43 protein-coding genes (1 of these 43 running past the window's edge) are annotated in these 57,671 nt (G+C 59.0%); 24 read left to right on the top strand and 19 right to left on the bottom strand.

What is annotated here, in order from left to right:
• From cydD to IF204_RS16575, 6 genes are all read left to right on the top strand, one after another.
• Positions 1-879 carry the 3' portion of a thiol reductant ABC exporter subunit CydD gene (gene cydD, locus IF204_RS16600; protein ID WP_194098300.1) on the top strand. It extends 765 nt beyond the left edge of the window, so the window shows 879 of its 1,644 coding nt (coding positions 766-1,644); its start codon lies beyond the left edge, outside the window; it ends in the stop codon at positions 877-879.
• Positions 876-2,459: an amino acid ABC transporter ATP-binding/permease protein gene (locus IF204_RS16595; protein ID WP_194098299.1), complete on the top strand. Its 1,584-nt coding sequence runs from the start codon at positions 876-878 to the stop codon at positions 2,457-2,459. The genes cydD and IF204_RS16595 overlap by 4 nt, the downstream gene beginning before the upstream one ends.
• A 386-nt stretch (positions 2,460-2,845) precedes the next feature.
• Positions 2,846-8,185 carry a glycosyltransferase family protein gene (locus IF204_RS16590; protein WP_194098298.1) on the top strand — a complete coding sequence of 1,780 codons (5,340 nt, stop codon included), beginning with the start codon at positions 2,846-2,848 and terminating at the stop codon, positions 8,183-8,185.
• 69 nt (positions 8,186-8,254) lie between these two features.
• The gene (locus IF204_RS16585; RefSeq protein ID WP_194098297.1) at positions 8,255-8,842 is read left to right on the top strand and encodes a hypothetical protein; all 588 of its coding nucleotides are present in this window, start codon (positions 8,255-8,257) and stop codon (positions 8,840-8,842) included.
• A 90-nt stretch (positions 8,843-8,932) separates the two neighbouring features.
• Entirely contained in the window at positions 8,933-9,919 is a 987-nt protein-coding gene (locus IF204_RS16580) for a glycosyltransferase family 2 protein (protein WP_194098296.1), read from the top strand.
• Positions 9,916-11,667, top strand: coding sequence for an FkbM family methyltransferase (locus IF204_RS16575; protein ID WP_194098295.1), 1,752 nt, complete (start codon positions 9,916-9,918; stop codon positions 11,665-11,667). Before IF204_RS16580 ends, IF204_RS16575 begins: the two co-directional genes overlap by 4 nt.
• Here IF204_RS16575 and IF204_RS16570 read toward each other — a convergent pair.
• Positions 11,648-12,511, bottom strand: coding sequence for an O-fucosyltransferase family protein (locus IF204_RS16570; RefSeq protein WP_194098294.1), 864 nt, complete (start codon positions 12,509-12,511; stop codon positions 11,648-11,650). The two genes, IF204_RS16575 and IF204_RS16570, sit on opposite strands and share 20 nt — an antisense overlap.
• Before the next feature lie 4 nt (positions 12,512-12,515).
• Positions 12,516-13,430, bottom strand: coding sequence for a hypothetical protein (locus IF204_RS16565; RefSeq protein ID WP_194098293.1), 915 nt, complete (start codon positions 13,428-13,430; stop codon positions 12,516-12,518).
• A gap of 399 nt (positions 13,431-13,829) precedes the next feature.
• Here IF204_RS16565 and IF204_RS16560 point away from each other — a divergent pair, with 399 nt between their 5' ends.
• From IF204_RS16560 to fcl, 6 genes are all read left to right on the top strand, one after another.
• A complete protein-coding gene (locus IF204_RS16560; protein WP_194098292.1) occupies positions 13,830-14,792 on the top strand; it encodes a glycosyltransferase in 963 nt (320 codons plus the stop codon).
• The gene (locus IF204_RS16555; protein WP_194098291.1) at positions 14,767-15,435 is read left to right on the top strand and encodes an acylneuraminate cytidylyltransferase family protein; all 669 of its coding nucleotides are present in this window, start codon (positions 14,767-14,769) and stop codon (positions 15,433-15,435) included. Before IF204_RS16560 ends, IF204_RS16555 begins: the two co-directional genes overlap by 26 nt.
• Positions 15,432-16,361: a phosphoglycerate dehydrogenase gene (locus IF204_RS16550; protein ID WP_194098290.1), complete on the top strand. Its 930-nt coding sequence runs from the start codon at positions 15,432-15,434 to the stop codon at positions 16,359-16,361. Before IF204_RS16555 ends, IF204_RS16550 begins: the two co-directional genes overlap by 4 nt.
• A gap of 63 nt (positions 16,362-16,424) precedes the next feature.
• Entirely contained in the window at positions 16,425-17,549 is a 1,125-nt protein-coding gene (gene gmd, locus IF204_RS16545) for a GDP-mannose 4,6-dehydratase (RefSeq protein WP_194098289.1), read from the top strand.
• A 124-nt stretch (positions 17,550-17,673) separates the two neighbouring features.
• Positions 17,674-18,495 carry a WcbI family polysaccharide biosynthesis putative acetyltransferase gene (locus IF204_RS16540; RefSeq protein WP_194098288.1) on the top strand — a complete coding sequence of 274 codons (822 nt, stop codon included), beginning with the start codon at positions 17,674-17,676 and terminating at the stop codon, positions 18,493-18,495.
• A gap of 69 nt (positions 18,496-18,564) precedes the next feature.
• Positions 18,565-19,533, top strand: coding sequence for a GDP-L-fucose synthase (gene fcl, locus IF204_RS16535; protein ID WP_194098287.1), 969 nt, complete (start codon positions 18,565-18,567; stop codon positions 19,531-19,533).
• Between the two features lie 28 nt (positions 19,534-19,561).
• Here the strand turns inward: fcl and IF204_RS16530 are convergent, their stop codons facing one another.
• The 3 genes from IF204_RS16530 to IF204_RS16520 form a co-directional block, all read right to left on the bottom strand.
• Entirely contained in the window at positions 19,562-21,334 is a 1,773-nt protein-coding gene (locus IF204_RS16530; RefSeq protein ID WP_194098286.1) for a glycosyltransferase, read from the bottom strand.
• A gap of 26 nt (positions 21,335-21,360) precedes the next feature.
• Complete coding sequence (locus IF204_RS16525; RefSeq protein WP_194098285.1) at positions 21,361-22,458, bottom strand: hypothetical protein; 1,098 nt, start codon at positions 22,456-22,458, stop codon at positions 21,361-21,363.
• Between the two features lie 62 nt (positions 22,459-22,520).
• The gene (locus IF204_RS16520) at positions 22,521-23,642 is read right to left on the bottom strand and encodes a hypothetical protein (RefSeq protein ID WP_194098284.1); all 1,122 of its coding nucleotides are present in this window, start codon (positions 23,640-23,642) and stop codon (positions 22,521-22,523) included.
• A 137-nt stretch (positions 23,643-23,779) separates the two neighbouring features.
• On the opposite strand from IF204_RS16520, the gene IF204_RS16515 reads away from it, so the two are divergent.
• Entirely contained in the window at positions 23,780-24,859 is a 1,080-nt protein-coding gene (locus tag IF204_RS16515; protein WP_194098283.1) for a hypothetical protein, read from the top strand.
• A gap of 4 nt (positions 24,860-24,863) precedes the next feature.
• Positions 24,864-25,922 carry a hypothetical protein gene (locus IF204_RS16510; RefSeq protein ID WP_194098282.1) on the top strand — a complete coding sequence of 353 codons (1,059 nt, stop codon included), beginning with the start codon at positions 24,864-24,866 and terminating at the stop codon, positions 25,920-25,922.
• Between the two features lie 17 nt (positions 25,923-25,939).
• Here IF204_RS16510 and IF204_RS16505 read toward each other — a convergent pair whose 3' ends face one another.
• The 3 genes from IF204_RS16505 to IF204_RS16495 are packed head-to-tail and all read right to left on the bottom strand — an operon-like array spanning position 25,940 to position 30,440.
• On the bottom strand, positions 25,940-27,208 hold the full coding sequence (locus IF204_RS16505; RefSeq protein WP_194098281.1) for a hypothetical protein: 1,269 nt from the start codon (positions 27,206-27,208) through the stop codon (positions 25,940-25,942).
• Positions 27,209-27,223: 15 nt separating this feature from the next.
• Positions 27,224-29,032 (bottom strand): O-methyltransferase, encoded by a 1,809-nt coding sequence (locus IF204_RS16500; RefSeq protein ID WP_194098280.1) that lies wholly within the window; start codon positions 29,030-29,032, stop codon positions 27,224-27,226.
• A 1-nt stretch (position 29,033) separates the two neighbouring features.
• Complete coding sequence (locus IF204_RS16495) at positions 29,034-30,440, bottom strand: coiled-coil domain-containing protein (RefSeq protein ID WP_194098279.1); 1,407 nt, start codon at positions 30,438-30,440, stop codon at positions 29,034-29,036.
• A 201-nt stretch (positions 30,441-30,641) separates the two neighbouring features.
• On the opposite strand from IF204_RS16495, the gene IF204_RS16490 reads away from it, so the two are divergent.
• From IF204_RS16490 to IF204_RS16480, 3 genes are all read left to right on the top strand, one after another.
• Positions 30,642-31,424 (top strand): ABC transporter permease, encoded by a 783-nt coding sequence (locus IF204_RS16490; protein ID WP_194098278.1) that lies wholly within the window; start codon positions 30,642-30,644, stop codon positions 31,422-31,424.
• Positions 31,425-31,520: 96 nt separating this feature from the next.
• The gene (locus tag IF204_RS16485; protein WP_228069550.1) at positions 31,521-32,792 is read left to right on the top strand and encodes a sugar transporter; all 1,272 of its coding nucleotides are present in this window, start codon (positions 31,521-31,523) and stop codon (positions 32,790-32,792) included.
• Between the two features lies 1 nt (position 32,793).
• Complete coding sequence (locus IF204_RS16480; RefSeq protein WP_194098277.1) at positions 32,794-33,465, top strand: ABC transporter ATP-binding protein; 672 nt, start codon at positions 32,794-32,796, stop codon at positions 33,463-33,465.
• Here IF204_RS16480 and htpX read toward each other — a convergent pair.
• Positions 33,462-34,385, bottom strand: coding sequence for a zinc metalloprotease HtpX (gene htpX, locus IF204_RS16475; RefSeq protein WP_167639221.1), 924 nt, complete (start codon positions 34,383-34,385; stop codon positions 33,462-33,464). The two genes, IF204_RS16480 and htpX, sit on opposite strands and share 4 nt — an antisense overlap.
• Positions 34,386-34,515: 130 nt before the next feature.
• Here htpX and IF204_RS16470 point away from each other — a divergent pair, with 130 nt between their 5' ends.
• A complete protein-coding gene (locus tag IF204_RS16470; protein WP_194098276.1) occupies positions 34,516-35,625 on the top strand; it encodes an alkene reductase in 1,110 nt (369 codons plus the stop codon).
• A gap of 36 nt (positions 35,626-35,661) precedes the next feature.
• Here the strand turns inward: IF204_RS16470 and IF204_RS16465 are convergent, their stop codons facing one another.
• A complete protein-coding gene (locus IF204_RS16465; protein WP_194098275.1) occupies positions 35,662-36,579 on the bottom strand; it encodes a LysR substrate-binding domain-containing protein in 918 nt (305 codons plus the stop codon).
• Between the two features lie 257 nt (positions 36,580-36,836).
• On the opposite strand from IF204_RS16465, the gene IF204_RS16460 reads away from it, so the two are divergent.
• From IF204_RS16460 to IF204_RS16445, 4 genes are all read left to right on the top strand, one after another.
• A complete protein-coding gene (locus tag IF204_RS16460; RefSeq protein WP_194098274.1) occupies positions 36,837-38,501 on the top strand; it encodes a BCCT family transporter in 1,665 nt (554 codons plus the stop codon).
• Between the two features lie 292 nt (positions 38,502-38,793).
• Entirely contained in the window at positions 38,794-40,689 is a 1,896-nt protein-coding gene (locus IF204_RS16455; protein ID WP_194098273.1) for an HWE histidine kinase domain-containing protein, read from the top strand.
• Between the two features lie 105 nt (positions 40,690-40,794).
• A complete protein-coding gene (locus IF204_RS16450; RefSeq protein WP_194098272.1) occupies positions 40,795-44,247 on the top strand; it encodes a CheR family methyltransferase in 3,453 nt (1,150 codons plus the stop codon).
• A 2-nt stretch (positions 44,248-44,249) separates the two neighbouring features.
• Entirely contained in the window at positions 44,250-44,648 is a 399-nt protein-coding gene (locus IF204_RS16445; RefSeq protein WP_194098271.1) for a response regulator, read from the top strand.
• Here IF204_RS16445 and IF204_RS16440 read toward each other — a convergent pair.
• Both IF204_RS16440 and IF204_RS16435 read right to left on the bottom strand, forming a co-directional pair.
• The gene (locus IF204_RS16440) at positions 44,618-45,502 is read right to left on the bottom strand and encodes a TolB family protein (protein ID WP_194098270.1); all 885 of its coding nucleotides are present in this window, start codon (positions 45,500-45,502) and stop codon (positions 44,618-44,620) included. The two genes, IF204_RS16445 and IF204_RS16440, sit on opposite strands and share 31 nt — an antisense overlap.
• Before the next feature lie 60 nt (positions 45,503-45,562).
• Positions 45,563-46,633, bottom strand: coding sequence for a calcium-binding protein (locus IF204_RS16435; RefSeq protein WP_194098269.1), 1,071 nt, complete (start codon positions 46,631-46,633; stop codon positions 45,563-45,565).
• A gap of 209 nt (positions 46,634-46,842) precedes the next feature.
• Here IF204_RS16435 and IF204_RS16430 point away from each other — a divergent pair, with 209 nt between their 5' ends.
• Positions 46,843-47,055, top strand: coding sequence for a DUF1127 domain-containing protein (locus IF204_RS16430; protein ID WP_194098268.1), 213 nt, complete (start codon positions 46,843-46,845; stop codon positions 47,053-47,055).
• A gap of 153 nt (positions 47,056-47,208) precedes the next feature.
• On the opposite strand, the gene IF204_RS16425 is transcribed toward IF204_RS16430, so the two are convergent.
• The 7 genes from IF204_RS16425 to IF204_RS16395 all read right to left on the bottom strand — a co-directional run bounded on the left by IF204_RS16425 (position 47,209) and on the right by IF204_RS16395 (position 55,802).
• Positions 47,209-49,530, bottom strand: coding sequence for a Tex family protein (locus tag IF204_RS16425; RefSeq protein WP_194098267.1), 2,322 nt, complete (start codon positions 49,528-49,530; stop codon positions 47,209-47,211).
• 60 nt (positions 49,531-49,590) lie between these two features.
• The gene (gene nadC / locus IF204_RS16420) at positions 49,591-50,439 is read right to left on the bottom strand and encodes a carboxylating nicotinate-nucleotide diphosphorylase (RefSeq protein ID WP_194098266.1); all 849 of its coding nucleotides are present in this window, start codon (positions 50,437-50,439) and stop codon (positions 49,591-49,593) included.
• Complete coding sequence (locus IF204_RS16415; protein ID WP_322743304.1) at positions 50,436-52,007, bottom strand: L-aspartate oxidase; 1,572 nt, start codon at positions 52,005-52,007, stop codon at positions 50,436-50,438. The genes nadC and IF204_RS16415 overlap by 4 nt, the downstream gene beginning before the upstream one ends.
• Positions 52,008-52,017: 10 nt before the next feature.
• Positions 52,018-53,070: a quinolinate synthase NadA gene (gene nadA / locus IF204_RS16410; protein WP_194098265.1), complete on the bottom strand. Its 1,053-nt coding sequence runs from the start codon at positions 53,068-53,070 to the stop codon at positions 52,018-52,020.
• 740 nt (positions 53,071-53,810) lie between these two features.
• On the bottom strand, positions 53,811-54,260 hold the full coding sequence (locus IF204_RS16405; protein ID WP_194098264.1) for an RpiB/LacA/LacB family sugar-phosphate isomerase: 450 nt from the start codon (positions 54,258-54,260) through the stop codon (positions 53,811-53,813).
• Between the two features lie 15 nt (positions 54,261-54,275).
• Positions 54,276-55,037 (bottom strand): triose-phosphate isomerase, encoded by a 762-nt coding sequence (locus tag IF204_RS16400; protein ID WP_194098263.1) that lies wholly within the window; start codon positions 55,035-55,037, stop codon positions 54,276-54,278.
• 3 nt (positions 55,038-55,040) lie between these two features.
• Positions 55,041-55,802: a DeoR/GlpR family DNA-binding transcription regulator gene (locus tag IF204_RS16395; RefSeq protein WP_194098262.1), complete on the bottom strand. Its 762-nt coding sequence runs from the start codon at positions 55,800-55,802 to the stop codon at positions 55,041-55,043.
• 157 nt (positions 55,803-55,959) lie between these two features.
• Between IF204_RS16395 and tkt the strand changes: the two genes are divergently transcribed.
• Positions 55,960-57,671: transketolase (gene tkt / locus IF204_RS16390; protein WP_194098261.1), on the top strand; the 1,712-nt coding region annotated here is incomplete at its 3' end.

Genomic DNA, 57,671 nt, shown 5'->3' with positions numbered 1-57,671 from the left:
GCGATGATCGCTGTGTTCCTTGGTTTTTCCTTGCTGGGCGAGATTACTTTCGGCGCCACAGGCGATCCCGTGACCCCGTTCGAGGTCATCTTCCTGCTGCTCCTCGCGCCCGAATTCTACCAACCGCTCCGCGATATGTCGGCGGCGTGGCACGACCGCGCATCGGCCGCTGCACTGGCCAAGGATTTCGCGAAATGGGACGAGGCAGAGTTGCAGCCGATTCTCGGTCAGGGGTCGACGCCGCTGGCGGGGGACATGTCCCTCGCGGTCTCTGGCGTCACGATCAATCGCGGTGAAACCCGTATTTCCTATCCCGATTTCGGGCTGACGGCGGGGCAGTCGGTTGCGCTCGTCGGGCCGTCGGGCGTGGGCAAATCCACGCTGCTTGCGGCTGTGGCGGGACTGCTAGAGCCTTCGGACGGGCGGATCACGGTGCACGGGCTCAAGCTGGCGGATGACACCGCGAAAGCGTGGCGCGAACGGCTTGGCTGGATGCCGCAGCGCCCGCATTTCCTTGGCGAAACGCTCCGCCGCAACGTCGCATTCTCGGACGACGACATAACCGAGGCGCTGCGCACTGCGGGCGTGCTCGAGGTCGTCTCGGCCCTGCCCGAGGGCGACGCGACCGTGCTGGGCGAAACCGGCGGGGGCCTTTCGGGCGGCGAAGCGCGACGGATCACCCTCGCCCGCGCCATCCATGCGCGCCCTGCCCTGCTGCTCGCCGACGAGCCGACTGCCGACCTTGATGCGGAGACGGCGAAGATCGTAACCGACGGCTTGCTGGCGCTGCAATCGCGCGGCACGGCGCTGCTCATCGCGACGCACGACGAAACACTGGCGGCCCGCATGGACCGCGTGATCCGGTTGGAGGCCGCATGACCGCCCTCCTGCGCATCTTTGTCCTGATGATGAAACGTCAGCGGCGCTCGATGATCGTCGGCGCCGTCTTGGCGCTGGTCGTGCTGCTCGCGGGCATCGGTCTGCTGAGCCTGTCGGGGTGGTTCATCACCGCTGCCGCCGCGGCTGGCATGGCGGGGGCCGGGATCGCACTCAGCGCCTTCGGCCCCTCGGCAGGCGTGCGGGTGCTGGCTCTCGGGCGGACGGCAGCGCGCTATGGCGAGCGTCTTGCGAGCCATGATGCAACGCTGCGCGTGATCGCGACACTGCGGGTCGAACTGCTGGGGCGTCTGATCCTCGCGCCGTTCCGCGAACAACAGAAACTGCGCGGCGCGCAGGCGCTGAACCAACTGACCTCGGATGTGGAGGCGCTGGACGGCATTCCGCTGCGGCTGGTGCTGCCCGTCGGGGCGGGGACGCTGGCGCTGCTGGTGGCGTTTTTTGCGCTCTGGGTGTTGGTCAATTTCACTGTCGCGGTGATCGTCGCGGGCGGCTTGCTGGTTGGTGCGGCTGTCATCTCTACCATCGCGCTGCGAGTTGCCGCCAAGCCTTCGGCGCGGGAGGAAGAGCAAGCGCAAGCGATCCGTTCGGGCATCGTCGACATGATCCGCGCGCGTACTGATCTGGTGGTCTACGGCCAGATGAAAGCGCAGACCGAAACGCTGTCAGGCCTCATCCGCGACCGCCATGCGACGCGCCGCAAACTGGACCGGATCGAGCGGCGGACGGGTTTTGCGCTGGCCGCACTGTCAGCGCTGGTGACGGCGGGAGCGATCTGGGCGGGCGCAACCTTCGCCGCCGGAGAGATGTCCACCGCGACTGCCGCCCTCGGCATTTTCGCCGCCCTCGCACTGTTCGAAACCATCGCGCCGCTCCGCCGCACGGTGGCAGAGTTGGGCCGGATGCGCCTCGCCGCGCGCCGCATCGACGCACGCCTTAAAACGCCGGAGCCAGAGGCAAAGCCCCTTCCCGCGCAGTCAGTGCCCTCAGTCGAGATGCCGCTTTTCACTGCGAAACCCGGTACGATGACAGCTGTGATCGGCCCCTCGGGCGCGGGTAAATCGACGCTGCTCCAGCGGATCGCGGGGCTGCTGCCTTCGGACAAAATCATGGTTAACGGCGCGCCCGTCGCCGCCTACTCCGAACACGACCTGCGCGAGATCGTGACCTTCGTTCCGCAGCGCACCGCGCTGATCGACGGCACGCTGCGGGATAACCTGCTGTTGGCCGCGCCACATGCCTCTGATGCCGATCTAGCCGCGGTGCTGGAGGCGATGGACCTCACTTCAGCGACTGCCGACCGCGGCGGACCCGACATGAAAACCGGCATCGGCGGAGAGAGTTTGTCGGGTGGCCAGATGCGCCGCGTCGCTCTGGCGCGGGCGCTGCTGCGGCAACCTCAGGTGCTGTTGCTCGACGAGCCGACCGAAGGGCTAGATGCCTCTACTGCATTGAAAGTGCTGAGCAATATTCGGGCAATTTTGCCGAACGCAGTCATCATCACCGCGTCTCACCGTCAGGTCGAAACCGATTTTGCCGACTTTGTCATCTCGCTGCGTTGAAGCTGCTTGCTCCTAGCTTCCAGCACTTTCGTTTGTTTGAACTCTAAGAGTATTTCCGCTGACGCATTCGGATACTTCTCTAGAATTCGGTACCTCAAACCGCTAAGGCTTTTGCAACTGCAGCAAACGGTATGCTTTTCGGCCAAAGCGTAGGTTATTTTGGCACTGATTTGGCCGCTTAGATAAGCAGCGCTGTAGGTACCATCTAATTGCTTGAAAGCATTTACAAAAATACACACTGTCCTATTATTATAGCTGGGACACAAATAACCAAGGTTTTCCGGATCTCCATGCCCCTTCGAAGCGCTCCTTTTTACGTAGTTGGCAATGGGCCATCACTCTCCACCCAAGTCCTTGACGCACTGCCGACTGGCCGATGGCTTGGCATGAACGCGGCCTACAAATATTGGGACCGCACTGGCAATTATCCCCATATCTACGCGTGTCTGGATCCGGTGGTTGTGAAGCAGCATAGAGAGGCAATCGAGCGGCTTCTCGATGAGCCCTCGATTTCCGAATTCTTCTTGCATGAGGCCATTTTCGAGGAACTTCCGCACCTACGGGGCCACCCGAAAATCACGGCGCGAGATGAATTTATGTCGCGAACCGGTGCAATCCCTGTTTCTTCGATGTCGAACTACAAGCAAACCACTGGCGTTTTGGCGACCAGATTCTGTATCGAAAAAGGCTTTCATGAGCTTTGTCTGCTTGGGATCGACTGCAATTATGTGGAGCGCTTGTCCCAATCCGAAGCTGGAGAAGGTCACGAGCTCACCATCAAGGGTGATGTGAAGCGCAACCCGAACTACTTTTTTGATAACTATCAAGAAAACAATGAAAAGTATCAGGTTCCAAATCCGCAGATCCACTCTGGCAACCTTCACCTTCAGTCTTTTGTAGCCTTGCGCGATGACATTGCGAGATCAAGCGCGAAGGTGGAAATCACAGTTGGTTCCCGTACTTCGCTGCTCAGTCGGTTCAACATCTTCCCTTACGAAGATGTCTACGAGACGCTCGGTTTGAGGAGACTGTCGGCGATTGCCGTCCCCCTCATGCCGCATGAGCTCGACGGGTTTCTCGAGCGCCTTCAAACCTGGGTTGATCCGAAGCTGGTACCGTCTTTCAATGCTGTCAGTGGTGTCGCGCTTCATGTGTTCATGTCTTGCGCAACCGACGTCGAAATCGAAGAAAAAATTCGAGAGCGCGCCAAGCAGCTCCCTTGGCTGGCACGGTATTTCAAAAAACTGCGCGTGACGTTCCTCAAGCTCGATCCGAAGATCGACTATTATGTTCGTGGCAACTCTCTAAACCTCTTTTGTAACAAGTCGGGGCCCAACATCTTCTGGCTATCGATGATGGCCTGCTGTCGCGACTACGAAAATACGTTGCTGCTTGAAGCGGATTGTGTGCCCGTTCGTGCAGGCTGGCTTGACGCTTTGGAAAGGGCAGTCGCAGACTGCCCGCCCGGAACCTGGGTCATCGGTGCAAACTATCATGGTCCGACAATGACCGCCCCGGTCAATGGATTTCATATTAATGGAAACGCCATTTATGCCACGGGAGATCGTGAATTTCAGGATTACCTGAACGGTGACTTCTTAAGGACGCTGAAATGGCTCGCTGAAAACGTATCTAATAGCGTTGCCTACGATGTCGCGTTCTCGCTCGGAATGCACAACTATCAGGAAATCCAGAAACAGATCGGCGTGAATCTGCGGAAATATGCGTGGCGCTATACTTTTACGCCTGTAATCCGCAACATTAGTGGACAGATTGAAACCGAGACCGCAGGCACTGTCGATATTATGCAAGAAGTCCGCGACGACGTGTCGATGTACCTGTGCCACGGGCAGCCAGCACTCAGGTGGCTGGAAACCGAATTTGCCAATCTGAATAGTTTTTATGCTGAAGGTGACGAAGCGGTTCGGGAAATTCGTGTAAATAGTGTCGGCTCTCTTACCAAGTTCGTGACTTGGAAGAACCTTGGCTTTGGCCAAGCGCAAGCCACACTACACGAAGGTCAGGCACAATGGCCCGACGAAATTAAAGTACATATCGGCGGAAACATTGCTCCTAGTAACAACGGCATTTTAGAGCTCAACTTTATCTTGCCAACATCGTTAGATTTCAAACACGTGAACGCGATTAGTGTACTTGAGAGCGGTGAGAAATCCACTCTTGAGTTTGAACTTATGCGCTCGGCCCAAACGGTCACGATGCGATTAATCTCGATTAATGCAGCTTCGCTAAAAGACGTTTCGCTGGAAATCACTTTATCCATCAAAGACAAATCAGCATCGATCCGTCATGAAGTGGCAGGCTTGCGATTTTTACAATATCCTGCGAATTCAGCGCCTCTTGAACTCGTCGCCACCTCGAAAAAACAAGAAGCTGCTGACCTGGAAGACACATGGGGTGAGTGGATCGGCCGCAATCAGTCGGAACTTCAGAAGCGCTATGCTTTTATAGAGTGTGTGCAGGAGAGCGTGGCTCCAACTTTGAAAGATATCACCACCACCGGTCCTCATACTTTCGTAGATGGCTTTTTGGCGGTGCCGGTAGCCAATGATAGTAAAGTTCGGCTCCGTTTTGGCACACGCCCAAATCGAAAAAATCAACAGGACGTTAAGCTTGCTGTCACACTCACCGCCGAGACCGATTGCGACGTGGTACTTGGCGGCAAAGCGTTTGGCTACTCGATCGTTGAACAGAAACGTACGCTGCGAGCGTTAGAGCAAACTGAAATCCCCTTGGAATTTCTGCTCTCGCCTGCACATAGCACTGATTTCTTTGTCTCGGTCGAAATTCACGCGGCGTGCCAAGATACCTCAATGCCGACTCCAAAACTCAGAATCGAAAAAATTAAGATCTTGCAGACACCGCAGTTCACGACCCCGCCCAAACCTACGCGATTTATATCAGTCAACCCTGATGCCGAAAGCTTCTTTGGCCATTTCCTAAACTACGAAGCGCGCTTGGGTAGAGCGCTACGGAATAATGGCCAGCCACACTTGATCGCCGGACCTATAGACGCCGAGCCCAAAGTGTATGAAGCCCATCCCGAGATGGCTAAGGTATTTTCCTGCCGCACGAATACTCTGTATTCCAAGTCTGCGGGCAAGGCAGTCGCCGGTCTAGATACGTTTGCGACCGAATTGGATAGCTATCTTTCCAGCCTTGACCACAGTGTGCCTTCGCAGCTCTTCATGTACTGCGGGTCACTTGAGATAGCGGGAGTGTTGGAAAACCTTGCACATAAGTATCCTTCATGCACCTTCGCGATCAGCCTCTACTATCTTTCGTGGCTGGATCTGACTGACAATGGCCTCCAAAATTATTGGAAGCCGCGGCTTGCCAAAATGTCGGCAAATCCGCAAATCCGCCTTATTGTTCCGTCTCCGGAACTCGCGAAAGAGATGCGTAAAGGCTTCGATGTTAAAACCGAAGTGTTGCCGCACCCGACAACGACTTTCCACGACGATGAGATCGGCAAGCTGAATGCAGGCGGCGGTGAAGACGGGCGCAAAACAGTCGTTTTTCCAGGCAACTTACGCGGTGGCAAAGGCTTTGATTTGACCAAAGAAGCCCTGCTTCAACTGATTGAAGGCGGCGTAGAGGACTTGCGTTTGCGAGTGCGATTCCCGCCCGCCGATAGCGTGAACAAATCACGTCAGGCCTTCTTCGACCAAATCCGCGATCACGTGGAAATTATGGACAGCTACCTCAGCGAAGACGAGTTTCGCGACCTGCTGCTTAGTGCCGATCTTGTCGCGCTGCCGTACACTCCTGATCGCTTCTCGAACCGGACGTCCGGCTTGCTCATTGACTCGCTCCTACTGGGCGTCCCCAGCGTTGTGATTGATGATACTTGGTTGGCCGGCAAAGTCCGCGAATTGGGCTTTGGCGAAGTTGTTGAAGAGGACGGAAAAGCGCTGACTGACGGCATCCGCGCGGCAGTGGCCAATCTAAGTGACTTAAAAAAAGCCGCACTGACTGCTCGCGACACTTATGTTCAGGAGAATTCGTGGGACGCCCTTGTGTCGTTCCTGAAACAAGCAAAGCCTGCCGTAAAACTTCCGCAAGCATCCAGTAGTCAAGATAGCGAAGCGTCGAACCGCCGCTTGCTCATCATCGGCAATGGTCCTTCGGCACGTCTTCTTGCCGAGGCCGGATTCGATAAACTTCCGGAAGGCATGGATACATGGGGAACGACCGCCGCATATCGGTATTTTGAAAAAGAAAACTGGTGGCCAACCTACTACGCTCTGGCTGACCGCAAAGTGGTTTATCACCACCGCGAGAATTTTGCGCGTTTGCTCGACGATCCCAAAGTCACCACAAAGAAATTCTTCTTCTCATGGAAAGTTTCCGACAGCCCCCGTATGGAGCTCATTGCGCATAGCTCCACTGGCAGCTTCAGCCTTAAAAAGGCGATAGAGCTTGGCTATCGCGAAATTTATCTCATAGGAATGGAAGGTGCCTATGTCGAGGAAATCCTCGAAAGTCGCTTCCTGACGCCTGAAGAAATCGAAGAACGTGGTTTCGGCGTTCTCAATCTTTCCCCAGCCGAGAGCAAACTTCTCATCATCGACCAAGACCCGACCTATAATCCAAACTACTTTTTCTCGGGATACCAACTCAAGGGCGACGTTTATTCACTGCCACAAGCTCACACCCACCAAGCCAATTGGGATGGTGTAAAGAGTGTTGCAGCGGAAGCTGGAGCTAGCGTCATTAACTTGAGCAAAATCTCGAAGATTGATGCTTTTGAGCGACGGGACATCCGCAGCGTCTTTCCGTATTTGCCGGAAAACTGTTGGTCAGATTTTCCCGATCCATTCTCTGACAAAGCCCAACATGCCAAATCGTTGCATGAAATTGTCACACGTGGATTCGAAAAGGTCGATGTGGACAGGTGGGCCCTCGCACTTGAAAATGCGCATGGAGCAGTCCTTCGCGCAAAATTCACTCGGCCGGGTGTGACAGAAGATAGAACCCTCGTTGCATCGATGAGCCTGACTGCCAATGTCGATGTAAACTTGATCGCGGCATTCGCTCGCGAGGGGAGGACGCCGTTCGAAGGCCGAAATAGAAGCATCGAATTGAAAGCTCATGTGCCGACGACTATAGACATCGCTCATGAATTTTCTCGACGTCATAAGGAGCTGAAATTCCAACTCAGCGATTTTCATTTCGACACAGCAACTATGCTTGAGATCAAGATTGCAAACGTTGCACTGACAGAGTCAGCAGAAAGCGTGATCGGTCGTCACGAGGCTGAGGAATTGACTCCTAGACGCGCGAAGTTGGCGTTCGATGAAGGAAATGATAGCTATGCTCTTGGGATATGGCTATTTCTCCGTGAAATCGGAGTAACCAACCGATACGATGACGCAATCGTAAAAGCTGCCAAACGTATCGGCATCCCCGATGCCTGGTCCGCAGACGCCTTAGCAAAACGCTTGATCCGGTCTCCGTTCCCGCAGGATGCAGTTCTGCTCAATGAAATGAAAGAAATTGCACAGTCTGAAACGCGACTCGAAGCTAATGCTCGTATTTTCCTTACCAAGATGGCGACAAAACTCTTGCTGGATCAGTATGAAAAATCGGACATTTATGAAAATCTGAAAGCTAGTGAAGTCACTGCGGCGCTGGAACTTCTCCCAAACAATGACAAAGTGAGATCGCATTTTGAAAATGTGGTCAATCGTAAGCGATCAGCTTAAGCCATGAGACATCTACAACTCGGCCCATCAAACCGCTAGCTTCTGCGCAAACGCATAAGGAATACCCCGATGACCGCATCTCTTCTCCACCCGATCCAGACCTCCGCCAGTGCGCTTATCGGCGGTTTGCGGGATGCATCGTTTGATGGGAAAGCCTCGGGTGATGCGAATTTGCATGGTCCTCTGTTCTGCGATCTGGACTCGCAGCAAGGCACGGTGGATTTGTCTTTCAATTCCGGCCATGACGAGATCGCATCGCTGAACGCGAAAGTGTCCGGCAGCCCGCGTTGGGTGGTGCTACGGCTGGAACTGGGTCACGCGCAGCTGGCCAAAGGCGATGTGCTCGGCGTGTCGCTGCGCGGCTCGTCCAAGACCGGCGCGACGCTCCAGCCGCACCTGCGCATGGTGCGCGGCGAGATGCGCGACACGCGCTTCAAGGACGCGATCCGTCTGACGCCGGAGACCACAACGCACGTTGCGATGCACACGATCCTCGGCGGTGACCGCGCCTATGGCGAACCGGGTCACGCGGCGCTTGTGTTCGGGATGCCGAAGGCCGATTTCCATATCCAGATCGATGACCTGCAGTTCTTTGTGGTCGGTGCGGCGCATGGTCTGCGGACTGACCTGCCGAGCCTCGTTTCTTTCGCCGTTTAACTTCGCAATTAAATTCGTTCAGGTTGAATTTACTTTCGGATATCAGTCCGAAATGGTTGAATGAAACGCGAAGGGAAGACCGCGCACCGCATGCCGAAGCTGACTTGCATCACCACCGTCTATAACGACGGGCCATTGCTGTTTACGGCAATCAATTCGGTATTGGGACAGAGCTTTACCGATTTCGAATATCTGATCGTGAATGACGGGTCGGATGCGGAAACGACGCAGCTTCTTTCGCAAATCGACGATCCGCGCGTGCGGATTATCTGGCAATCGAATGACGGGCTGTCCTCTGCCCGCAATACCGCGCTGCGGCACGCGAAGGGTGAATACGTCACGTTTCTCGATGCCGACGATAGCCGTCCCGACTGGTCCTTCGCCGCAATTGTCGAATTGCTGCAATTGCACAATCCGGACGTGCTTTTCTGCCGCGGCGTTTTGATGGGTCAGCGCGGAAATCCGCATCCATTCTTTGACGATCAGCATTTCGACAAATTGTTCGAGAAAAACAAGAGCGGCGTTTTCAATCGTAGCGATGCCAATGCGGAAGTGGTCTGGTCGCTCGCGCAATTGATTGAACCGCAGTCTGCAAACAAGGTCATCCGGACAGAGTTGCTGCGCTCCTTCGGGATCAGCTTTCCCGACACGCATTTCTTTGAGGACGTGTACTTCCACACCCTCGTGCTGGCCGCGGCCGAGAAGATCGCGATCAGCGATTTTCCCGCCTTCACCTACTACAAACGCTATGCGCGCTCGCAGATCACGTCGACCGCTGGTCTCCGCCGCTACGATGTAATCGCGGTGAGCCGCCTGACGCTCGACCACGCGGCGCGGGTCCGTTGGATGGATGCCCCGCTCTATCGCAGTGCGGTGTTCAGTTCGTGCATGAAGCTGATTGAGTGGTGCGAACACAACGTCGGATATCCCTATAAAAAACAGTACCTTGAAGCCGCGACCAGCATGACGCAGTTGCTCGACAAAAGGTATAGCGAGTTCAAACGCGAAGACCTTCTGGCGCTTGGCGTCCGCGTGCCTGGCGTGAATTACGCCCGCGACATGGCGGCTTTGCTATGACTGTCACCGTTTCCTTTGCAGGTCGCCGCCCCGAATTGGACGTCCCTCCGTCCGCCCATCTTATTGGCGACAGCCGTTGGCGGGTGAAGGCGATTTACGAGCGCTTCCTGACCTCGCAAACCCTGCCGCCCGAGGGTATTGCGGTCGACATCGGCGCGGGCTTCGGCGCGTTCGCCGTGCCTTTCGCACTGCGCTATCCGCAGTGGACGATCTGGTGTTTCGAGCCCGATGCGGACGCCTATCAGGCGCTGCTGAAAAACATCGCGCGCCACAAGCTGACGAACATCATCGCAAAACCGTTTGCGATCAGGGGTTTGGACGGGGAAGCGGGCGAGCCGCTCACCGCTGCGAACGCCGATAGCCGCACGACGCTCACTGCGTTTCGGCGGCACAAGGTCAACGATGGATACCTTGAAGCCTCCGATATCGAAGATGAAAACTTCAAGCCCGCGCAAATCATGACGCTGCCTGCGAACTTGCTGGCAAGCCTGCACCCGACGCTCGTGAAAATGACCGCCCCGCAGGCCGAGGCCGGAATCCTGCGCGCCCTCGCGCCCGCCATGCCCGATTGGCTGATCGGGGAGGCGTGGTCCGACCTGCCCGCCGCATTGGCCAAGGACATCGGCAAGGCCGCTTGGGTTCCCATCGCGCACCGCCCTCAGCACGCTCTGCGCAAGCAGGCCGATGTGGCGGGCCGCGCGGATCGGCTCGACGTGATCCTGCCCGCGCGTCAGGCGACCGCGATCCGCCTGCGCACCATCGCAGAGCGCGTCATAGATACCGATATCAACGTCATCGTGGTGAGCGATCATCCCGAAAAACTTTTGGAATTGCAGGACGTTAGCGGCCTGAGCGTTGTCCCCGCCAGTAATGACACCTTTGCCACCGCGCTTGGCACGGGCCGCCATCATTCGGACGCGCGCTATATCGCGATGTTGTCGCCCGATGACCTGCCCGATCACGGCCTGTTTGCCGCCCTCCTGAACCTTGCGCGCCTCAGCGCGGCTGAGATTTGCGAGGGTCGCTCCGCCTTTGCTGACGCCCTGCCCCGCGAATTGCTGATGCCGTCGCTGGCCGAACGGATTGCGAAGCGCATCGCGACTAAAATCACGGGCAAAAAACCCGACCAGCCGCGCGGCGAGCCGACAAAACTGGCGACGAGCCGCGCGCGTGTTTGTCGCCGAGATTTCCTTGATTCCAATGGGTTGTGGCATCCCGAACACCTTGGCGGGCACGGTGATTTGTGGTTCGATCTACTGGCCCGCCGCTACTGCACCGAAATCGCGACGCTGGACACACACGGTCTGCTGCAACAGGACCGCTCGCCCGAAACCGGCACTGCGGCGTTCCGCGTGCTGGAAGTTTGCCGCCTCGTTCTGCGCCGCGGGATCGAAGAAGGCTGGCGCGATTTCGGCCCGACGATCAGCCGCTTTGCAGACGTTATCCTGCGCGCCCACGCCGAGTTGCCCGACGCCCTGCGCCACCGTTTTATCGAGGGCGCGGCGGAGCTTTGGATCTGCATCGAAAAGTCCATCGGCCGCGATCTGGAGATGAATGAAACGCATTATCTGTCAGGTATGGACGGGTTCGATGACGTGTACGCGGCGCTCAAAGAGAGGCTAAAGGATCAAGGTCCGAGCTATGCGTGGGCGTGGCTCGACAGCCCTGTCATGCACTCGCGGATCGTCGAAGCGGAGCAGAAATGGGACCGCTTTTCAGGCTCCGGCTTTAGAAATCCAGACCACTGACTTCCATCGGCCGCCCCGGACCGGCGAGCCGTTGAGCGACGTCGGTGAAAGAACTCCACGGGCTGCCGAGGAAATGACGACCCGTCGTTAGCATCAATAGATCGGCCAGCGCATATTGGATCTGAATAGCGGAACGGTCGTAAAGGGTACGCTCGACTGTCACGAGTTTATTTCCGAATTCATCGGCAAACGCGGCATATGTCTCGGGTGTATCAGCGGCGAGGAAAATGGAATTAACGGAATTGTCATTTTCCAATTCTCGAATTCGCGCGATGAATTTCTCGCGATTACTTTGCTGCCGCCATTTCTGTAATTCTTCGTGCCGATGCGCCGGCCAATTTTTCGGCGATTCATATTCGAGGTGCTCGAACCCCTGACCGCCCGCCATGCGGATATGGACCGCCATATCATTCGGCTTCTGAATTGGTTCCATCAGATCGAGAACAGCGCGGGACGGGCGCATTGCCCGCAGCTTTTCCTGCTCCAGGTCGAATGACAGTTTCGGACTGACGAGCGAATAGGCCGAGCGAAGATAAACGTCGCGGTCGCGTTCATTTGTATCGGCGGTAAAAACGGGAGCGAGGTGACAGGAATTCTCCTCCGCCTCCATATAGTTGTATTCGATCTCACAGGATTGACGGATCGCGGTGGCCTCGTCCGTCTCGATCACCATGCCAGAATAATCGAGCAGATCGCCGATCCGCGCTTCGCAATGCGCATCGGTACGCCAGATCACGACCAGTTCGCGGCCTGTCTGCTCCGCCAGAGCCTCCGCCGAGGCGAGCGCGCGCAGACGGTTGCACAGCCCGTGCTGCACATCGATGAACAGGAAGGGGCGGCGCACGAAGTTAGCCGAACAGGCGGCGGATGAAGCGCAGCGGCTTGGTCACGTACCAAGATGTCGAGGCGTGGACATCGCGCAGACGGTTTTCGGCGTCGATGCGAGCGCGATCAACCTCGGCCAGAGAGACAGCCAGGACAGCCTCGCGTTGCTTCTTATCGGCCTTGGCTTCGTCGAGGCGTTGCTTGAGGCTCTTGACCTCGACTTCCAGTAGCTTGGCCTGCGCACGTTGCCGCTCGACTTCGTTTTTGAAAGTCTGAATGCGCTTTTCGCCATCCGACGCGAGGCTTTCGGCGCTTTGCAGCGCTTCGTTCAGAAGCTGGATATTTTCCACCATAAGCTCGCGTTCTTGACCGTATTCGGCCAACCGTGCGCTCGAAAGCTCCATGTTTTCGGTGAGCAAGGGCCGCTCGGCTTCCAGTTCTTGCAGACGGGCGATACCTCGAAGCAGCGTCTCGCTCGCATCGACGTCGGTCAGCAGTTGGTGCAAGCGGATTTGGACTGGGCCAACGTGCATGGCTTCCAGTTCCTGAGCAATCTGCATCGCGGTCGCGTCAGACTTGAGGATTGCGCCGAGCGGGATCAGTTCTTCCGCAGAGAGACGACCATTTCCGCCCTCGCCTGTCATCTCGACGCCGAGGCGTTCGCTCAGCGCCGCGACCAGCTCCGGATCACCCGCAGAAAGCAGGGACGCATCGACGAGCGTCGCGCGGCGGCGGTTCTGGCGGATGGCATCGAGGACAGCTTTCGCCTCGTCCGTCCACGCCTTCAGAGCATCCTGCGAAGACGTGCCAGCGGCAATGGCGGAACGCAAGTGCACGAGCGGCGATTCGAGGGGAATGACCACTGTTGCAGCGCTATCTGAGAAAGCTTCACCGATATCAGTCGTATAATCGATATCGCTTTTGGATACGACATTCATGCGAATGTGATCAAATAAAGCATCAGTCCCCAGAATCAAAATGCCTGCAGTACGCGCGTTTTTCGGGGATAGCATCTGTGTCGTCATATTATTCTCTGCAACCGGATTGATCGTTTCAGACCATAAAATGGTCAACGAAGCAACGACATAGATACCATACGCGACATTCGGAGAGCCCTTGGCATTCCGCAATAGCGCGCAATTGGGAGGGATCAATGACTATCCACAAATATATATTATTAGTAATTGGTTAACGATTGGTGTCTAGGCGGAATGCCGCATGGCAGCAAAGGTGAGTTGCCCCGAAGGCGTTCAGACTATAAATGTGCATCGACGTATTGAAGCACGAGTATCCGCGTTCATTTTGTGCGTAAATCGTAGACGAAACAGGGTTATAATGTGCTGATCAGCATAGTTATCAGAACACTGAACGAAGCGCGCCATTTGGGTGACCTTCTGGAGATGATTGCCAAGCAGGATGTGCGTGGCCATGCGGTTGAAGTGGTGCTGGTCGACTCCGGGTCGACCGATGGCACCGTCGAGATCGCGCAGCGCAAAGGCGCGAAGATCGTCACCATCACCAAACAGGAGTTTTCCTTCGGGCGGTCGCTGAACCGCGGTTGCGAGGCGGCCGAGGGTGATGCGCTGGTCATGATCTCGGGCCACTGCATTCCGACCGACAATAACTGGCTGTTCAACCTTTGCGACCCGCTCGACAAGGGCGTCGTGTCCTACACCTATGGGCGCCAGATCGGCGACGACGACAGCAACTACTCCGAGCGCCGGATTTTTGCGAAGTATTTCCCCGAGACCTCCGCTATTCCGCAGGACGGTTTCTTCTGTAACAACGCCAATTCCGCCGTGTCCCGCGCTGCTTGGGCAGAGTTCCGTTTCGACGAAGAACTCACGGGCCTCGAGGACATGGAACTGGCGAAGCGCATGGTGATCGCAGGGCACAAGGTCGGCTATGTCGCCGATGCGACCGTGTTCCACCACCATCAGGAAAGCTGGGCGCAGGTCCGCCGCCGTTTCGAACGCGAGGCGATCGCGCTGCAATCCATCATGCCCGAAGTGCAGCTTTCGCGCTTCGACGTGCTCCGTTTCTTTACCGTGAGCACTCTGGGCGATCTGCGGTCAGCGAGCCGCAATGGCATTACCTCAACCAGCAAAACGGACATGATCCGCTACCGCTGGAACCAGTTTGTCGGCTCCTACAAAGGCAACCACGAACACAAAGTGATTTCGCGTCAGGCGAAAGAGCGTTTCTTTTATCCACACGTATCCAAGAAGGCAGATCAAGATGAATGGCTCAAGCCGCTGCGTCGCACTTCTCCCTATGAAAGCCAACAGTCAGAGGGTTAAGGGCAAGAACTTCCGTCCGCTGCACGGCAAGCCGCTTTTTAAATGGATCCTCGACACGCTGCTCGCGATCGAGACCATTGATGAAGTCGTGATCAACACCGACGCCCGTCACATCCTCGCGGAAAACGGCCTCGTTGAAGGTGGCCGCGTGCGTATCCGTGACCGCAAGCCCGAGCTTTGCGGCGATCTGGTATCGATGAACCGCATCCTCGAAGACGACATCGCGGCTGTTCCTGCGGACACCTATCTGATGACGCACACCACAAATCCGATGCTGTCGGAAACCACGATCCGCAACGCGATGCTCGCCTACCAGAACGGCGTTGCAGCGGGCACAGCGGACTCTTTGTTCACCGTGAACAAGATCCAGACCCGTTTCTACCGCGCCGACGGTAGCGCGGTGAACCACGACCCCGACAACCTGATCCAGACGCAGGATCTGGAGCCGTGGTACGAAGAAAATTCCAACCTCTTTATATTCACCAAAGACAGCTTCGAGGCGACCGACGCCCGTATCGGTAAAAAGCCGATCCTGTTCGAGATGAACAAGATGGAAGCCGCCGATATCGACACGCCCGAAGACTGGGCGCTGACCGAAGCCATTGCCATGATCCTCCAGAACCAGACGGTAGCCGCACAATGAAAGACGTCCTCGTAACCTGCCCGCCGATGCTTGGCCAATTCGACCGTTTCGTCGACTTCGCCGCTGAAAAGGGCCTGCGTCTGCACCGCGCCAACGTCACCCAGATCATGACCGAGGACGAACTGTCGGAACTTCTCCCGAACTATGACGGCTGGATCATCGGCGACGACCCCGCGACCCGCGCCGTGTTCGAAGCCGGCCAGACCGGCCGCCTGAGCGCAGCCGTCAAATGGGGCATCGGCGTCGACAACGTCGACTTCGCAGCCTGTAAGGACCTCGGCATTCCGATCATTAATACCCCGATGATGTTCGGCACCGAAGTCGCAGACGTCGCTACCGGCTTCGTCATTGGCCTCGCGCGCGAGCTCTTCGTCATCGACCGCGGCGTGCGCGCCGGCAACTGGCCCAAGCCCGCCGGCATCAGCCTCGGCGGTCGCCGCGTGGGTGTCGTCGGCCTCGGCGATATCGGTCGCCAGACCGTCACCCGTATGCAGGCGCTCGGCATGAACGTCGTGGCCTACGATCCTGGCGTCGAAGGTGACGCGGGTATCGCCGGCCTCGAACGCGCCGCATGGCCCGAGCAGGTCGAGACCCTCGACTTCCTCGTCTTCACCTGCTCGCTCAACCAGCACAACTTCCACATGCTGAACGCCGACGTGCTGGCGCAGTGCAAAGAAGGCATCCGCATCGTCAACGTGGCCCGCGGCCCGCTGATCGACGAAGCCGCCCTGATCGCCGCCCTGCAATCCGGTCACGTCCACTCCGCCGCTCTCGACGTCTTCGAGGTCGAACCCCTCCCCGCCGACAGCCCGCTCCGCGACATGGACCGCTGCATCTTCGGCTCGCACAACGGCTCAAACACCGTCGACGCCGTCATCCGCGCCAGCCACGAAGCCATCACAAAGCTCGCGGGCTTTTTCAGCTAACAGACCGAAAGCACATATTCTCTTATCGCCAAGCGATTAGAGGAACTTATTGAAGAAATAGACATGACCAAAAAAGCACTTATCACGGGCGTTACCGGGCAGGACGGCTCTTATCTGGCCGAGTTCCTTTTGGAGAAGGGGTACGAGGTTCACGGCATCAAGCGTCGTGCGTCCTCGTTCAACACGCAGCGGATCGACCATATTTATGAGGATCCGCACACCGACAATGCGAACTTCAAGCTGCATTACGGCGACCTGACCGACACTTCGAACCTGACGCGTCTGCTGGGTGATATCCAGCCGGACGAGGTTTATAACCTCGGTGCGCAGAGCCACGTTGCGGTCTCGTTTGAGGCGCCGGAATACACCGCCGATGTAGACGCCACCGGCGCGCTGCGTATCCTTGAGGCGATCCGTTTCCTCGGGCTGGAGAAGAAGTCGCGCTTCTATCAGGCGTCGACCTCGGAGCTCTTCGGCCTCGTGCAGGAAATCCCCCAGAAAGAGACCACCCCGTTCTATCCGCGCTCGCCCTACGCTGTCGCCAAGATGTACGCCTACTGGATCACGGTAAACTACCGCGAGAGCTACAACATGTATGCCTGCAACGGCATTCTGTTCAATCACGAGTCCCCCCGCCGCGGCGAGACCTTCGTCACCCGCAAGATCACCCGCGGCATGGCAAACATCGCTCAGGGCCTCGAGCAATGCCTCTACATGGGCAACATCGACAGCCTGCGCGACTGGGGCCACGCCAAGGACTACGTTCGGATGCAGTGGATGATGCTGCAACAGGACCAGCCCGACGACTTCGTCATCGCGACCGGCGTTCAGTATTCGGTCCGCGAGTTCATCACGTGGTCCGCGCGCGAGCTGGGCATCGAGCTGGAGTTCTCGGGCACCGGCGTCGACGAGATCGCGACCGTCGCTTCTGTCACCGGCGACAACGCTCCCGAGGTCAAGGTGGGCGACGTGATCGTCCGCATCGACCCGCGCTACTTCCGCCCCGCCGAGGTGGACACCCTGTTGGGCGATCCGACCAAGGCCAAGGAAAAGCTCGGCTGGGTGCCGGAAATCACCGCGCAGGAAATGTGTGCCGAAATGGTCGCCGAAGACCTCAAAACCGCCCGCCGCTACCGCCTCCTGAAAGAGCACGGCCTCGACCTGCCCGTCAGCGTCGAGAACGGGTGAGGTTACGTAAGAAAATATGCAGCGAAAGCGCTCAATAGAGTGCTTTCGCCTTGCCGCAGCTCAGATACCGTAACGCGGACAATCAGAGTCTACTAAAAATCGCTACATAAAGTTTGATAGAGTTGTGAAGCTACTTGTCGTTGGAAATTGCCAAGTCACGCCGCTTGCTAACCTGCTGGCTCGGATGATCTCCGGGCTCGAAACGACAGCTAAAGAAGTTTGGAAATTAACCGCTCAAGAGTGTGCCGCGATTGACGTCAGTCAGTTCGATGTGGTGGTCGCTCAGCCGCTTCATTCAGAGCGATATGGCGCTGTGTCCTACAAGCACCTCAGCCAAATCACGTCGCGCACGCCGGTCCACTTTATCCATAACCTTCATTTCGATGGTTTGTCGCCAGATTGTACTTACCTTGGCCCACTTGGAAAACGCCTTTCGGGACCGATGGGGACCTATCACAGTCGAACGATTGTCTATTCGTTCAAGAATGGAAAATCCATTGATGAATGCGTCGCTTTCATGCGCCGTGGGGCTGGCATAAGACCACAGGAAACCTGGAGCGCATCAATAGCGGAATTGCAGAAACGGGAGGCGGGGGTGTCAGTGCATTTTGTGACTGAACTCATCTCCCAAGTGAAAGAACGCAATAGTTTCCATGTTTTCAACCACCCGCGAGCGAACCTGCTTGCGCGCTATGCGGAAAAAATAGCAACCGTTGCATTCGGAGTGACCCCGAGCTTTCAAAATTCGGAATTGGAAGACGAGCTTGCGTTTGCAGGGAGCTGGCCAGTCTTCTCATATTTATCTGAAGCATTGGGATTGGATTATGCGCAAGAGCACTTCATCATTCCCCGCTACAGTTCATCGCCGGTCACGCCGTATGAGTTTGTGGAACTATGTTTTGAGCATTATGCAACAATCGGCGCCGACAAACTTGTACGAGCATAAGTTTAGGAGCGTAAAGCTGCATTTGCAAAATGAGCAGCACCTCTTCTTCAGACATTGGGAACATTTCATATGAAATACTACGTTGCAGGGCATCGCGGCATGGTGGGCGGAGCGATTTTGCGCCGTCTAAAGGCGCGCAAGGATGCCGGCGAGGCGATCGAGCTGGTGACGCGTACGCATAGCGAACTGGATCTGACGGATCAGGTTGCGGTGCGTGACTTCATGCTGACCGAAAAGCCGGACGTCGTCATTCTGGCGGCGGCGCGGGTCGGCGGCATTCATGCGAATAACACCTATCCGGCGGACTTCATCTACGACAACCTGATGATCGAATGTAACGTGATCCATCAGGCGTTTGCCGCGGGCGTGACGCGTCTGTTGCAGCTGGGATCGTCGTGCATTTATCCGCGCGCGGTGCCGCAGCCGATGCGCGAGGATGCCCTGCTGACCGGCGTGCTGGAGCCGACGAACGAGCCCTATGCGGTGGCCAAAATCGCAGGCATCAAGCTGTGCGAGAGCTACAACCGCCAGCACGGGACGGACTACCGTTCGGTCATGCCGACGAACCTTTACGGGCCGGGCGATAACTTCCACCCGACCAATAGCCACGTGCTCCCCGCCCTGATCCGCCGCTTCCATGAGGCCGTCCAGAACGGCACAGAGGAGGTCGTGATCTGGGGCACAGGCAAGCCGATGCGCGAGTTCCTCCACGTCGACGATATGGCCGAGGCGTCGCTCTTCGTGCTCGATCTCGACAAGGACACCTACGAGGCCAATACCGAGCCGATGCTGAGCCACATCAACGTCGGCACCGGCGTCGATATCTCGATCGGTGATCTGGCCGCGATGGTGGCGGACGTCACCGGCTACAAGGGCAAGCTGTCCTTCGATACGTCAAAGCCCGACGGCACCATGCGCAAGCTGATGGACGTCAGCCGCCTCGCCGATATGGGCTGGCGCGCCAGTGTCGATCTGCGCAAGGGTCTCGAAGAGACATACCAGTGGTACCTCGAAACCGGCGATACCGCGCGGCATTAAACGAAAGGGCGCCCTGAGGCGCCCTTTTTCATTCCTGCTTTTCCCAGAATTCGCGACTGGCGAGGCTGTCGTAACGGTCGCGATATTGGGCCTGAAGCGCCTTGTGGCCTCGGATGAACTTGGCCAGCGTGACCGCCATTTTCCAACCGATCTTGTAGAACCGTGCCTTCGAATGGCGGACGGTGTAGGCCTTGTCGCGCTTGGTGTTGAAGTAAGTGACTTCCTTCGCACAGAACGCTTCGAACACGTTGGCGCGCGCCCAGATGCGCAGAACCAGCTTGCTGCCGAGCGCGTTCCAGAACGGCATCAGGTGACCGTTTAGGGTCAGCACGCCGATATAATGACGCTTGAACCGCGACGTGCGGTAGAGGCGTTTGTGCTCTTCGCTCAGGTCGACCTCGGCCACGGGCTTCCATGCTTCGTCAGCGGACAGCGCTTTGATATCGGCGCGGCGTTGGGACATGTCGACGTTTTCGGCATAGAAATCAGGTCCCTGCATGACGTCATGCCATGCGAGAAGCTGCGCCTCTGCCGTGCTGTAGTGGAACCGCAAAAGCGAGCGCATCATGAAACGCACCGCGATCCAGCCGGTTTTGAAGCCCGAGCGCGGGATCATCTTATCGAACACGAGGTGGTGCGTCAGGTGGTTACGCATATCGAGGTAGAGCGTCTGCGCGCTTTCTTTTTCAGTGAAGTCTTCCTGGAACGAGACGACGCCGCTCAGCGTGGTGATGTTGAAATCGTTGGCGAGCGAGAAGCTGATGTCGTCGCCACGCACGAAGAACGGGAACGGGTAGTGTTTGGCCTGCGCGATCGGGAAGGCAAAGAACCACCAGCCGCCGTAGCGATTGGCGGCGTTGTCGTGGAGCGAGTTGAACTCCATCTGCATCAGATCATGCGGGTTGCGCAGGTCGGTGCCCATATGGAGCGGCCAGCATTTTCCTTCGAAAACAGCGCCGTATTCCCACATCGCCCACTGCACGGTGGTGTTGATCATCGCGCCCGAGATCGCGGTTTTGGGATCGCGCGCATAGGCCAGCGCGGCGTAGGTGCGGGTGATGTTTTCCATGTAGAACGACGCGTCGTCGTCCATGAACAGGCAGTGTGTCGCACCCGCGTCGGTGGCCTCTGCCAAGCCGCGCGCAAAGCCGCCCGCGCCGCCGAGGTTCGGGTTTTCGAACGCTGTGGTGACGTCCGAATTCGCGATCTCCGCCGATTTGCCGTTGTCGACGACCTGAACGCGGATGTCGTCCTTGTGGTCGTGGGCGCGGATGAAGTCCTCAAGACGGGCGACGGTTTCGCGCACCTCGGCTTCACGCTTGAAAGTGGTGATGCTGATCGCCAGCTTCGGGGTGCGCTGCGGTTCGGACGTGGTGGAAAAACTGCCACCACGGAAGATAACGCCGTCCTCCATCGCGCGGATCTGGAAAAAGATCACGCCCTCGCCGTGCTCCTTCAGGATCGGCGTGAGGTCGAAATTGCGGGCAGTGTCATCGTCAAGCGAGACGATATCGCAGAAGATATTCTCAGCGCCCATGCCGACACGGTTCAGCATCACGCGCAGTTCAACGCGGCCGGTGCCATCAAGGTGCAGAGCCAAGTCGCTGAAATCGCAGACCTTCAGCCATTTTCCGAGGTGGAAGTAATTGAAAAATGTGTTGAACGACAGCTTGCCGCCCGCACCCAGTTCGAACTCGCCCTTGCTGCGTTTAAGACCGATGGGGCCATCCGGGCGGTAGAAGAGGTTGTGGTCCTCACCGATACCCGCTTCGGGCAAAACGATGGTCTGAAGGGTCGTCATGGGCGGTCGCTCTTTCTTGGCAGGCTTCAACGACCGGCGAGGTCGCGCACGAAGTCCGCTGCTTGTTCGTTCTGAAGTTTCGACACGTCGATCGCTTTGACCAGCGCGGCGGCAGCTTCGTCGGCAGGCACGGGGCGCGCCTCTTTGACTTTATCGATGTCGGGGAAGAATTCCTTCCCCGTCGCGGCGTATTTCCGCAGGTAATCGGAAACAGGGACAAATTCGTCCCAGAGTTTCTGGCGTTGGTCCGCACCCAGCACCTCGACATCGCGGTTGTTGACGTCTATCAACTTCGCGCCTTGGTTTTGCAGGTAGCGCGAGAGTTTGAAAATCGCGGGCTGTTCGAGCTTGTGCACGGCCTTTTCCATGATCGGATAGGCGGCGAGCGGCAGGCTTTCGTTGGCGCGGCGCGCGGGGATCATCGGGTCGGGCATCGCAAGGCCCGTTTGGCCCATGAAGTCCTCGGCCGAGCCGCCAGCACCCAGCACATCGGCGTAATTGCGGATAGAGATTTTGGCGTTCGGGACGCGGTCGATCCAAGCCTCCACCACCTGACGGTAGTCGAAGTGGATGCCGCCGAAGTAGTCCTTGAGGCCACCCGCAGAAAGCGGCGTCGCTTTCTCACCGACCTTTAAGCGCTGACCGTGCCACGAGGTGACGTATTCGTCGGGGCGGCGCAGGGCGCAATAAATCTGGAACTCGGCACCCTCAAACGGTTTGATCAGGCGGTCGACCAGTTCGGGGTTCACCTGCCCGTAATTCGCGAAGGCTTCGGAGCACAGGATCACCGTGTTCGGCTCCAGCAGATCGACCTGCGTGCGGATCGCGCGGAGCATCTGGCGGGTCGCGGGGAGCCCTTGGAACTGCTTGGGGATCGGACGCTTCGACACATCCGCAATCATCCGATACGCCAGCGCACTATGCGGCTCGCGGATGTGCACGGGGAGCGCGGCGTCAGGCAGATCGCCCTTCAGCAGTTGGAACATGTTGCCCGCCGCGCCGTGCGCCTCAACGTTCGGATAAAGGATGCCGGCTTGGGCGAGGCCCTTCCAGTTGCGCGCAAGAAAGTCCTGTAGAGCGGTCGAGCCGACTTTGTGGTGGCCGATGTACAGAACGACTTTCATGGACAAAACTTCCGGTTCAAATTTCGTTAATTCTTAACGCATCACGCCAGAGAGGCAGAGCGTTAATTGCGGCCAAACCACTGTCGATACGTACATTTCCACAGATATAACCTGACCGAACGAGGTAGCAGCGACCGCTCCCACGTCAAATTTACCTTGTTAAGCGCCTCGCCCACCACGTCCGCTTCGGCAACGGGATTGGTTTGCAGCATAGATTCAAGGCCGGGGAAGAATTCGGACACGCCCGCGATGTCGGAGATTTCCTGATGGATCGGCGCGAAGGATTTATAGAGCTTGCGGCGTACGTCCTCGCCGAACAATTCGATATCCTTGTTGGGAGGCAGGCGCTTGCGCATCCGCTCGCGCGTCATGTGGTTGCGCAGTTTCTGCTGGTCGTCACGGCTCAGCGCATAGTTCGCGCGGCGCATGATTTCGTAGGTGGCATAGGGCAGGCTAGGGTTCGCCGCACCCTTGATCGGTGACGGATCAGGGCATTCGAGGCCGGTCTGTGCGAGGAAATCCTCCACCGCGCCGCCGGTTACCAGAATGTCGGCATAGTTGCGGATGTGGAATTTCGCCTGCGGGAACGCAGCCAGCCACGGGCGCAGCATCCCTGCGTAGTCGAAGTGAACGCCCTTGCGGTATTGCAGCGCTGCCTTCCCGCTCAGCGGTTCGACCTGATGACCGAGCTTCAGACGCTGGCCGTGCCACGACGCGAGGTACTGGTCGGGCGCGCGCAGGGCGCAGTAAATCTCGATCTCGGCGCCTTTGAATTTGGTCTTCAGAACGTCGATCAGTTCTGGCGCGGCCTTACCGAAGTTCGACATGACCTCCGAACACAGCACCAGCGTTTCGGGCTTGAGCATGGTGATCTGCTGGTCGACGTAGCGCCACATCTCTTCCAGCTCGGGCAGGCCCTGCTGGTAGGGCGGCATCTCTCCACCCTTCGCGTCGCTCAGCATGGCAAAGGCCAGCGCGTTATGCGGCTCGCGGACGACCGTCGATTGCAGGCGCGGCGGATTGGCCCCGTCGATCAGGGATTTCAGGTTCCGCGCGGCACCCATTGCCTCCACGCTCGGATACAGGATCCCGCGGGTCGCGAAGCTATGCCAGTTCTGGGCGAAAAAGCTCTGGAGAGCAGTCGATCCAACCTTATGATGGCCGATATAGAGAACGACTTTCATCTTCGAAAAATGTACTCTCTTGATAAGCCCGACCTTCATAGACAAGATCGCGTCGCGGGGGAAGATAGTTGTCTTTCAATAGCGTAGCCGCTTTAAGAAAAATTGCCGCAGGATCGTGGCGTAAAGGGTAGAATGCGATGGTCGAAGAGCTTGTATTCCATTTGGGCGATTGCAAAACGGGCACGACCTCGGTGCAGTCGATCCTCGCGGCCGAGGCTTGGGAATCCGCGGGAAAATCCATCTGTTACACCGCTCGCTTCAACCATATCCCGCTTGCGAAAACGCTGACGCAGGATACCGAGAACCAGAAGCAACGCTTCGTAAACACTCGCCAGCAGCTTGCCAAGAGCGACGCGAAGCTCGGCGTGATTTCGGCCGAGCATTTCGAATTCGTCAATCCCGAAGTGCTGCATGATGCGCTGAAGAAATACATGCCCAAGATGCTGGAGAACCTGCGTCTGGTGGCTTACGTCCGCCCCCATGCCGACCGGCTTGTGTCCAGCTTTGCGGAGCGGAGCAAAAAGGGCCTGTTCATGCGCTCGCTCGAAGCAATGCATGACAAGGCCGACGAGGGCGGATTGCTGCACTACGCCCCGCGCCTGCGCAAATGGCGCGAAGTGTTCGGCGACCGTTACGAGGTGCGCCCCTTCGTCCGCTCCGAACTGCTGAACGGCGACGTGGTGCAGGATTTCTTCAGCTTCGCGCTCGGCACCACCGATTTCAAAATCACCCAGCCGACGCAAGCCAACGAGTCCCTCTCGGTCGAGGACATCTCGATGATGCGCCTGCTGCATCAGACCTTCCGCGATGACGAGACCAAGTCGCTGGTCGATCAGCGCAAGGCCTTTGGCTGGTTCATGAGCGAACACCTCGGCAATATCCCCAGCGCGGGCGGCACCAAGCTACGGATGCACAAGGCGCTGGCCGAAAAAGTGGCGGAGACCTACCGCGAGGACGCCGAAATCCTGGACCGCGAATTCTTTGGCCGCCCCGTTTTCGGACCCGCCCTCGATGCCGCGCCGGGCAAGGCTATCGACGAGCCGCAGTCGCTCAATCCCAAGGACAACTTCTCGCCCGAGGAAATCCGCCGTTACGAGGCGTTCGCGAGCATCCTCCAGCACCTGATGGCGTCCGACCCCAAACACTTCAACTGGGCGCTCCGCCCCGAAGAGCAGCGCCGCCCGCTGGAAGTGTTCCTCAAGAACCGTAAAGACTAAGTACATGGTTAAAGAACTCGTTATCCACCTCGGCGACTGCAAAACCGGAACGACCTCGATCCAGCGAGTTTTGTCGAAAGGGTTGTTCACCACCGAAAGCCAAAAGATTTGCTACACCGCAAAGCCAAACCACGCGGCGCTGGTTGCGACGCTCAAGCACAAGCCGGAGGACCGAGAAGCTCAGTTTCTTGATCTTGCTAACAAATTTGCGGCTAGTGACGCGGATATTGGGATCATATCCGACGAACATTTCGAGTTTATCGACCCTGTAGTTCTTCACGAAGCACTGACCGAATACATGCCCGAACTTTTGGAAAAAACTCGGCTTATCTGCTACGTCAGACCACATGCTGCCCGCTTCCTCTCCGGCTTCGCAGAGCGAACCAAAGCAGGACGCATCTTCAAATCCATGGAGACGATGCATCAACGGTTGCTGAAATCAGAGCTGCTCTTCTATACACCACGCTTAGAAAAGTGGCGGAGCGTCTTTGGCGAAAAATTTCACGTCCGGCCATTCATTCGGTCGCACCTGAGAAATAGCGACGTCGTCGAAGATTTTTTTGAATTTACGCTTCGCAGTCAGGATTTTAGCATCTCGGCCGACAAGAACGCCAACACCTCTCTATCGCTGGAGAACCTCGCGCTTCTTAGATTTTTCCACACTATGCTCAAGCAGGGTGACGAGAGCTATTTTGACGAGCGGCGGGTGTTCGGCACGTACCTCAGCCGTCAGTTGACCAACGGCGATGACAAGTCTGGCACGAAGCTCCAGCTTCACAAAAAGATGACCCGAAAGCTGATTTCATCCTATCGGGAAGATGCGGCACGTATTGATGCCGAGTTCTTTGATCGCCCGATTTTTCTACCGGCGCTCGAAAGCACGTTGGAAAATTCGATAGCCAAGCCTCAATCACTTGATCCGCAAGATCACTTCTCGAGCGCCGAAATTCAGCGATATACGGCCATTGCTAAACTATGTGAAAAGATGTTGCTCAATAATTCCGAAGAATTCCGCCGTGCCATACGGCCCGGAGAGTTAGTCAGGTTCAAGAACCGCAACTAAGCGCAAAACACTGCAATCTATAAAGTGAAAGCTTCGATCAGATGTGTCGAGGCTGTTTTGCGGGCGGGCATCTGTTCGATCTGGGCGTAGAGACGCCCCCCGGTAGTGCGGTAGGTTTCAAGCATCGTCTGAAGGGTGCTGACGTCCGTGAAATAGAGGTGGTTGAAGGGCAGGTGCTGAAGCATTTGGGTCAGCTCTTCATCGCTGCCGGAGTGCTCGATGACATCCGGCAGGATGGTCAACGGACAGGCGTCGGTGCAGACCGGAATGATGGCCACGTCGCTCACCCGCCATTGGTCAATCTTGGTCCAGACGTCCTCCAGCTCCGCCAGTTCGGACGCATCGAACCGCGCAACGACGGCGGTGCATTCTTTGGTTCGGGCACGCTCCGGCATCGGCAACGCCACAGCCTTCGCCAATTCCTCCGCCAGATCGCCACGGCGGAAAACCTCAAGCGCGCCGCCGACCGTGCAATTGACGATCTCGCGGCCATCGGCCTCGTAGGTTTTGCGCGATATTTCATAGGTTTCGGCCATCTTACCCGTGTCGGCCGCCTGCCATTTCTTGCCCTTGAAATAGCTAGCGTCGAAGTGGTTGGCGTCATCGGCCTTCTGCTCGACAATGTCCCCTTCGCGCAGGTCCTTTGGCTGCTGGTAGGTGTTGTCAAAACCGATCATGCAGACCTTCCGGTAGCCCGCCGAATACAGGATTTGCAGCCAGAAAAAGCTTACCGTCGAGTGCCAGAACACATGGCTGGTCACGTCGGTCGAGAACCGCAACTCGCCGCCTTGAGCGTTAAGGTAAATCGTCTTCGGGTCGGGCGGCAGGATGTGCGACAGCCAGACGGGAAAGACCTTCCAGACGTTCAGTTCGCGGAACGCGGCGGGGTCTTGTTCGGCGACGAGGTAGTTGGAAACCGCGACGGCCTTGGCATGTTGCGCCAGTTCCGCGTTCTTCACCGCATAGTTGGTGATGAACACGTCCTGCCCTTCGAGCGCGGACAGATCGGTGTTCAGCAGCGACGGTCCGTTGCCCACCAGAACCGCCGTGTCCGACGTGCGTGCGGAGACAAACTGACGGAATAGCGGCAGCGACCGGTCAAGCGCGGCTTTGATGCTGGCCGGATGGTGCGCCAATGGCTCGCCGCCCATCAGAAACGGATAGGGGTCGAGCATATCAAGCTCGGTCGAGCCTCTTTCGGGCCGTTCCCAAAGCCCCCGCTCCAGTTCAACGCCAAGCTCCCAATCGACCGTCAGCAGGTCGCCCGTATCCGTATTGTCATTCATCGGCGCGAAGTCCGCTTAGACGCGCTTCAGCAGCGCGGCCCTGTTTTCCTTGCAGATCACCTCGAAGCCATTGGCGAGCAGGAACGGCATCGCCGTCGTGCCTTTGGCCGTCCAGTTTCCATTCTCGTCCTGCCATGTATCGTCAAAGCAGATCAACCCGTCGGGCGCGAGCTTGGCGATCAGCGCCTCCGCGCAATCAAGGTGCATCTTGTGGCAGGCCTCTTCGTCGATGCGCGCGCCGAGGAATTTCTCGTAGCGGCTCTGGCGGATCTCGCTGTGCATCCCGTGGTCGAAATCATAGGCGTCGAGAAACACGAAATCGATCTCGCCGTCATAGGCGGCAAGGAAATCCTCGCCCTTGCTGGTGATCGCTTTGAAATCATAGCCCATGCGGTCGAACATCTGCTGCGCTTCGCGACCATTGCGGGGGTCCATGTCGACCGTGACAAAATCCAGCCCGAGGTTCTTGCAGACCTCCGCCAGTTTGCGCGTTGATCCCTGCCCCGGCACTTCCTCGCGCGTGGTTCCGATTTCGATCAGTTTGCGCTTGCGGCCGATGTCAGCAGGCGGGTTTGTTTGCCAGTGGGTCATGAGCAGCGCGTGGCCGTGTTCTGCCGTCGCGGGTTTCGGCGCGATGGTGGTGAGGACATTTTCGATCCCCTTGCGAACTTGGCCATCCGTTGCCTCCATCGCGTCGCTCGTGAGGTACCACACGGCATCGTTCTGGGCGTTCATCTCGACCTTCAGCGTAGCGGCGAGCACCCGCAGCCAGCGGTCGCTCGGCTTGATCAATTGCTCGGCGCGGCCAACGAAATCAAGCGCATGAAGGCGCAGACCCGCCCGATGAAAATGAGCGGAGGCGGCGAGGTACATTATGATACGGTCAAAATCGCTGCGACCGCTGACGCCGCTTTCAACCATTTCAAAGAAGTGCTTGCCTTGGTTGGCTAACGCGCCGTCGAGCGTTCCGTAGATGTGTGTCCAGTCGATTTCGTGCTCGGCATCAAAATAGGCCGTGATATCAGTCGCGCGGCGCACGAAGGCGGAGATCAGAGCCAGTGACTCATCGACATCGGACCTGTGAAGGGTAGGGCTGGCGTTTGTTTTGACGGTGAGTTTATCGAATTTCGAAGGGCTGTAACCGAGCTTGCTGCATATTTTCTCGTACGCCTTGCCGTCGGTGCGGGCAGCGACCTCTTTGACCTGCACCTCACCGTCTTGCGGCAGCACGAAATCGAATGCCCGCACCTGAAGCGCCCTGAACAGCGGGCGGTGGTCGCCGAAAATGCAATCAGCGAAATCCTCGATCCGGTGGGTGGCAGTGGGTTCGAACGGGCGGGTGTAGTCGCCTAGTTTGGCAGTTGCCCCCATTGCTGCGGGGTGGGCCACGATGACGTGGTTCTGCGCGCCTTCAATCATCAAAGGCGCCCCTGCAAAACTGGTTGGGATCAGGACCAGCACGTCCCGCCCTCGCACTTGTAAGGCCGCACGCAGCCCGCCGACATGATCCGCGATCAGTTCGCTGATTTCGGTATCGCCGAGGCCAGCGCGGCGCAGTTCGGCGATCATGTTGCCTACCGACACGCAGGACAGATTGACGGTCCGCTTTTCCCACCAATCCGGATTTGCCAGCGGGAGACCGTCAAAAACATGGACCGCGTGAAGAACCGGAGCGGCGTCCGAGAACAGCAGCTCGGTGCAGCGTTCCAGCAGGCTCGGCAGCGGGAGCGCGGGCAGAGTCGTCGCCGTTTCGCGCTGCATCTCCTCGATCATCGAGGAGGCTTGATCGAACAGGTCGGCGGCGCTTTCGGGTTTGTCAGTCACATCACACCTTCGTCTTTTTCGAAGGCTTCGCGCGCTTTGCTTTCGGTGCGTCGAGGCGTTTATCCGTGCTCCGCAACTGCTGCGCCGCTTCGACCAGACGCGGCTGCAACTGGCCGAGTAGCTCGGCAAACTTGCGGTTGTCGTCAGCCAGCTTGTTATAGCGCTGCTGAAGGTCGGCGAAATTCGCCTGCGTCATCGTCTGCTGCTGCAAGGCGGTCGACAGATCCTGCCTCGCGGCGCGGTAGTTCTGTTCGAGGCGTTCTGCTTTTTCATGCGCTTCGGCGACAGCTACGCGCTCGTTCTGCCGCGCAGTTTTGACGGATGCATGAGCTTTCTTCTCGGCGTCGAGTTGCTTGGTCAGTTCGGCGTTCTTAGCCGCGAGGTCTTTGTAATCGTCGAGGGTGTTGGCTTTTTCGTAAACCTGCTTTTTCAGGTCTTCGATCTGACCGGCGGCCTCGTCCAGTTCCTTCACCTTTGCCTCGGTCGCAGCGCGGGCGACGTTCACGGCAGAGTTCGCGCCATCGAGCTGGCCTTGCAGTGCCTCGGCCTTCTGTTCGAGGTCGGCAGCACGTTTTGCCTCGGCCCGTAGCTGTTCGATCTGCGTCGCAAGGTCGAGGTTGCGCGATTGAAGCTCTTCCTTCGCCGTCACCAATTGATCGACCAGAGAGGACTTTTTCTCTGCTTCGGACAGTCGCTTCTCGGTGGCTTCCAGCTTCTGCTTCAGTGCCTTTTCGGACTCCGTCAGCTCGTTGATCCGGTAGGCCATCGTTTCGGCCTCTGCGAGCTGGGTGCGCAGCTCTTCGACCTCGCGGACGAGCGCGTCGGGCTCGACACTTAGATCGGGCCAGTCGGGGTCTGACAAATCAGTGGACCGAATGGTGAAGTGGTGGCTCGCCAACGTGTCCTGCACGGCGTGCTGCGTTGCGCTGCCCTCGAAATACTCTTCGGCTTCAGCGCGTATTTTTAGGGACGCGATGCGTTTGGAGGAAGCGTCGGCCAGCACGGCGGCCAGCACATCAGCCTCGTCCCCCGGCAAGTCGATCCAAAGGTCAAATGCAGCGTCGTCCAGTTTGCCAAGCACAGCGGACACCTGAATGCTCTGCACATCAGCCGTTTTCGTGACGATCAAACCAGGGAAAAGGCGCGTCAAAGCGGGCGCAACATCCCGCGTGCTGCGAAGGCCCGGCATGTTGAACCACTGCATCCGCTTAGGTTGATCACTAGTTGTCGGAACCGCCTCGATGCACTCCGCGCCAGCGAAGAAATGCGCCACACTTTCGCATTCAGGATCGACGATCAGCGTGCGAGCATAGCTACGTTCGTTCGCCTCCATTCGCCGTTTCAGGAGGTCTTTGTCGGCAACGCCGAGAATGACCAGAGTTTGCGGGTCGGGCTGGGAAACGGACATGTGATAACGCTTGCTATTCAAATTCGGTGAACACATCAAAAGGTGCCTTGGCTCACAATAGGATGATAATTCTATTTGGAAATGATTAAATGAATATTAGGCGTTAGGCTGGAGCGTTAGCGCCGTGCGCGAATTGTAATCGGATGGACGCGGGCGGAAGACAGGCATAAGAGTCTGAACGGAACGATCGAGACGGAACACATGGCTGCACTGCCTCTGCCCAGATTTATCACGGCGCGTGTCATCACCGCGCTGGTGATGCGCGAAATGGGATCGACCTATGGCAAATCGCCGGGTGGTTACGCTTGGGCCATTCTGGAGCCGGTCGCGGGCATCTTGTTCTTGTCGCTGGCCTTTTCGCTCGTTGTGCGTGCGCCGTCGCTGGGGACAAGCTTTATCCTGTTCTATGCAACGGGCGTTGTGCCGTTCCAGCTCTATCAGGATCTGACGAGCAAGCTGACGCAATCCATGCGCTATTCCAAATCGCTGCTCGCTTATCCGCGGGTGACGTGGATCGACGCGCTTGCGGCGCGAGGTGTGCTGTCGATCATCACCAGCATTACCGTGTTCTGCATTCTGATGACCTCGATCATCATGTTGATCGACGAAAGCGTGGAGCTGGACGTGGTGCACATCGTCGAAGGGCTGCTCGTGGCCATCGTTTCGGGCCTCGCGATCGGGACGACGAACTGTTTGCTGAGCGGCCTCTATCCGCTCTGGCAGAACATCTGGTCGATCATCAACAGGCCGCTTTTCATCGCGTCGGGCGTGCTGTTCATCATGGACGACCTGCCGCGGCTGGCGCAGCAGATCCTGTGGTGGAACCCGTTGATCCATGCCACGGGGCTGGTACGCAAGGGCTTCTATCCGATGTATGAGGCCAGCTACGTCTCGCTCGCCTATGCGCTGGCGGTGCCGCTGACGATCTTTGCGATCTCGCTGTTTTTCCTTGGCCGGTACTACACCGAAACCATGGAGAACTGAACGATGACCCTTTTGAATTCCCGCTAGACCCCGATTTGGATTTGGCGAAATGACCGGCAAGGCAGTACGCTACGGCCGAGCAGAACGGACACAAGAATGAACGACGAAACAAACGACCAGCAGTCCGAAGAGCCGCAGCAGAAGCGCGGCCTCCGCAATATGGGCGGAAAGAAAAACGGCGGCGGCGGTAATAACAAGGGCGGTAAAGGCGGCAAGCAGTTGCCCCGCGTGACCGTCCGTCCGATGGCGACCCCTGCCCGTCCGCAAAAGCGTCACCGCGGTATTCTTCTCTGGTTCGTGATTATCGTTCTCGGGCCCGTCGCGGCAGCGGCGTTCTATCTTTATACGATCGCGCAGGACCAATATGCGTCCACCGTGGGCTTCACCGTGCGCGCCGAAGAAACCGCCTCGGCCACCGATCTGCTGGGTGGCATCGGCTCGGTTCTGGGCGGCGGCGGTAGCAACGACGCCGAGATCCTCTATGAATACGTCCGCAGCCAGGAAATCGTGAAGCTGGTGGACGAAGCCGTTGACCTGCGGGCGAAGTGGAGCGTCGAGCACAGCTCCGACCCGCTGATGACCTTTGATCCCGACGGCACGATCGAAGACCTCACCGATTTCTGGGCGCGGATGGTGCGCGTCCATTTCGATGCGGGCTCGGGCCTGATGCAGCTGCGGGTGAAAGCGTTCAATGCAGACGACGCGAAGGTCATCGCCGAAGAAGTGTTCGCACAAAGCTCGGCCATGATTAACGAGCTGTCGCAGCAGGCGCGCGAGGACGCCACATCGTATGCCCGCGAGGATCTGACCCGCGCCGAGGATGCCGTGCGCAACGCGCGCGAGAACCTGACCACGTTCCGACTGTCCAACCAGATCGTCGATCCGTCCGCCGACATCCAGTCGCAGATGGGCCTCCTGACGAACCTGCAAAACCAGCTGGCCGAGGCGCTGATCGAATTTGACCTCGTGTCGTTGAACACGCAGACCAACGACCCGCGTCTGACCCAAGCGCAACGCCGTATCGACGTCATTCAGGAACGCATCGATGCGGAGCGCGAGAAATTCGGTGCGCAGGGTCAGGGTCCGGGCGGAAGCAGCTATGCGGACACAATTGCCGACTTCGAACGTCTGACTGCCGACCGCGAATTTGCGGAACGGACCTACGTTGCCGCGCGCACCGCTTATGACGCCGCACTGGCCGAAGCGCAGCGGCAAAGCCGTTACCTCGCTGCCTATGTGCGCCCGACGCTGGCAGAAAAGGCCGAGTATCCTCAGCGCGAGCTGATCGTCGGCATCGTGGCCCTGTTCGCCTTCCTCATCTGGGCGATTTCGAGCCTCGTGTTCTACGCCGTGAGAGACCGCCGCTGACATGATCCGGCTGGAGAATATCAGCAAAAGCTTCCGTACGCCGCGCGGCCGCAAATGGATCGCGCGGGACGTCAATGTGGAGTTTCCAACGGGCGTCTCTGTCGGCCTTTTGGGCCGCAACGGCGCGGGTAAATCGACGATGATGGACATGATCGGCGGACGACTCATGCCGGACTCGGGCCGCATCGTGAAAACGGGCACCGTGTCGTTCCCCGTCGGCTTTTCCGGCTCGTTCCAGAAAACGATGACGGGCGCGCAGAACACACGGTTCGTGGCGCGGATTTACGGCGTGGACACCGAAGAACTCATTGGTTTCGTGGAGGATTTCGCGGAACTTGGCGACCAGTTCTACGCGCCGATCAACAAGTATTCGTCAGGCATGAAAAGCCGCCTCGCGTTCGGCGTGTCTATCGGCATCCCCTTCGACACCTATCTGGTGGACGAGGTGACGTCGGTCGGTGACGCGAATTTCAAGGCAAAGTCAGCCGCCGTTTTCCAGAAGCGGATGAAGAACGCGGGCGCGATTGTGGTCACCCACTCGATGAAACAGATCCGGCAGCTTTGCACCGCCGGAGCCGTTCTGGAGCAAGGCACGCTCACCTATTACGACGACGTCGAAGAGGCGATTGCCCACCACGAGCGCAACATGGGCACCGACGAGGACGAGGATTAAGTCCACGGCCCTTTCCGCTGGTTGCGGCTGACCTTCGGGATCCGCGAAGACCGCATCGTCGGCGCACGCGGCGCACTTATTTCGCCCACCATTTCGCGCAGCGCTGCGACGCGGTTTTCGGTCGCGGGGTGCGTGGCAAACAGGTTGTCGCGCTTGTGGGCGTGCAGCGGGTTGATGATGAACATGTGCGCGGAGGCAGGGTTCGCCTCGGCCCGATTGTTGTCGATCCGCGATGCGCCCTGCTGGATGCGCTCCAGCGCGGAGGCGAGCCACATCGGGTTGCCGCAAATCTCGGCCCCCATGCGGTCGGCCTCGTATTCGCGTGTCCGGCTGATCGCCATCTGCACCAGCATCGCGGCCATCGGCGCAAGGAACATCATCGCCAGCGTCCCGATCAGGCCCATGCGATTTTCGTCGCTGCGGCCCATGTTGAAGAACAGCGCAAAGTTCGCGAGCGTGGTGATCGCACCGGCAAAGGTCGCAGTGATCGTCATCGTCAGCGTGTCGCGGTTTTTGATATGCGCAAGCTCGTGCGCGATGACGCCTGCCAGTTCCTCGCGGCTGAGCGATTGCAGCAGACCGGCGGTCACAGCGACCGCCGCGTTTTCGGGATTGCGACCCGTGGCAAAGGCGTTCGGCTGCGCGGTCTCAATGAGGTAAACCGCAGGCATCGGCAGATCGGCGTTGCGCGAAAGCTCGGCCACCATGTCATGCAGGCCCATACGGTCGTTCGGCGGGATGGGCTTTGCGTTGTGCATCCGCAAGACCATCTTGTCCGAATTCCACCACGACAGCACGTTCATCGCAGCCGCAATCACCAGCGCAATGACCATACCGCCAGTGCCACCCAGTAAATAGCCGACACCCATGAACAAGGCCGTCATCGCGGCCATCAGCAATCCGGTTTTGAACAAGCCCATCGAGGTCTCCATGAGTTCTTTCACCTCATATAGGCAGCTTGTGCGTCAATTCACGGGGTGCGGCGAACACATACACGCAACGCTTTCTCGTTTCGTGCGTTTACCAGCGAATTCAAATGGAGATATTCCCATGCGAGACGACACCAATGTGTCCGGCACGAAATACGCAAACCTCTTCGAGCCATTGAAAATCAACGAGATTGAGCTGCCTAACCGCGTGCTCATGGCTCCGCTGACCCGCAACCGTTCGCATTCGGACGGCACGCCCAAAGAATGGGCGCAGACCTACTATGGACAGCGTGCGAGCGCCGGCCTCATCATCACCGAGGCGACCCAGATTTCCGAAATGGGCAAGGGCTACCTCGACACGCCCGGTATCCACACCGAAAAGCACGCCGAGGAATGGGCCAAGATCGTGGACGCTGTTCACGCCAACGGCGGCCGCATTTTCCTCCAGCTTTGGCATGTGGGCCGCATCAGCCATACGTCGCTGTTGCCGGACGGCGCATCGCCGCACGCGCCCTCGGCGATCACCGCTGAATCGCAGACCTACACCGCGAACGGGTTCGAGCCGACATCGCAGCCTGTCGCGATGACCAAGGACCAGATCGCCGAAACGGTCGAGGATTATGGCCGCGCAGCAGAGTTAGCCGTCAAAGCCGGTTTCGACGGTGTCGAGGTCCACGCGGCCAACGGCTATCTGCTCGACCAGTTCCTGCAAGACGGGTCGAACGAGCGCGCTGACGAATACGGCGGCAGCGTCGAGAACCGTATGCGCTTCCTCACCGAAGTGCTGGACCGTGTGACCGAGGTTATCCCCGCATCGCGCGTCGGCATCCGCCTTTCGCCGCTCGGTCAGGCAAACGACATCCATGACAGCGATCCGGAGAACATCTTTGGCGCGGTGATCGACATGCTGGACCCGCGCGGTCTGGCCTATCTGCACTTCGTCGAGGATTTCTCGGGCAAGGCGACGGACGAACAGCAGCAGATGCTGGAACGTCTGGCCTCGCGCTTCTCGGGCGCCTTCTTCGGGAATGGTGGCTACGATGCCGCCAAGGCGTCGCAGCGGATCGCGGATGGCAAGGTCGATGCTGTGACCTTCGGCAAGAAGTTCATCGCCAACCCCGACCTGCCGGAACGTTTCCGCCTCGGTGCGGAGCTCAACGAGCCGGACCAGTCGACGTTCTACGGCGGCGATGAGCACGGCTACACCGACTATCCCGCGCTTGACGATTAAGCGCACACGCCGCGGGCCCTTGGGTCCGCGGCTTTTTTATACCAGCGAAAATTTGTCCGTCAGCCAGTCATAGACAGCACGCACATCGGCGGGCGCGTTCGGATTGACGACCTTGACGTAGTAACCCTGATGGCTCGAAGCACGGTGAGGCAATGCCTCGACCAGCGTTCCGGTCTCCAGACGGTTATCCACCAGACCCTTCCAGCCAAGCGCGATGCCGAGCCCCTGCTCCGCCGCTTGGATCACCAGATCGTAACTGTCGAACGCGAGGCGATCACCGCTCATCATCGGCGCCCCCTGCGCCGCGAGCCACGATTTCCACGAAAACCACGGCGCACCGATTCCGCTGGTCAGATCAATGAGCGGTAGGTTCGCTATGTCGTCAATCTCACCCATCGGCGAGTGGCGTTCCTTAAAACCTGGGCTGCAGACAGTGAATACCTCTTCGCCGAAAAGCAGCGTTTCGTTCGCGGACGTTTCGTGCTGCGCCTCCATCCGTACGAGGATATCGACCTCCGATCCGGGCGACAGATCGGGCATCTGCGTGGTCATCAGGGAAATACCGACCGACGGGAACGCAGCGCAAAGCGAGGGGAACACCTGAAGTAGTCGGAAGCTGGCGAACGCGAGGTCCGTCTGGATGACGATCGTGCGGCGTTTTCGCGCATTTTGATAACGGACAAAGGAACTTACGGTCTCGTTCAGATGCGGCGCAATCGCGTCCCGCAGGTCCATCCCCGCCTGCGTCAGCACCACGCCGCGGCGTTTACGGAGCAGTAACTGGCGCCCGATACTGTCTTCGAGCGACTTCATCCGCTGGCTCAGACGCGGCTGCGACAGACCCGCGAGTTCGGCCGCTTTGGACAGCTGACCGCACTCGGCCACCATCACGAACAGGCACAGGTCGGCGCTGTACCGCGCGAATGTGGCATAAGGATTGCCGATACCAGTCATTAGCAGGTTCCGCATTCATTCACGAAAAAGTCGTCTAGCTTCTGCCGGACTCTTATCCGCTCGGTTGAGCTTACATCAGGACTTCTTGCTTAGCGGTCATTAGCGACCGCGAGAACGGTCCGTGCATGCCTTCATCCGACATTTGATAGCGAAAAGGCGGCTTCAACAAGCCTTGCTAGTGATGAGAGCGACCCGCGCGTACATGGGCACTACTCGCGGGGTCACTTGCGCCCAGCGAACAGGGGACACTGTTTTTCATGTCAAAGATTGAACCTCCACTATCTGATCTGCCGATCAAAACTGCCGAAGGCGGTTTTTATCACGGCTTTAGCAAAGACGTCACCATCACCTCCAAACTCCTCGTCGGCCTTCTCATTCTTTGGGCCGTCGTATTTCCCGAGCAAGCCGGCGGGATCCTCAGCGGCTTCAACTCGTTCATCCTGACCAACTTCGCGACGTGGTACGTCTGGGTCATGGCGCTCTTCGTGATCGTCTGCCTCGTCCTCGCGATCTGGCCTGCTGCTGGCCGTCTGCGTCTGGGTCACGACAACGAACGTCCGGAATTCTCGAACTTCTCGTGGTTCTCGATGATGTTCGGTGCCGGCATCGGTGTCGGTATGCTCACATGGGCTGTTGCCGAGCCGCTCTACCACTTCAAGAACAACCCCGAAGTCATCCAGGGCCTCGCCAACGGCGAAAGCATGGACAACTTCATCAACGCCTACAAATACTCCTACCTCCACTGGGGTTTCTCGGCGTGGTCGTCCTACGCTGTAACCGGCCTCGCGCTGGCGTTCTTCGCCTACCGCCGCGGCCTGCCGCTCACCATCCGTTCGTCGCTGACGCCGCTCTTCGGTAACGCGCTGTCGGGTTGGGTCGGCCACATCATCGACATCGTGGCCGTTATTGCGACGATCCTCGGCGTTGCGCAGACCCTCGGCTTCGGCGTGGAGCAGTTCATCGCAGGCATGAACCAGATCGGCCTCGGCTCGTGGATGCTCAATGGCGAAGGCGCACCTTCCACCGCTGGCATTGTCGTCGCGCTGGTCATCATCATGGGCGCATCGACCATGTCGGCGCTGTCGGGCGTCGGCAAGGGCATCAAGTGGCTGTCGAACATCAACATGGGCCTCAGCATCTTCCTGCTGGCGTTCCTGATCATCTTCGGTTCGACCTGGTTCGGCACCCAAGCGCTGTTCGTCGGCATGTGGGAATACATCATCGCCCTGCCGGGAATGCTGTTCACCGTCTACCACGACAACGGCACCGAAACCTCGGCAGCTCTGGCGAGCTGGCAGGGTGGCTGGACCGTGTTCTACTGGGCTTGGTGGGTTGCCTTCGCACCGTTCGTCGGTCTGTTCCTCGCCCGCATCTCGCGTGGCCGGACCATCCGTGAATTCGTGCTGGGCGCGATGATCGTTCCGTCGATCATGTGCTTCGTCTGGTTCTCCTACGGTGGCGGCACCGCGATCGACATGGAGCTTTCGGGCGTTGCCGAAGGCGCGATCTATGCATCGAGCGACGGCGGCAAGATCTTCACCATGACCAACATCATCCTCGGCGACGTGCTGGGTTGGGGCATGGCTGTGATTATCGTCATCCTGCTGATGACCTACCTCGTGACCTCGGCTGACTCGGCTGTTCTGATCGTGAACACCATCAACGCCGCCGGTGACGAAGGTCCGAAGGCACGTCCGCACATCATCTTCTGGGGTGTCATCCTCGCCGTTATCGTTGGCGCACTGCTGATCATCGGCGGCCTGTCGGCGATCCAGACCGCGATGGTGATCGGCGCGCTGCCGTTCTCGGTCGTGATGCTGCTGATGTGTATCTCGCTGTTCAAAGCGATCTACCGCGACGGCCTGCGGGCCCGTGCGGGCGTCGAAACCATCACCATTCTACCGCAGGAACCGGCTGAATAAGTCACTGCACATCCGAAAATGAGAGCGGCCGGAGGATTCGTCCTCCGGCCGTTTTTATGATCAAATCAAGGGAATACCGCTTGGGGCGAGGGGTTTTCCTCATTTCGCTCAACCCCGACCTCTCATCATGAAATCACGTTCTCATGAAAGATGTAAAATACGTATTTTATGAGCAACTTTGGGTCGTCAGCGTTTGATTTTCAGCATGATCCGAAAGTATAAAGCGCTACTGCTATTGAATAACATTGCTCGTTGACACATCCGTGGCGGCGCCCTTGAACGAGGACCCCCTATGCCTGACGTGAACCTCATCAAGTTTATCACCGAGCGTGAATTGTCCAACCGTATGCGCCTGTCCGACATGCGCGAAGCGGGGATGTTGTCGCGCCTTGATGAAAACGTGTTCGACGACGCGGTGAAGCTCTGTGCGCGCCTGCTGAACGTGCCGGTGAGCCTTGTGTCGATGGTCGATGCCGACCGTCAGTTCTTCAAGGCGCAGACCGGCCTCGGTGCGCCGTGGAACGAAACCCGCGAAACCCCGCTGAGCCATTCATTCTGCAAACACGTCGTGGAGATGAACAAGCCGCTGATCGTCAACGATGCGCGCGAACATGAACTGGTCAAGAACAACGGCGCGATTGTCGATCTGAATGTGATCTCCTACCTCGGCTATCCGATCCGCAATGCGGGCGGTGCCGTTCTGGGCAGCTTCTGCGTCATCGACAGCAAGCCGCGCGACTGGACCGAAGACGATCTGGAAACCGTCGCTCTTGTCGCGCGCGGTGTCGAGGCAGAGGTCCGTCGCCGTCTGGAGCGTTCGCGCGCCGACGCTGTTGAAAAGTCGCTGCGCGAGATCATCCGCACCGTCCCCGTTGGCATCATGATTGCCGAAACCGAAACGGGCCGCATCCTCTATTCGAACGACGAAATCGACAAACTGGTCAACGCAGAGACCGCTAAGATCGGCACGGTCAACAACCTCGATCAGCTCGTCGCCCGCCACATGGACGGCAGCACGGTCAAAGCCGAAGATTTTCCGCTCTATAAAGCGGCGCTTCTGAAGCAGCCCGTCGACTCGATGATTTTCAAGCTCGAAACCGCCAATGGCGACGAGCGCGTGATCGACTCGTGGTCGCGCCGCATCTGTTCGGACACGCTCGCGATTGCCGCTGGCGTCGACGTGACAGATGCGCTGCGCCAGAAGCAGACCATCAACTCGCTGGAAACCAAGCTTGAACGCATCCTGCATTCTGTTTCGGACTCGATTGTCGAACTGGATGAGGACGGCAACATCGTCTTCTTCAACTCCGCCTTCCAGAAGAGCGCCAAGCTGTCCTGCGACATTGATGACGCGATCTCGTATTTCACGGGCAAGAACTTCGTCGATATGCTCGATTACGCGACCGAGGCATTCCGCAACGACCTGCGCCAAGCAATCGAGACGGCACGTCTGACCGGCGAGCCCTCTGTGCTGGTGACTGAAACCAGCCAGAACAGTTTCTACGAGGTGCGCGTGTTCAAGGGCGGCGACTCCGCGATCCTCGTGATGCGCAACGTCACCGCAGAACACATCAAAACCGAGTCCCGCGAAGCGCTGCTCCACGAGCTGAACCACCGGATCAAGAACCTCTTTGCGCTAACCAGCGGCATGATCGCGATGACCTCTCGCGGCATCGACGACAAAGACGAGTTCGTCAAAGTGCTGCGCGGCCGTATCAACGCGCTCGCCGCAGCGCACGATATGGTCGACATCGGGATGCGTTCCAAAGAGTTGCAAGCCACGTCGAATATGTCGATGCAGCTGCTGCTCGACGCGATGTGCAAGCCATACCGCGATACCCGCGATTTCGAGATCAAATTTACCGTCGACGAAATCCCCCTGTCGCCTGGTTCGCTGACCTCCCTGCCGCTGATCTTCCACGAGCTGTGCACGAACGCGATGAAGTACGGCGCCTTCCGTTCGCCGGGCGGCAAGCTGCACGTCAGTGCCCGCATGATCGACGGGGACAAGGCGATTATCGAATGGCACGAGACCTGCGCCGATCCTGTCGATGCACGCGGCAAGGACGGTTTCGGCTCGCAATTCCTCGATCTTATGATCGTGCGCCAGCTTGGCGGCAGCTACGAAAGCGATCTGCAAGGCAACGGGATGCTGTTCCGCATGACCCTGCCGAAAACGGCACTCTGACGATTTCCACACCTGCGGCAATCTACTGCCCCATAGGTTGTGGAGCGAACGTTTGACTTTCTTCTGCGCTGAGTTCAGAGTTCGCTGACAAGGCAAAGACGACCAATGTGTGAGGGTATCGTGGACCACGACAAAAAGGGTGATCCAGATCAGATCGTCCAGCCGATGTTCGACTTCCCCATCGTCGGGGTCGGCGCGTCCGCAGGCGGGCTGGAAGCGATGTCGACAGTCTTTGCGACCGCAGAGGCGGACGCAGGCATGGCCTATATCGTTGTCCAGCACCTTGATCCCAACCACAAGTCATTGCTGACCGAGCTTATGAGCCGCGTCACCGACCTGCCCGTCCAGCAGATCGAAGACGGTGATCTGGTCGAGCGCGACAACGTCTACATCGCTCCACCGGGGTTCATGATCGAGCTTCGCAACGGGCGCCTACACCTTGTGCCTTTGGAAGAACCCCGCGGCGTGCGGCGTCCCATCGACGAATTCATGCGTTCGCTGGCCCAAGCCCAAGGCGAAATGGCCTGCGGTGTGATCCTGTCGGGCACGGGGACTGACGGCTCTCTGGGTTTGCGCACGATCCGCTCCACCGGCGGGCTGTGCATTGCGCAGGACCCCTCCACTGCGAAATATGACGGGATGCCAAACGCGGCGATTTCTACGGGGCAACTTGACCTCATCCTGCCGCCCGACCGGATGCTGCCGGAAATCTCGCGCTTTTTCAAACAGAGCAAAGATCGCTGGATCATCGGCCAGTCGCGCGAGCTATTTAACCGCCTGCCGATCATCTGTGAGTTGATCAACGACAAATGCGGTCTCGATTTTGCGGGCTACAAATCCCCGACGATGCTACGCCGGATCGCCCGCCGGATGCAAATTCTGCACTTGACCAAAGTTGAAGACTACGTGGACCGTTTGCGCCAAGAAGACACCGAAGCGGAAGCCCTCATTGAGGAGCTGCTAATCAATGTCACCGCGTTTTTCCGCGACCCCGAATATTTCGAAAAGCTGCGGACCGAGGTCATCGAACCGATCGTCAAGCAGCCTGCATCGCAGGGTGAAATCCGTGTCTGGGTGCCCGGCTGTTCGAGCGGTCAGGAACCTTACACGATTGCCATGCTGCTCAACGAAGCGGCGCGGGAATACAAATATCGCGGCCGCATTCAGGTGTTTGCGACCGACATCGACCGCTCGATGATCGAAATCGCGCGCGAGGGTCGTTATAGCGCCGCCGCCATTGTCGATCTTCCCGAACGGTTCCGCGACAGTTTCATCATCGGGAATACAGGCTCGTTCCAGATCGCGCCGCAGATCCGTGACATGGTCCGCTTTTCCGTGCATTCGCTGATCAAGGATCCGCCGTTCAGCAAGCTGGACCTGATCAGCTGCCGTAACATGCTGATTTATATGGACAGTGATCTGCAGGATAAAATTATCCCGCTGTTCCATTATGCGCTCCGCCCTGACGGATACCTGTTCCTCGGGCCGTCCGAAGGCATCTCGAAAAAGACCGAACTGTTCCGCGCACTGAACCAGAAGGCACGTATTTTCCAACGGATCGGCGACACCTCTGTCGCGGGTAGTGGTATGCCGCTGACGCTTTTCTCTGCGACGAACCGCGAAACGAAATTGCAAAAGGCGCAGCGCAAAGCGGGCCGCTATAACCATTTCGACAGTCCAAACCTGACCGCGATCCGCGAAGCTTTCGCGCCTCCCTTCGTCATCGTGGACGAGGAAGGTCAGATCATTGAAAGCTCGGGCGAGCTGTCGGTCTACCTGCAATCCGCCCCCGGCGAGACGCGCCAGGCGATTAGTCTGCTGGCACGTCCCGGACTGGCCGAAGTCGTCGGCGAGGTCATCGAAGCCACCCTCGACCGCGGCGAGGGCATCGCGATGGAGGGCATTGAGGTCAGATCGCCGTTCGGCGTCCAGCAGATCACGCTCTACTCGCGCCTGACGCCTGATGAGCAAGTCGCGCTGGTCTTCGTCGACGAGGGCGAGTTCAAGGCGCAGTACTCCAAGAAATTCGTGCAGCGGACCCCTGACGACAGCCGCTCTGCCCGTCTGGAAAACGACCTGACCAAGCTGCGCCACGAACTGCGCATCACCGTCGAGGAACTGGAGACGGCGAACGAGGAGCTGAAAAGCTCCAACGAAGAGATGATGTCGATGAACGAGGAGCTCCAGTCCGCGAACGAGGAACTGGAGACCGCCAACGAAGAGCTGAAAACCAAGCTCGACGAAATCGCCGTGGCGAATGACGACCTCGACAACATTCTGCGCTCGACCCAGCTTGGCATTGTGGTGCTGGACGCAGAATCTCGCGTGCGCGTGTTCACCAATGCCGCCACCGCTGCTTTCCGCCTGCAAGCCGGCGACGTGGGCCGCCCGCTGACCGATGTGCGTTCGCTGATCGACAAGGTCGATATCAAGAGCGTCATTGACCGCGCCATCAATGAGAAAAAGTCCTACGTCCAGATCGTACGCCTCGAGAACGAAGCGCGCTATTTCATGATGCGGTGCCTGCCTTACAAGAGCACCAGCCACCTCGAAGGCGGCGGCGCTGTGATCGTTCTGAACGACGTGTCCGAATTGAAGCTGCTCGAAGCGTCGCTCGGCCTGAAGTCCGAACGCCTCGCCTTTGCGCTGTCGGGCGCGAAGATCGGCGTCTGGGAATACGCGCCGGAAACGGAAGAGTTCATCTCGGACGAACGCCTGCTCGACCTGTTCGACGTCCAGCCATCGGACGCCCACAACATGGAGGCGTTCTTTGAAAAAGTTCTAACCGAAGATCTTGCTGAACTCCGGTCGAAGTTCGAAAAAACCGTGGTGGCCGGCCTGCCGTTCGAGCACCAGTTCCGCGTCCGCACCCAACGCGGCGAAGCCCGTTGGATCAAGGGCCTTGGCCGCCGGTTCGACAGCGACGAAGGTCCGCGCCTCATCGGTGTGAACTACGACATCACCGCCCAGCAGGAAGCCTCGATCCGTCAGGATTTGCTCGTGCGCGAGATGAACCACCGCGTGAAGAACCTGTTCGCTGTGATCTCTGCCCTGACCACGATCACCGACATGGAGAGCGACTCCAAACTCGAGCTTGTCGCCACTCTGAAGGACCGCATCGCGGGACTTGGCCGCGCTTACGAGCTGACCCAGAACAATCGCGATCTGCGGATGGTCAGCCTGCGCAGCCTTCTCGTGAACATGTTCCGCCCCGTGACCACGGACAACAATGTCATCCTACCAGACAGCGACCAGCCGCTGCCGACGGCCACGCTGACGCCGCTTGGTCTGATCCTGCACGAGCTGCTGACCAACGCGATCAAATACGGCTCGCTGGCTCAGCCCGACGGCTATCTGGAGATCGACTACAGCCGCGAAGGCAACCTCCTGACGCTCAGCTGGTCGGAACATGGGGCGAAGGTCGAAGGCGAGCCGGACAAGTCCGGCTTTGGCTCGCGGCTCATCACGCAAAGCCTTCGTCAGCTTGGCGGCGATATAGAATTTGACTGGAAGCCAACCGGACTAAATATCAGACTCACGATCACAATAAGGGACTGATCATGCCCAATTTTTCGCGAGATCTGGATGTACTCATCCTTGAGGACGAAGCGCTCATCAGCTTTGACCTCGAAATGCTGATTTCGTCCTGCGGCGCCAAGTCGGTGGTCTGCGCCTTTGACATCGAACAGGCCCGCGAAGCGCTCGCGCAGCAGAAATTCGATATTGCTGTGCTGGACCTCAATCTTCCGGACGGCGAGTCCACCGTGCTCGTGCCGCAACTACGCGACGCAGGCACGGCGATCGTGTTCCACAGTGGCCACGGCCAACGCGCGGACCTGATGGCACGCTACCCCTATGCAGAGTTCACGGCCAAGCCCGCTGCAGTGGCGACGTTCAAATCAGCCTTCGTCACCGCAATCGCCAAGGCTCACGGTGTGGTACCGACCGCCGAAGGATAACGCACGTAGGCGAAACGGCGGCTGTCAGGGGCCCAGCTATTGACATTGATCGTCCCTTGCCCGCCGTTGAAGCTGTCGAGCAAACGGTCGTTCGTGCCGTCGATATCCATCAACCTGATCTGCACATCCTTGTCCGCAGGATGCCCGAGCGTGCCCGCCGGATAGCTGATGTAGCTGACCTTCGTGCCATCGGGCGAGACATGCGGAAACCAGTTCACCCGCTCCCCACCGGTCATCTGCACGACGTTCCCACCATCGCGGTCCATGCGGTAGACCTGCGCATGTCCAGCGACCCGTTCGGGCGCTTCGCCGTTGTACCAAATATGCTTACCATCCGGTGAGAATTCAGGGCCGTCGACGGGATAGGCGCCATCGGTCAGCTGGATGTCCTCCTGCCCCAGCAGATGAATACGGGTCACGAGCGGTGAGAACTCCAGCGCCACATAGGCCAGCGTATCGTCCGCACCGACGCCGTGAAGGTAGTAGTTCCAGCCGCGATCCTCGGTCACGCGGCGAGGGCTGCCCCCCTCGAACGGCACTGCGTAGATGTGGCCGTCGTTCACCGACCCGTAGATCGTGCTGCCGTCCACCGAGATGACGTGATCGTTGTTCCAGTCCTGCACATCGCCCGTGTCGATCCGCAGCGGCCCCTCCGACCCGTCAACGGCCATCCGCCACAGCCGCCCATCCGCGTTGTAGACGATCCACTTCCCGCAAGGCGACCAGTTCGGTGCCTCGATCAGCGCAGTACTGTCGTACAGGATTTCCGTCTCGCCACTTTCGCTGTCGATGATGACCAACTCGCAAATGAGGTCATCCCGCAAGCGGCGGGTCTTGGCATTGGGTCTGAGCATAATGAGTCCTCCGCCGTCCAGACTGGAGCGGCGCAGAACATGTTGCAACCGTTTCGTGTGTTAGCCGAAGAAGTCGACCAGATCGTCGAGCGTGATGGTGCCGCCGGTCGGCACTTCGACGTGTTCGATGTCTTTGAGGATCACGGTATGATCGCCGTCCCAGACCTTCCAACCGTTCTTGAGTTCTTTCACGCGGACATCGGAGTCGGGCGAAATATCGATCGCAGTCAGATCAACCGTATCGACACCCGCACCACCATCGATAACGACTTTCTTCGACCCGCCCAAAAAGATGAAATGGTCGTCACCTGCACCGCCGGACGCTTTCGACACCGACGAGAGGTAGATCGTGTCGTTACCGTCGCCGCCATCGACCTTTTTGACGGCCTCGGTTTCGATAACGTCATCACCGCTACCGCCGAGAAGGACCTTCACCTGATAAGCAGAAACAAAGTCATCGCCTGCTCCGGCCATGACCTTTTTCGTCTCGGAGACAGAAATGGAGTCGTCACCGTCACCGGCTTGCACCTTTTTGAAATAGCTGACCTGGACGTCATCATGACCACTGCCGCTATCCAGCAGCTTGCCGTCCATCGCAAAGATGAAGTCGTCACCTTCGCCGCCAAAGATCTTAGCGACTTCGGTGCCGCGGATCGTGTCATTGCCAGTGCCGCCGAAAACCGACTGCACATAATAAGCTTGGATGTAATCGTCATCCGCACCGCCGTCGACAATCAGGCCGTCATAGATATCGAAATGGTCATCGCCTGCGCCGCCATAGTATTCGTGGCCCGCGCCCGTGCCGTCGAAGGTGTCATCACCGTCATCGCCCATCAGCACATGACCAGCGGCGCTTTTACCGCGTGCATCGCTGTAGCTGGAAACGCTCAGGGTATCGTCGCCGACGCCACCGTAAAGCGTATCGCCCTCGGCGTCGCCATTGTGCGCCATAAGCAGATCGTTACCCGCGCCGCCATCAAGCAGATCGTGCCCCGCTCCGGCAGTCATCACGTCGTCGCTGTCGAAACCGCAGAGCGTGTAGTCGCCAAGCCCGCCCGTCATCAGGTCCATGCCGGCTGTGCCGTACACCAGACCGTCTCCGGTGACATGTTTGTATCCGACGTCTGACATTTTCGACCTGAAGTGGTGAATTAACAAACTTCGGTTCTACTATCCGAAGGGATAAAGTCAATATCCCCACGGGTTGAACGCATATTCCCTTTGCCGTGAGTGGTATTCACTGCGTGCATAGCGCGTTTGAGGGTTTTGGGGGTTCTTTCTGCGGTGCAGCATCTCATATCAATGACGTAATGATAGCGCCAACACTGAAAGGATTTTCAATGGCTACCACGTACAACACCGAGATGCAGAACCGTTCGGGCATGTTTGCCGGTCTCGTCAGCGCCGTTCGCGGTTTTGAAGCCCGCCGCGCCGTTTACAACCGCACCCTGATGGAACTGAACGCACTGAACGACCGCGAGCTGGCCGATATCGGTATCCACCGCTCGATGATCGCTCAAGTCGCCAAAGAAGCTGCCCGTCAGACCAACTGACGGTCAGTTTCACCCCCTGCCACAAAAGGGCGGCTGTTTGGTGGTGAACACCCTGCCTGGCACAAGAATACGAACCACATCCTCTGACATGACCCGATCGCTAGGACGATCAGACACGCTGGTGGACTATGCCACCAGCGCCGGTGCCGAGGGTTATTTCTTTTTCATCGCATCCATAAGCGCCGCGCCGAACGAGCCGGTGTCCGCCTGACGTCCCTTTTGCGGGGATGCCTTCATCGGACCCTTGTTGCCGCCGCCGCGCGGACCTTTGGCCGGACCACGCGCATTGCGGTCCTCTTTCGCGGAGGCTCCGCCGTCCTTGCGCATGGTCAGACCGATGCGCTTGCGCGGCACGTCGACCTCGGTCACGCGGACACGGACGACATCGCCCGCTTTGACGATCTCGTGCGGGTCTTTGACGAAACGGTCGGCCAGTTGGCTGACGTGGACCAGACCGTCCTGATGCACGCCGATATCCACGAACGCACCAAAGGCGGCGACGTTGGTCACGGTGCCTTCGAGCGACATGCCCGGTTTGAGGTCTTTGATATCCTCGACGCCGTCGGTGAAGGTCGCGGTTTTGAAGGTCGGACGCGGGTCACGGCCCGGCTTTTCCAGTTCCAGCAAAATGTCGCGAACGGTCGGCAGACCGAAGGTGTCGTCCACGAACTGCTCTGCCCGCAGACCGCGCAGGCTGGCGGCATCGCCCATCAGCGCGCGCACGTCACGACCGCAAGCGGCGACGATCTTGCGCGCCACGCCATAGGCTTCGGGGTGGACAGAAGACGCATCGAGCGGCTCTTCACCTTCGCGGATACGCAAGAAGCCCGCGCACTGTTCGAACGCCTTGGGGCCAAGACGGGCGACCTTCAGCAGTTCCTTGCGCGACCGGAACGCGCCGTTGGCATCGCGGTGCGCCACGATGGATTCCGCCAGTACAGGACCAAGGCCCGACACGCGCGCAAGCAGCGGCGCCGACGCGGTATTCAGGTCTACACCCACCGCGTTCACAGCGTCTTCGACCACGGCGCTCAGCGACTTGGCGAGCTTGGATTGGTCCACGTCGTGCTGGTACTGGCCCACGCCGATGCTCTTGGGTTCGATCTTCACCAGTTCGGCCAGCGGGTCTTGCAGGCGGCGGGCAATCGACACCGCACCGCGCAGCGACACGTCAAGGTCGGGGAATTCGCGCGCCGCAAGCTCGGAGGCCGAATAGACCGACGCGCCCGCTTCGCTAACGACAACCTTGGTCGGCGCTTTGAAGCCCTGCGGCAGCATTTTGATGACATCGGCGGCAAGGCGCTCCGTCTCGCGGCTGGCCGTGCCGTTGCCGATGGCGATCAGGTCCACGTTGTGCTTCCCGATGAGGCGCATCAGCGTTTCGGTCGCCCCGTTGATGTCGTTCTTGGGCTGGAACGGATAGATCGTCGCGGTGTCGACAACCTTGCCCGTCGAATCCACCACGGCCACCTTCACACCCGTCCGAATACCCGGATCGAGGCCAAGCGTCGCGCGGTCGCCTGCAGGCGCGGCCAGCAGCAAGTCCTTGAGGTTACGGGCAAATACGTTGATCGCATCGTCATGCGCCTTGGCCCGCATATCGCCGAGCAGGTCGAGCATCATGGTCATCGACAGCTTCACGCGCCACGTCCAACCCGCGACCGTGCGCAGCCACTTATCGCCCGCGCCATCGGTCCGCGTGCCAAGCTGCGCCGCGATCATGTTCGTTGCGCGGTCGGCACCCGTTTCGGGATCGGGCGCGATGTCGAGCGTCACGATGCCTTCGTTCGCGGCACGCAGCAGCGCCAGCGCACGGTGGGACGGGATCGTGGCCCAAGCCTCACTGTGGTCGAAATAGTCGGCAAACTTGGCGCCCTCGGCCTCTTTGCCCGCGATGACCTTGGCGGTGACGATACCGTCTTTTTGCATGAACTGGCGCAGCTCACCCAACAGACCCGCGTTCTCGGCAAGGCTTTCGGCCACGATGTCACGCGCACCGTTCAGCGCGTCTTTGGTCGTCGGCACGGCCTCGGTCACGAAACCGGCGGCAAGCTGTTCGGGATCGGCGGCGCGATTGTCCAGAATCGCATCAACGAGCGGCCCCAGCCCGTTTTCCCGCGCGATCATCGCTTTGGTGCGGCGCTTGGGTTTGTAGGGCAGGTAGATGTCTTCAAGCTCGGCTTTGGTGCTGGCGCGAGCGAGCGAGACCGACAGATCGTCGGTCATCTTGCCCTGCTCGGTGATCGAGCTGACGATGGCCGCGCGGCGGGCTTCCATCTCGCGCAGATAGGTCAGGCGGTCCGACAGCGTGCGCAGTTGGGTGTCGTCCAGACCGCCCGTGACTTCCTTACGGTAGCGGGCCACGAACGGAACGGTCGCGCCTTCATCCAGCAGTCTGACCGCAGCCTCGACCTGTTCGGGACGGGCGGAAATATCGGTGGCAATCGTGCGGTTGATGCGGACGGCTGTATCCAAAACGGGAACTCCTGAACGGTTGGTCCTCCGTTCTAGCCCCGCGCTATCCGCCCCGCAACGTCAGAAATCGAGACCGAGATCCAGCGTCATCGCCGAATGGGTCAGCGCACCCGAAGAGATGTAATCGACGCCCGTAGCAGAGACTTCGGCGATGCGGTCCAGCTTCATGTTGCCCGACGCTTCGAGCACAACGCGGCCCTCGGCCATCTTCACGGCCTCGATCAGCGTCGGCGTGTCCATGTTGTCGAGCAGCACGTTATCTGCGCCGCCGACCGCGAGCACTTCGGCGAGTTGCTCCAGCGTATCGACCTCGATTTCGACCTTCACCATATGGCTCGCGACGGCTTTGGTCGCGTCAAGCACAGCGCGGATACCGCCCGCCGCAGCGATGTGGTTGTCCTTGATCAGGATCGCGTCCGAGAGGCTGAAACGATGGTTGAAACCGCCACCATGCAGGACCGCGAGCTTCTCCACCGTCCGCAAACCGGGGGTGGTTTTGCGGGTGCAGGTGATGCGCGTTTTCGTGCCAGAGGTCTGGGCGACAAACTGCGCAGTCAGCGAAGCGATGCCCGACAGACGGCCCGCAAAGTTCAGTGCAACGCGCTCGCCCATCAGGATCGACGAGGCCGCGCCTTCAATGGTCATCAGCGTCTGGCCCTTGGTCACGGCAGCGCCGTCGCCCACCAGCGTGTCGATCTTCAGCGACGGATCAACGAGGTGGAACGCAATGCGCGCGATCTGCATTCCCGACACGACGCCCTCGTCGCGGGCGTTCAGCTTGGCCTGATAAGTCACACCGGCGGGGATCACGGCGCGAGTGGTGATGTCGCCAAAGGTGCCCATGTCCTCGGTCAGGGCATTGCGGACGAGCGGCTCAAGCACCAGATCGGGCAGCGCGGCGTAGGTCATGGGGGTCCCTCCTTGGCGCAGCGGGCGCGGATTTCGAGCGCCTCGGCCAGCGTAATTTCAGTGCGGTGGGCCTGTTCGGGATCGGCCTCAGGGAAATCGGTGCGGAAATGACCGCCGCGGGATTCTTCGCGCAGCAGGGCCGCCGCAGTAATCAACGTTGCGGTCGCGGTCATGTTGCTGAAGGTGCGCGATTGCGCTTCCAGCTTTTCCAGACGGGCGATTTCGGCCAGCGCGGTTTGCAGTCCGGCGGCATTGCGCAGAACGCCCACGTTGTCGGTCATCGTCTTGCGCAGCGCGGCCATGCTCTCGGGCGCGAAGGCGTCGGTGCCGCCGTCGGTGAACTCCAGCTCCACCTCTGCAGCATCGACCAGCGGCACCTGAGCCGTGATGTCCTGCGCGCATTGGCGGGCGAAAACGAGCGCTTCGAGCAGACCGTTCGACGCCAGACGGTTCGCGCCATGAAGGCCGGTCGAGGCTGCCTCTCCGCAGACCCAGAGCGACGACATGCTGGTCCGGCCCTGATCGTCGGCGTCGATACCGCCCATATGATAGTGTGCGGCGCAAGCGACGGGGATCGGCTGCGTCACAGGGTCGATGCCATTACGCGCGCAGGCATTGGCGACGACGGGGAACTTCGTCAGGATCTCGGCGCCCAGAACCTCGCGGGTATCGAGGCACGGACGGCGGCCCGCTTGGGTTTCGGCAAAGATACCGCGTGCCACGATATCGCGCGGTGCAAGCTCGGCCCGCGGGTCGATCGCCAGCATGAACCGTTCGCCATCCGCGTTGATCAGCTTGGCCCCTTCACCGCGCAGCGCCTCGGTCGCGAGCGGCGCGGGGTCTTCGCCAACGTCCATCGCGGTCGGGTGGAACTGCACGAACTCCGGATCGCCAACGACAACGCCGGCGCGGGCGGCAAGGCCGACGACCTGACCACGGATGCGCGGCGGGTTTGTCGTCACGGCGAACAGTCCGCCCGACCCACCACCGGCGAGCAGCACAGCGGGGCAGCGGATCAGCACGGCTTCGGTCTCGCGGTCGGAGGCTTTGACATAGACGCCTTTGACCACGCCATCCTCGACCTCAAGGCCCGTGGCCAGCGTGTTCGTGCAAACCTGAACCGAAGGCGTTTCGCGCACGACCTCGATCAGGGTCTCCATGATCTTCGCGCCCGCCTGATCGCCCTTCACCCGCACGACGCGGGGTTTGGAGTGGGCCGCCTCAAGGCTCAGCACATAGCCGCCCTCGGGGCCGCGATCAAAGGGCGTGCCCTTGTCAGTGAGGTTCAGAATGTGTTCGCGCGCGTGGGAGGTCACCATCTCCGCGATTTCGATATCAACGGTGCCGGCACCTGCCAGAACGGTGTCGCGGGCGTGGGCCGCTGCGCTGTCGTCCTCGGACATCGCCGCCGCAACGCCGCCCTGCGCCCAAGCCGAAGATGCCCCCTGCCCCAACGTCTCCGGCGAGATCATCAATACGGGACGCGGCGCGAGTTCGAGCGCCGCATAGAGCGCGCCCAATCCTGCGCCGACGATGACGATCCGGCCGGTTTCGATGGTATGGGTCACATTTGTATCCTCAGAGACCGAGCTGCTTGCTCATGTCGATCATACGTTCGACCGCCTGACGCGCCTTGTCGGCAACCGCAGCGTCGACCTCGACAGGGGTCTGACCGGTGTGGAGCGTCCAGAGGACTTTCTCCAGCGTGATCATCTTCATGTAGGGGCACATGTTGCACGGACCGACGAAATCGACTTCGGGCAGCGAGTCCGCGATGTTCGACGCCATCGAGCATTCGGTGACCAGCATCGCGCGCTCGGGCTTTTCGTCGTTCACATACTTGATGATGCCGCTGGTCGAGCCCGAGTAGTCGGCCTCTGCCACCACTTCGGGCGGGCATTCGGGGTGCGTGATGATACGGGTGCCGGGGTTCCATTCGCGGAATTCGCGGATGTCCTGAGCGGTGTACTGTTCGTGCACGATGCACGAGCCGTTGTACCAGACGACCTTTTTCTGCGGGACCATCTTGGCCACGTTCTGCGCAAGGTACTGGTCCGGCGTCATGATGATCGTGTCACCGTCAAGCGCGGCAACGATCTGCGCGGCATTCGACGAGGTGCAACAGATGTCCGACGCGGCTTTCACTTCGGCGGTGGTGTTCACATAGGTGACAACCGGCGCACCGGGGTACTGGCGGCGCATCTCTTCGATGTCGGCGGCGGTGATCGCATCGGCCAGCGAACAGCCTGCGTCCATGTCGGGCATCAGAACGGTTTTGGCGGGGTTCAGGATCTTCGACGTCTCAGCCATAAAGTGGACGCCGCACTGAACGATAATGTCGGCTTCGACGCGGGTTGCCTCGATCGCAAGCTGGAGGCTGTCGCCCACCACATCCGCAACGCCGTGATAGATCTGCGGCGTCATGTAGTTGTGCGCGAGAATGACCGCGTTCTTCTCTTTCTTGAGCTTGTTGATCGCGGCGACGTAGGGCGCGTAACGGGCCCAGTCGATTGGATTGACCACACGGTCCATCTTGGCAAACGTGTCCGACATCGCCTCTGCCAGCTCGGGGTTCGGCGCGAGGTCGTAATGCTGGGCCAGCTCTTCACGTATGTTGGTCAGGTCGAGCACGGCGTTCCCCCTTAAAATCCGCGTTGCGAGCGTCTTTTTTCACTCAGATGCCGCCTGATCAAGCTGCTTTGGGCTATTTGTGACGTTTTTATTAACGTTACTCATACCTGAAGAGGCATCGGCTTATGTCAGCTAGACCGAAGGGTGCACGATTCAATCGCATACGCCTAGAATCCGCCAAAGTTGCACACGAGTGCACAGAAAGCCGCTTCTAAATCGATTGAGGACTACGACCAAAGTCGGTGCTTGACGGATAACCGCCTTATTTTGCTTGGCAAAACCGCTCCGCCCTACTTTTGCCGCATTGACGTAAAGTAAGGAGTTCGCCACTTGCGGGAATATGACCTTTCGGATAGGTTGCCCATACACACAGCATGGTAGCTGGTTGTTTGTTGAATGGTTTGTGAGTGAGTTACTGGGATTGTCCGTATTGCTGGACACCCCAATGGCCCTTTTGTGTGTACCTTCAGCTATTTAGCGCGTGTGGCGACCAACGGATTCGTTGATTGGGGGCGTACGCTGCGGGTTTTTCTTCCCGTTGCGTGCGCCTATTTTCCTTGCGGTTCAGCACGCAGCATTCCTACTCAGGGTAGAGATAAGAACCGTTCTCACCATCGAACTTAGAAACCGTTTCATAGTTGTGCCACAATTGGGACTTTAGTCCAACCAAGCTCGGCAGACAAAAAAGCGGCCCGCACGCCGGGGAGCATACGAGCCGCGACCAATCCCGAAGGACCGGCTTACTTGTTGTACTTGGCGTCGACGTCGTTGATCGCCTGGACGTTGCTAGCCGAGGCGCCTGCTTCGTCGAAGGACTTCGACAGGAATTCGTCGACGATGGTCTTGGCGACTTCGGCACCGATCACGCGCGCACCCATGGTGATGATCTGCGCGTTGTTCGAGGTCGCGGCCTTGCCAGCCGAATAGGTGTCGTGGGTCAGCGCTGCGCGGATGCCCGGAACCTTGTTGGCGGCGATGCAAACACCGATGCCGGTGCCGCAGACCAGAATGGCCTTTTCATAAGTGCCGCCAGCGACGCCCGATGCGACGGTGTCCGACAGGTTCGCGTAGAATTCCGCGTTCACTTCCGCCATGTCGAGGAAGGTCACTTCGTGCTTGTCCGAAAGGTAGTCGGCCAGAACCTTGGCCAGACCTGCACCTGCGCTATCGCCTGCTACTGCGAGTTTCATGGATCTCTCCGTTCGTTAGATTACGGCCGAACACTTGGCCAGGATGTCGAGGTAGCCGTTCACGTTCCACGCGGAACGACCGATGAATAGACCGTCGATGTGCGGGCACTGGATCAGTTCCTCGCAGTTCTCCGGATTGACCGAGCCGCCATAGAGGCACGGCACCTTGCGGCCGAGCACCTCTTCGGCGACCGCGATGATTTCTGCCTGACGGGCGTCGGCGTATTCGCTCGACGCCGGAATGCCGTTGACGCCGATGGCCCAGACGGGCTCGTAGGCGAGCAGGATTTCAGCCGACTTCTGTTCGTCCGACAGCTTGCCGAGCGCGCCGCGCACCTCTTCGGCCAGCACGTCGGCAGCACGGCCGCTTTCACGCTGTTCGAGCGTTTCGCCCAGACAGATCAGCGGGATCATCCCGTGACGGACGGCAGCTTCGGTCTTGAGGCCAACAGTCTCGTCGGTTTCGCCAAAGAACTCGCGGCGTTCCGAGTGACCCAGCTCCACGATGTCGAGGTTGCAGTCCTTGAGCATCAGCGGCGACACCTCACCGGTCCACGCGCCAGCGTCGTCCCAGTGCATGTTCTGCGCGCCGACCTTGACCGAGGTGTCGGCCAGCATTTGCTTCACTTCGCGCACGGCGGTGAAGGGCGGAATGACAAAACGCTGGATGCGGTCGTCACGGGCGGCGTCGGCAGCGGCCAGACCTTCGGCGAACTCTTTCGCTTCGGCGAGGGTCTTGTTCATCTTCCAGCTTGTACCAATCCAGAAATCAGCCATGGGTCATTCCTTTACATTCATAATCTTGATCCCCTGATCGCGCAGCGGGTCGGCCACGTCGGGGGACAGCTTGTCGGTGACGATAGTGTCAAATTCGCTCAGGTCCGCGAGCTGGTGCAGCGCGGTGCGCCCGAATTTCTTGGCGTCGGCCAGCAGAACGCGCTGCGCGCCTGCCTTGATCATCGCCTGCTTACAGCGCGTGACGCTTTCATCCATGTGATAGGCCATGCCGCCGGAAATCGCGGGCGAGGACAGGAACGCGATATCCGCTTTCAGCCGCGACAAGGACTGTTCGGTCACGAGGCCGAAGAAGCCGTTGAACTTACGACTATATATACCGCCCAATGCGATGAGCGTGATGCCCTGCACTTCGGTCAGCACCTGAATGGCGGCGAGGTTATTGGTGATCACTGTCAGCGGACGCACCTGAGCAAGCATTTCGGCCATGATCCCAGCCGTCGTGCCGTCGTTGATCAGCACGGTCATTCCGGGTTCGACCAGCTCCGCCGCTTTGGCAGCGACGCCGCGTTTGGCATCGGTGTTTTGCAGCGCGCGGTAGCGGTAGTCGGCTTCGAACTGCGTGGACGTCTCGATCGAGGCCCCGCCGCGCACCTTGCGCAGAAGGCCAGCTGCTTCCAGTTCGTCCAGATCGCGGTGGATCGTCATTTTCGACACGCCGAACCGCGCCGACAGATCGTCGAGCGTGACAGAACCGGCCTGCACCAGCAGGTCCAGAATGTTCTGGCGGCGGTCTTCTAGTTTCATGACGTCTCCTCTCCGACAGGCGGTAACGCACCATCGGCCCTTGTTGTGGAAAATAACAGAGCAAATCACAAAATCAATCATGTTTTGTGATTTTGTTATTTTAGGTTGTGATTTTTCACATTTGCTTCTAAGCAATGGCGCAACAGGAGGACTTTTCATGCCCAAAGATTCGTTTATCGCGGCCAAGTCGGCTGCCGATCCCCTTAACTTCGCTCTCGCCAACTGCATCCGCGCGCTGTCGATCGACGCCGTGAATGCCGCGAACTCCGGCCACCCCGGTGCGCCGATGGGTATGGCCGACGCAGCCACCGTTCTGTTCCGCAAGCACCTGAAGTTCGACGCGTCGAACCCTGATTGGGCGGACCGCGACCGTTTCGTTCTGTCGAACGGCCACGCGTCGATGCTGCTCTATTCACTTCTGCACCTGACCGGTTACGAAGATATGACCATCGATCAGGTCAAAAACTTCCGTCAGTGGGGCGCGATCACCGCAGGTCACCCCGAATACGGTCACGCCAAAGGCATCGAGACCACCACCGGCCCGCTGGGTCAGGGCATCGCGACCGCCGTCGGCATGGCGATGGCTGAAAAGCTCGCCGCGTCTGAATTCGACGGCCTCGTCGATCACCACACCTATGTCATGCTGGGCGACGGTTGCCTTCAGGAAGGCATCGGTCAGGAAGCCATCAGCCTCGCCGGTCACCTCGGCCTTGGTAAGCTGGTCGTGCTCTACGATGACAACAGCATCACCATCGACGGCCCGACCTCGGTGTCATTCTCCGAAGACATCCCTGCCCGCTTTGCCGCTTGCGGCTGGCACGTCCAGTCCTGCGACGGCCACGATGCAGAGGAACTCGACGCTGCGCTGACCGCCGCCAAGGCAGAAACCGGCAAGCCGTCGCTGATCGCGATGAAAACCATCATCGGCTTCGGTTCCCCGAACAAGTCGGGCACTGCTGGCGTTCACGGCTCGCCGCTCGGCGACGACGAAGGTGCGGCTGCCAAGGCTGCGCTGGGTTGGGACGCGGCTCCGTTCGAAATTCCGGCAGACCTCGCGCTCGAATGGCACGCCATCGGCTCGCGCGGCGCTGACGCCCGCAAGGAATGGGAAGCCAAACTGGACGCCCACCCGCAAAAGCAGGCTTTCATCGACCGCATGTCGGGCAAGCTGCCCGAGGGCTATGACGCAGCCTTCAAAGACGCTCTGGCGAAACTCGCTGCGGAACCGGCCAAGGTCGCAACCCGCAAAGCCAGCCAGATGGCACTCGAAGCCCTGACCCCCGCCGTTCCGGCCATGGTCGGCGGCTCGGCTGACCTCACCGGATCGAACCTGACCCGCGTAAAGGCTGTCGACACCCAGTATACCCGCGAAACTCCCGGCCGTTACATCGGCTACGGCGTGCGCGAATTCGGTATGGCGGCTGCGATGAACGGCCTCGCACTGCACGGCGGTTTCATCCCCTACGGCGGCACGTTCCTCGTGTTCTCGGACTACTCGCGTAATGCGATCCGTCTGTCGGCGCTCATGGGTATCCAGACCATCCACGTCATGACCCACGACTCCATCGGTCTGGGCGAAGACGGTCCGACCCACCAGCCGGTCGAGCACATGGCATCGCTCCGCTCGATCCCGAACCTTCTGGTGTTCCGCCCCGCCGATGCGGTCGAAACGCTCGAAGCGTGGGACATCGCGATCCGCACCACCAACAAGCCGTCGCTCATGGCGCTTTCACGTCAGGGTGTGCCCCAGTTGCGTTCGGCAGACGAAGGTGAGAACCTGACCGCCAAGGGCGCCTACGTCATCCGTTCGTTCGGCGAAGGCCGCGACGTGACCCTGATCGCCACCGGCACCGAAGTGTCGCTGGCCGT

The organism is Marivivens aquimaris (assembly GCF_015220045.1).
Lineage (GTDB): Bacteria > Pseudomonadota > Alphaproteobacteria > Rhodobacterales > Rhodobacteraceae > Marivivens > Marivivens aquimaris.
Note: the sequence above shows the minus strand (reverse complement) of the source record. Positions and strands in the feature narration are given on the sequence as shown.

Excerpts from the sequence above, each read along its gene's own strand:
- IF204_RS16595 (WP_194098299.1), top strand. The coding sequence starts at position 876 with ATGACCGCCCTCCTGCGCATCTTTGTCCTGATGATGAAACGTCAGCGG.
- IF204_RS16590 (WP_194098298.1), top strand. The coding sequence starts at position 2,846 with ATGAACGCGGCCTACAAATATTGGGACCGCACTGGCAATTATCCCCAT.
- IF204_RS16585 (WP_194098297.1), top strand. The coding sequence starts at position 8,255 with ATGACCGCATCTCTTCTCCACCCGATCCAGACCTCCGCCAGTGCGCTT.
- IF204_RS16580 (WP_194098296.1), top strand. The coding sequence starts at position 8,933 with ATGCCGAAGCTGACTTGCATCACCACCGTCTATAACGACGGGCCATTG.
- IF204_RS16575 (WP_194098295.1), top strand. The coding sequence starts at position 9,916 with ATGACTGTCACCGTTTCCTTTGCAGGTCGCCGCCCCGAATTGGACGTC.
- IF204_RS16565 (WP_194098293.1), bottom strand. The coding sequence starts at position 13,430 with ATGAATGTCGTATCCAAAAGCGATATCGATTATACGACTGATATCGGT.
- IF204_RS16555 (WP_194098291.1), top strand. The coding sequence starts at position 14,767 with ATGAAAGCCAACAGTCAGAGGGTTAAGGGCAAGAACTTCCGTCCGCTG.
- IF204_RS16550 (WP_194098290.1), top strand. The coding sequence starts at position 15,432 with ATGAAAGACGTCCTCGTAACCTGCCCGCCGATGCTTGGCCAATTCGAC.
- gmd (WP_194098289.1), top strand. The coding sequence starts at position 16,425 with ATGACCAAAAAAGCACTTATCACGGGCGTTACCGGGCAGGACGGCTCT.
- fcl (WP_194098287.1), top strand. The coding sequence starts at position 18,565 with ATGAAATACTACGTTGCAGGGCATCGCGGCATGGTGGGCGGAGCGATT.
- IF204_RS16530 (WP_194098286.1), bottom strand. The coding sequence starts at position 21,334 with ATGACGACCCTTCAGACCATCGTTTTGCCCGAAGCGGGTATCGGTGAG.
- IF204_RS16525 (WP_194098285.1), bottom strand. The coding sequence starts at position 22,458 with ATGAAAGTCGTTCTGTACATCGGCCACCACAAAGTCGGCTCGACCGCT.
- IF204_RS16520 (WP_194098284.1), bottom strand. The coding sequence starts at position 23,642 with ATGAAAGTCGTTCTCTATATCGGCCATCATAAGGTTGGATCGACTGCT.
- IF204_RS16515 (WP_194098283.1), top strand. The coding sequence starts at position 23,780 with ATGGTCGAAGAGCTTGTATTCCATTTGGGCGATTGCAAAACGGGCACG.
- IF204_RS16510 (WP_194098282.1), top strand. The coding sequence starts at position 24,864 with ATGGTTAAAGAACTCGTTATCCACCTCGGCGACTGCAAAACCGGAACG.
- IF204_RS16505 (WP_194098281.1), bottom strand. The coding sequence starts at position 27,208 with ATGAATGACAATACGGATACGGGCGACCTGCTGACGGTCGATTGGGAG.
- IF204_RS16495 (WP_194098279.1), bottom strand. The coding sequence starts at position 30,440 with ATGTCCGTTTCCCAGCCCGACCCGCAAACTCTGGTCATTCTCGGCGTT.
- IF204_RS16490 (WP_194098278.1), top strand. The coding sequence starts at position 30,642 with ATGGCTGCACTGCCTCTGCCCAGATTTATCACGGCGCGTGTCATCACC.
- IF204_RS16485 (WP_228069550.1), top strand. The coding sequence starts at position 31,521 with ATGAACGACGAAACAAACGACCAGCAGTCCGAAGAGCCGCAGCAGAAG.
- IF204_RS16480 (WP_194098277.1), top strand. The coding sequence starts at position 32,794 with ATGATCCGGCTGGAGAATATCAGCAAAAGCTTCCGTACGCCGCGCGGC.
- htpX (WP_167639221.1), bottom strand. The coding sequence starts at position 34,385 with ATGGGCTTGTTCAAAACCGGATTGCTGATGGCCGCGATGACGGCCTTG.
- IF204_RS16470 (WP_194098276.1), top strand. The coding sequence starts at position 34,516 with ATGCGAGACGACACCAATGTGTCCGGCACGAAATACGCAAACCTCTTC.
- IF204_RS16465 (WP_194098275.1), bottom strand. The coding sequence starts at position 36,579 with ATGACTGGTATCGGCAATCCTTATGCCACATTCGCGCGGTACAGCGCC.
- IF204_RS16460 (WP_194098274.1), top strand. The coding sequence starts at position 36,837 with ATGTCAAAGATTGAACCTCCACTATCTGATCTGCCGATCAAAACTGCC.
- IF204_RS16455 (WP_194098273.1), top strand. The coding sequence starts at position 38,794 with ATGCCTGACGTGAACCTCATCAAGTTTATCACCGAGCGTGAATTGTCC.
- IF204_RS16450 (WP_194098272.1), top strand. The coding sequence starts at position 40,795 with ATGTGTGAGGGTATCGTGGACCACGACAAAAAGGGTGATCCAGATCAG.
- IF204_RS16445 (WP_194098271.1), top strand. The coding sequence starts at position 44,250 with ATGCCCAATTTTTCGCGAGATCTGGATGTACTCATCCTTGAGGACGAA.
- IF204_RS16440 (WP_194098270.1), bottom strand. The coding sequence starts at position 45,502 with ATGCTCAGACCCAATGCCAAGACCCGCCGCTTGCGGGATGACCTCATT.
- IF204_RS16435 (WP_194098269.1), bottom strand. The coding sequence starts at position 46,633 with ATGTCAGACGTCGGATACAAACATGTCACCGGAGACGGTCTGGTGTAC.
- IF204_RS16430 (WP_194098268.1), top strand. The coding sequence starts at position 46,843 with ATGGCTACCACGTACAACACCGAGATGCAGAACCGTTCGGGCATGTTT.
- nadC (WP_194098266.1), bottom strand. The coding sequence starts at position 50,439 with ATGACCTACGCCGCGCTGCCCGATCTGGTGCTTGAGCCGCTCGTCCGC.
- IF204_RS16405 (WP_194098264.1), bottom strand. The coding sequence starts at position 54,260 with ATGAAACTCGCAGTAGCAGGCGATAGCGCAGGTGCAGGTCTGGCCAAG.
- IF204_RS16400 (WP_194098263.1), bottom strand. The coding sequence starts at position 55,037 with ATGGCTGATTTCTGGATTGGTACAAGCTGGAAGATGAACAAGACCCTC.
- IF204_RS16395 (WP_194098262.1), bottom strand. The coding sequence starts at position 55,802 with ATGAAACTAGAAGACCGCCGCCAGAACATTCTGGACCTGCTGGTGCAG.